Here is a 54,392-nt window from a genome sequence, read left to right on the forward strand (position 1 = left end):
CGGCCGCCGCCATCGCCTCCCTGGCCATGGTCACCCTCGCCCGCTTCGCGATCGACCGCGCCGGCCTGTGGCCGGTCGGGGCTGCCGCAGCCGCCCTTGCCTCCCTGGCCTGCCTGGCTCTGGCAGCCGCCGACACCTACACCGTCTTCCTGGTCCTGGTGGCGCTGCTGATGGCCGGCGAAGCGGGCATGACCGTGGTGCTGCGCACCCTGCGCGCCCACCTCGTCCCGGCCGAGGTGTTCGGCAGCACCCTCTCCCTGATCATCCTGCTGCTCCTCGCCCCGTTTCCCCTCGCCGGAGCCCTGGTCGCGCTCACCCCGCCCGACCTGCTCGGCCACGCCATCACCGCCTGCGCCGTCCTACAGGCCGCCGGCCTGGCCGTGGCCTTCGCGAAACTCCGCACCCATCCGGCCACCCGCCGCCCGGCCTCCGCCTGACCTCCCCTGCCCTGCCCGCCATTCCGAACAGGATCACCATGCCCGAGCCCACCGACTCTCCCCAGCCGCAGCACCTTCGCCTCCGCCTGCGCGAAGTGGCCGCTCTCGACGACGAGGCGTTCGCCCACTACCTGCAGGAGCGCTTCGAGCACCTGGTGACGGCAGCAATAGCCGACGCCGGCGGCCACCTCCGCCCCGCCCAGCACGACCTCCTCCACGCTCCCGCCCGCCTGCACGAACTGCGCGACGCCCTCACCTTCGCCGAGGGCGACCTCCAGGTCGCCGTCGAGCGGATGACCTACCGCCGAGACCCCCGCACCTCCCGCACCGCCCGCCAGCTGAGGCAGGTCCGTACCGCCCGCCACCAAGTCCACCGGGAAGGCGCCGCGCTGCGCCGGTCCGAAGACCGCACGCGCGAATCCGAGGAGACTCCTTCGACGGACACGGTCACCACGACCCGGGGCTGGCTCTCGCAGGCGTATCCCGTCCTCTTCGCCCAGCTCCTCGCCCAGGCTCACGCCGCCGCAGGGCTGCCCGCGCGCCCGCTGGCCAAGGACATCTTCGACACCGTCGAGGAAGGCTGGGCCGATGGCTACCTCCCCGCGCCCCGCACAGCGGAGGTCGACCGCCTGCTGTCCATGGGAGCCGTGGCCTTCCGCAGCGCTGTCGCCGATGACGCCCGCAATCAGAACGACCGCGATCCGGCGCTGCGCCACCCGCTGCTGCAGCGTCGCTGGAACACGGCACTGGAGGAACTGACCAGCCTGACCGTGCCGGTGGCCCGCGCCTCCAGCTCCTCGGCCCTGGGCTCCCTGCCCAACGGGTTCGCCGACATCCCCGAACCCGCCGCCTTCAAGGTCCTCAACGCGCGCCGGTTCCTGGTCGCGGCCTGGCAGCGCCGAGCCGAACACAACCGCCTGTTCCACCAGTACGCGATCACGGTGACCGACCGGCGCCGCGCCGCCCCCGACCACGATCTACGGCGCCAGGCCATCGACGCGGCCCTCGACCGCCTCGTCGCCGCGCAGTCTGCCGCCGCCGCCCGCATCCTGGCCCGGCTTCGCCCGTACGCCACCGCGGACGGCACGCTCGAGCCGGACACCTTCACCCCGGTCCTGCGCGCCCGTGCCAAGCGCGAGGTCCTCGCCGACCTCGCCGCCATCCGGAGGCTGGACACCGTGTTGCCCTCCGCGCTCCCTCCCCGGCCGGCCCTCGCCGCCCCGGCTGCCCTGAGCACCACGCTCTGACCGCACCCCCTTCGTTCGTGGAGACGCCCTTGCCTTCATCCGCCCCCCAGTCCGCCACCACCGTGGACGGCGACGTCTACGTCACCCCCCGCTACCTCGCCGGATCGCCCGGCCACGGCGATGCCGGATTCGCCCGTCAAGCATTGGCCCCACCATCACCTCGACGAGGGCCCCCACCAGCTCGTCGTAACCAGCCCGGACCACCGCATCCGGATCGGCTGGGCCGGAGACGACTACGACCTGTGGACGATCAGCGCCGCGCCCGACGCGGTCTCCGGACCGCAATGGACCGCGATCGTCAACCAGAACACCCCGCCCGAGCTCGTCGCCGCCCTCACCACCGCCCTCGCCCGGGACTGGGCCGACGGCCACGACCGCTTCCTCGCGGCCCCGTCGGCGTACTGGGCCGACAGCCTGGCACCGCTGGTCGCCGCCGGCTGGCAGCGCACGGGCGCCGAGGTCGGCACCGTGGAGCTGACCGCCCCCGACAGCAACGCGGGTGTCTACATCAACCGCTCCCGCCGCGACCTGCCGGACGGGACGGAACTGTGGGCCGGCCCTCCCGGCTGGGGCACCCGCGCGGAGATCACGTTCAGCCCCCGTACGCCCTCCCCCCTCATCGCGGCCACTGCGGAGGCGTTCACCGACACAACTCCCGTGGCCCGCTGGCAACAGGGCCTCGACCGTCAGCTCGCCGCCCTCGCGCAGCTCACGCCCGTCGTACCGCCTCGTCCTCCGGTGCCGACTCCCCGCGATCTCCGCCCCCGCATCGGGGTCCACCCGCCCGCCGCGGTCGGCAGCGTGCCGCGCTGGAGCACCGCCACCACCCCCTCCGCTGCCCTTCCCGCCCGCGGCGCTGTACGTCGCTGACCGACAACGAGGAACCCCTTTGGCCCTGTTCACCGAACAGTTCTTCGCCGACCACCTCACGCTGCCCTACCCCGAGGCCGCCGTCGTCGGCGATGCCTACTACGCCGCCCCCGCCCCAGCCCTCCCGCTGCGGCTCCGCATCGACTTCGCCCCCACGATCTACGCTGACCGCTACGACGGGCTGCGACTGCAGATCGTGCACTTCGACAAAGGACCGATCGACACCGCCGTGCTGCGCTTCGCCGACCACGGCGCTTTCGACACCCGAGACCGGCGCCTCGGACACAAGCCCGGCCAGGGTGAGTACGGCACCTTCAACGACTGGAACCACAGCGAGCACCCCCCGTGGGTCGGCATCGGCGTTACCCGGCTGCGGGCCGCGATCGACCAGTACGTACGCCTGTGGATCCCCGGCGCTCCACCGGTACGGACCGGCCAGCCCCCCGCCGCCGCGGCCCCGCAAGTTTGGACCTCCGCTGCCCGGGCGCGGTGACCACCCTCCTGCCGTAAAGCCCCGTCCCTCGGCCGTCATTGGCCCATCGCGCCTACTGACTCGCCGCCGCCCGCACCCGCCTTCCCCTCTCCACCGACAGGACCCTCTCCTCCTTATGCGCCTTCGTCCCGCCCACCCCGCCCACCTGGCCGTCGCTGTCGCCGCCCTCGCGGCAGGCACCCTGCTGCCTGCGACGGCCATGGCCGCCCCGGAAGCCTCCGTGGTGCTGGGCCCCGGCTACACCATCCCGGACTCCGAGGGACACGCCGCCTCCAGCCACATCGGTGCCTACGGCCCGCCCGGACCGGCCGTCCACGGCGACACCGAGACCTACTGTGCCGACCCTGAACGCAAGGGCCCGGCCGACGCCGGAGGTTACGGCGAGCCGCAGCCGGTCCCGTCCTGGACGTCGTCGGTGACCGGGAAGCCCGTCACCAAGGAGAACCTGGCACAGGCCGCCTATGTGATCGGCAAGTACGGGCAGACCCGCGACAACGCACAGGCCGCCGCGGTCGACGCCGTGGTGTACGAGTACCTGGCCAGCGGCACCTACGCCCTCGACGGCGACCGCGGCAAGCAGCGCCTGGCGTACCCGGCCGTCTCCCCGACCGCACGCACCCTCGCCCAGGGCTACGTCGCTGAGGCCAAGAAGCTCGAGGGCCCCTACACCCTCCAGATCACGCCGTTGGTGAGGACCACCACCGCCGGGACGAAGGTCACCGTCGCGGTGAAGGTCACCACCACCGCCGGAACGCCGGTACCGAAGGTCGCCGTCACGCTCGCCGAGTCGGGCTCCGGCACCGCCTCCGGCAAGGTCACGGTCACCACCGACGACAACGGCACGGGCGCCTGGGAGTTCACCGCCGAGAAGCCCGGGACGGCCAGCGTCACCGCGACGGCCGAGGGGCTGCCCGCCACGGGGCTGCAGGTCCTCACGCCCAAGAACCCGGCTGCCCAGCGGATGCTGCTCGCCGGGGGCACCACCAGCGTCAAGGACTCCGCCGCCATCACCGTCGGCGAGGCCACCGGCGGCGTGACGATCCGCAAGAAGGACCCCGAAGGCACCCGCCTGGTCGGCGCAGCGTTCCAGCTCCTCGACTCCGACGGCAAGCAGATCGCCGCAGGCAAGACGAACGAACAGGGCAACCTCGTCTTCGACAAGCTCCCCGCCGGCACCTACCGGCTGCGCGAGACCTCCTCCGGCAGCCCCGTCCACGACCTGATCGCCGAGCAGACCATCACGATCACCGCCGGACGCACCGCCCAGGCCAACCCCCTCGACCTCGTCGACCCGTTCAAGAAGGCCCGCTTGTCGGTGAAGAAGACCGACAAGAACACAGGCAAGACCCTGCCGGGCGCGGTCATCGCCATCCGCGCCGACGAGACGGACAAGACCGGCAAGCACACCCCCGGCAGGGTGATCACCAGCCTCACCACCGGGACCGACGGCACAGCGTCCGTCCCTCTCGACGTCACGCTCAAGGCGGGCACCCGCTACTGGGCCAGCGAGACCAAGGCCCCCGAGGGCTACCAACTCGACGCCTCACCGGTCGCGTTCACCGCCCGACCCGGAGCCGACGTCACCGTCACCCTCGCCGACAAGCCCACCGCGACCACGCCGCCGAGCCCGAGCACCCCGCCCGCGACACCCCCGGCCACCACCCCGCCGACGCCACCGCCCGGATCCCTCGCTCACACCGGCGCCGACGCCACCACCTGGCTGGCCGTCGGAGCCACCGCCCTGCTCGCCGCAGGCGGCGGCCTCTACCTGATCAACCGCCGCCGCCGTACGGGCGACGCCCCCAGCTGACCCCTCGCGCTGCCGGGCCCCGATTTCGGAGCCCGCGCCACACCGTCCCGCACCGCACGATCCCGCCCGGAGCACCCCTGATGAAGCACCGCCCCCTCCTCTTCACCGCGCTCGCCCTGACTGCCGTCGCCGTCCTGACCAACCCGGCCACCATCGCCACCGCAGCCCCCTCCCCGTCCGCCGAAGCCCCCAAGGATCAAGGCGGCCCCGCGCCGGCGGACAAGGCCGGCCTGCGCATCGTCAAGACGGACCCCGAAGGCCAGCCCGTCCCCGGAGCCGCCTTCCAGCTGCTCGACTCCGCGGGCAAGACGCTCGCCGAGGGCAAGACCGGAGCCGACGGCACCCTGACCTTCTCCGACCTCGCCCCCGGCGTCGTACGCCTCAAGGAGACCGCCTCCGGCAGCCCGCTGCTCGGCACCGTCCCCGACCAAGACGTCGTCGTCGCCCCCGGCGAGCCCAAGGCCCTGGCAATCACCGACCCGTACAAGTCCGCCGGCCTCACCCTCAAGGTCACCGACAAGGCCACCGGCAAGGGCCTGGCCGGAGCCATCGTCAACATCGCCCCGAAGGACGCCAAGGACGACAAGGGCACCTTCACCCTCACCACGGGCCCGGACGGCACCGCCAAGGCGCCCCTCCTCGTCGGTAAGAAGACTGGCAGCGCCTACACCGCTACCGAGACCAAGGTCCCGGACGGCTACCGGCTGGAGACCACCCCGGTAGAGATCACGGCCAAGCCCGGAGCCGAGACCACTGCGGCCTTCACGAACGCGGCCACCGCCAAGCCCACCGAGGAACCGACGGGGAAGCCGACGGCCAAGCCCACCGGCGACCCCACCTCCCAGCCGACGCCGACCGGCTCGTCCTCGACCGGCACAGGGGAGCCGACCGATGCGGCATCCCCCTCCAGCAGCCCGGAGATCGGCACCGCTCCCGCGACCCCCACCGCACCTGACACCAAGCCCGAAGGCTCCCTCGCCCACACCGGCGCTGACAGCACCAACGGGTGGCTCCTGGCAGCCGGCGGCCTTCTCCTCGCCGCTGGAGGCGGCGCCGTCTACGCCGCCCGCCGCCGCAAGAACGGCGAGAGCGACACCGGCACCGGCCAGCACCGGCGTACCGACGACAACTGACCTCACCACCACCGGCCCCGGGAACCAGACAGGTTCCCGGGGCCGACTGCGTTTCCCCCTGTGGCCGGTGTGGTGCTGCCAGCAACCTCGCCGCCAGTTGCGCATCGCCTATAGGGGCACGGCTGCTTGTGCTTCGGGAGTGTTCAGTCGTCTGCGGCCGGGGTTGCGGTCAGTGGCTGGTGAGTTCGCCGGTGAGTTTGCCGTGGAGGTCGGCGCTGGGGTCGTTCAGGCCGGTGATCTCGACCGTCTTGCCGCGTTGGGCGTACTTGGTCTCGATGGCGTCCAGGGCGGCGACGGAGGAGGCGTCCCAGATGTGGGCGGCGGAGAGGTCGATGACGATCCTGTCGGGGTCGGTGGCGTAGTTGAACTGGCCGACGAGGTCGTTGGAGGAGGCGAAGAACAGCTCCCCGGTCACCGAGTACACCACCGTACTGCCGTCGGGGTCGGTGACGGCAGTGACGTTGGCGAGGTGGGCGACGCGCTTGGCGAAGATGACCATCGCGGTGACGGAGCCGACGACGACGCCGATGGCGAGGTTGTCGGTGGCGACCACGCAGATCACGGTGATGACCGTGACCGCGATCTCACCGGCCGGCATCCGCTTCAACGTCTTGGGGGCGATGGAGTGCCAGTCGAACGTCGCGAAGGACACCATGACCATGACGGCGACCAGGGCGGCCATGGGGATGTCGGAGACGACCGGCCCGAACACGATGCACAGCACCATCAGGAACGCACCCGCGAGGAAGGTGGACAGGCGGGTGCGGGCTCCGGACACCTTCACGTTGATCATCGTCTGGCCGATCATGGCGCAGCCGCCCATGCCGCCGAAGAACCCGGTGACGATGTTGGCGATGCCCTGGCCGACCGATTCGCGGGTCTTGGAGGAGTGGGTGTCGGTGATCTCGTCGACGAGCTTGGCCGTCATCAGGGATTCCATCAGGCCGACCAGCGCCATCGCGAAGGCGTAGGGGGCGATGGTGGTCAGGGTGTCCATCGTGAACGGCACGTCGGGCAGGCCCGGGACGGGCAGCGAGGACGGCAGGGCGCCCTTGTCGCCGACGGTCGGCACGGCGATCGCGGCAGCGACGGTGATGACGGTCAGGACGACGATGGAGACCAGAGGCGCCGGGATCACGGTGGTGACCTTCGGGAAGAACACCATCAGCGCCAGCCCCGCCGCGATCAGCGGATAGACGGCCCAGGGGACGTCGTGCATTTCGGGGACCTGGGCCATGAAGATCAGGATGGCGAGGGCGTTGACGAAGCCGACCATCACCGAGCGCGGCACGAACCGCATCAGCTTGGCGACGCCGAGGGCGCCGAGCGCGACCTGGATGACACCGGCCAAAATGACGGCGGCGACCAGGTAGCCGAAGCCGTGCTCACGGTTGAGCGGCGCGATCACCAGCGCGACGGCACCGGTCGCCGCGGAGATCATCGCCCGGCGGCCGCCGACGATCGAGATGACCACGGCCATGGTGAACGAGGCGAACAGGCCGACCGCGGGGTCGACGCCGGCGATGATCGAGAACGAGATCGCCTCCGGGATCAACGCGAGCGCGACGACCAGGCCAGCCAGTACTTCGGTGCGCCAGACCTTCGGATTGTTCAGCCAGTCCGGGCGCAGGCCGCGCAGCCGCGCGGCGGGAGTCACAACGGAAGAAGACAAGAGAATGGGAACCTGTCGAGCTCGGGCACACTCCGCTGGCAGGCCAGAGGTGTGCGGGAGAACGCGGAGGAGCCGGGCCGGCACCCCGCGGACGACCCGAGCATCAGACGGGCCGGAAGATCGGAAAGGTGGATGCGGCGGGCCTGCGCAGTGCGCGGCCGAGCAGCTCGCATCCGAGGCAGAGCATCACGGCGGGCAGACGGCGGCGATCGGCGTCATGAGCTCGCGCACGCTTGTCTCCTGCAACAATCGGATCTTCGCCGGGGGCGCCATCGGCCCCGGAACGGCAGTCGCGGGGCAGACGGGCCGCCCTCGCCAATAGCGACTCTACCCTAACGTTAGAGTAGAGATCGGTGAGGTCGCACGGCACGCGGCCCGCTACAACGAGAAGGGCCGGGACCGCGGGCGTGGACGACAGGCACATGCAGATCGGCGAGGTCGCCGCGCGGACAGAGCTGTCCCTGCGCACCATCCGGCACTACGAGGAGACCGGTCTGGTCGTCCCTTCGGCCCGCTCGCAGGGCGGCTTTCGCCTCTACACCGAGACCGACGTCGCCCGGCTCATGGTCATCCGCCGCATGAAGCCGCTCGGCTTCACCCTCGATCAGATGCGCGACCTCCTGGATGCCACCGACCGCCTCGACAACGAGTCCGGCCTTGACACCGGGGAGCGCGAGATCCTGCTGGGGCGGGTGCGGGAGTTCGAGCAGGCCGCCGCCGAGCAGGTCGACAAGCTCCGCGTCCAGCTGGCCCGCGCCGAGGACTTCGCCGAAACGCTCCGTACGCGCCTGCACCAGGCCGCACCGGCCGGGTCCTGACCCGAGATGCCCCGCCGCCCCGGCCGCTGTCCGGCCTCGCCCCTGCTGGTGATGGGCGTAATCCTCACGATCGCGGGCGCCGCCCTCTACGCGATGCCTGCCGAACGGACTGGCCTGTACGCGGCCGCCGCACTGGCGCTCGGCGCCGTCGCTGCTTGGTGGTGCGCCTCCCGCCAGGGCTGATCACAACCTGACACCGATGTGATCATGCGGAAGCGCGCGGGGCAGGCAGCCTGGCCACCGGTGGATACGGTGTAAAGAACGCGTCAAGAGTGGCGCGCGGTGTGCCGGGAAGTCTGGTCGGCGTCCTGGGGGCAGGCTGCCCTCTCGTCGCTGAAACCCTCCGGAGGCTCACGGCCATGGCCGGCACCCGTTCCCCTTCCTCGGGCTGCTCCCTCTGCCCGAACGGCAGGCGATCACCCGCGCCCTGCGCACTGAGACCGTAGGCGGCCTGGTCCTCCTCGGCGCAGCCGTCCTCGCGCTGATCTGGGCCAACAGCCCGTGGAGCGCGGCCTCTGGGTGGCGGGCAAGGCTCTTGGGTAAAACCCGCGCAGCTCGCGCAATCCGCCGCATCAGCCGCCCTCCTGGTGGCGGTGGGTGAAGCCGGTGACTGGTTGCGGCGACGCTGGACCGCACGACGAACCGGCCGCGCGCCCTAACGTTCGCCCGCCGTCGTGCGGTGACTTCGTCTCACACGGCGGCTTTGCGTGAGTCGGTTGTTGAGAGCCCACAGCACTGCCCCAAGGTCGAGTTCGCCGGTGGCAGACAGGAAAGTCCCCGCAAGGACTGGTGCAGCGTTGGAGTGCATGTCAACCTAGACGACCTTCCCCCGACTCGGGGTTTTCCCAGGTCAGAGAGGTGATGCTTGTGGCCGTGGAGCTGTCGAACGCCGGATTTCGCACCACGATCGAGAGGTTGCGCTTGCATAGCTGGCTTTTGGGGCCCGGTCAGCCGACCGAGGTCATCGACTGCTTCCCCGAGGCGAACGGCGACTTCACCCTCATCGTCGACGACAGGGCCGACACCCATATCTCCTCGGCCGACGGCAGGCTCTATCTCGGGTGGTTTCCCGACGGCCGCCCCGGGGCCGAGGACGAGGGCTGGGTCCTGGCCGTCACCGGCACCGCGAAGGTTCCCGGCTACCGTGTCGTCTTCGACCCGCAAACCCCGGCACGGCTCGTGGTCGCTACCGTTTCCGAGGTGCTCGCCACCGCTCGACGGCAGTAGTGCCCACGCCGCCTGGAGGCCGGTGCGCTCGCCTCCCGTTCTCCATTGGCTCGCGCGTCCTTCCGTGGTCCGTTCCCGCAGGCCGCGCGGCGCACATTCGCACCCACCACAACGCTTTCCACCTGTGAGGAGAACCGTGGCCCCCCAGCCCGAGCCCGGCGCCGAGATGACCGTCGCCGACCTGATGGAACGACTGTCTGCGGCAGCCCCTGCCGCCCGCGTTCGGCTCGCGATCAATCCTTTCTTTCCCATGGCTCACAAGATGGGCACGGTGACAGTGGGCACGGAGCAGGACGGGAGCCCGATTGTCTATCTCGCCGAGGGCGCGGAGGCGGTGCAGTACGGGTACCTCCCCAGGCCAGTCGCCGAAGCCCTTACCTGGATGCCTCCGGTCGAGCCGCCTGTCCGTGGACGGCGGCTGCGCGCCGTCTCCGACGACGATACGAGCCGCGACACTCCCTGACGACAAGGAGCACTTCTGCCCCCGTCCCCTGATTTCCCTTCCCTTCCCGCGTACTGGGTCACCCCGCGCCATCTCGCTGGCGATGACGGCCTCCTTGCTGACCAGGTCGGCTCCCACCTCACCGCGGCGGGCTGGACCAGCCTCACCCTCGTCCGGGGCCGACGTGAGCCCGACGAATCGGACGACGCCCGGCAGGTTCTCCGCAGCACCGTCCTGTACATCGCTTCGGACACACTGAGCTGGGCGCAGTGGGTGCTGGCCGACGAGCCCATCCTCCTGGGCGATCAGCCGGTGGCATGGACGGTTTCTGCCCGCGCCACCCCCGACAGCCTTCCCCAGTGGAATGCGTACTTCTCCGTCGGCACCCCGTCCGAGGCTGTCACCGACTTCTTGCTCGCCCTGGAGGACCGCCCGGATCTCGCCCACGGCTACGCCGGACCGCAGGTGGTTCTCGACGCGCTGGTCGGCAGCGGCTGGATCGGTGACATCGATACCCCAACCGCCATGTCCGACCCGCGGCTGGCCGCCACCATGGCCTTGACCGCTTTGCCGGATGAGGGCATTCAGGACGGCGACCCGTTCGTCCTTGATCCTGAGGCGGAAGCGGCGGGATGGCAGGCATGGTGTGAACCACGGATGGGCGCTGGTCTCCTGTGGGCTGCCATGTTCTCCGCCAGTACGCCGCATGATCTCGTTGCGGCCTTCGCCGCCTCTCTGGCCTCACCCGCACCGGTGCTGCGCCACTCCTTGCCGGAGAGCAGCGAGGGCCAGCTCACTGTGCAGCCGACTGTCTGATACGCCGACGGCCGGACCCCCATGGGTCCGGCCGTCGGCCTTTCCCTAGCAGTACGCTCATCGATCGATTTGCCGCTCTAGGAGACGGTCGCGATGCTGCCGACGACCGATGACCGACGACCCGCCCGGCCTCAGCGCTTGTGTGCGAGTCCGGCGGGGCGCCAGGCTCAGGCGGTCGCCTCTGGCCACCGGTCAGCGGCCGTGACCCGTGGTACCTCCGGGCGGTTGGTCGCCGGGCTGGTGCCAGTGCGCAGCTGGAAGACTCCCGTCTGCGGCCAGGTCTTCCGTGAGATGGGTAGCAGGCTCAGCGGGCCGATGCCTTGGCCAGGGCGGTCTGCCCGTGGACCGCGACTTCCGCCGGGCTGCCGGAGACGACCAGCAGCACGGCCCGTCGCGAATCACGTTCTGCTGGACGACGGTGCGCCGCCCGTCGGCGGTGACGGTGAGGGCCGGTCCCCACTGCTTGTCACCGAGACGGGGCACCGGCACCGTCTGGGTGCGGACCTCTGCCACGGTGGTGGCGGTGACCAGCTGGTACGAAGGGCAGGCGCCCATCGCGGTCATGATCCGTCCGACTCCCACAGCAAGGTCCTTGGGCGGCGCGGAGTACAGCTCCTCGGCCAGCTGGGTGCCGCCGGGGCCGGAGAAGACCCGCTTCCCCTGGTTCGGGAACACCGCGTACGGGTTGCCCGCGGCGCTGCCCAGCTGCTCCAGCTGCGGGCAGCCCACGACGGACGCCTCGGGCGAAGCCGCGGATGCAGCGGGGCGGGCAGCGATGCCGGGGCCGAGATCGTCGGCGGTGAGCAGCCGGTCCGCCAGCCGCTCCGACGGCAGCACTTCGTGGTCGCTGGCGGTGGGTATGGAGGCTTCCGCCCGAGGTGCTGCAGACGCCGTGGCGGAGGGCGGGGCGGACCAACTGGTCAGCGCCCAGAGGGCGAGGCAGGTGCTGGTGAGGACGGTGGAATGGCGCAGGCGCATTCGGGTTCTCTGGGTCGGATGCGGGTGTGCTGACCGTGGCCGACTCCTCAGAGCGGCAGGGAAGGAACACAAGAGTCCAGGGGCGCGGTACCCGCTCAGTGGCCGATGGAGCGCAGGCCCTCCTCGAGCGTGCCGAACTTGCCATTGCTCGGGCCGCTGTTGCGGTTGTACCAGGCCACGTCCAGCCGCGGCTCCAAGGTCTCGTGGCCGGCGCGGCAGCGCAGCCAGATCCGCCCCTCAGTGCACAGGACGACCCAGTCCCGGTACGCCGCGCACTGCGGGCAGGCACGGACATCGCCTTCGACGACCAGGAGGCGCGGCCACGGCATGAGCCGGCCCGCCAGGTCGTCATCGGTGTCCATGCGGAACTCCGGCGGCAGGAAGTCGTCCACCACCGGGGCGGCCGGAGCGGGGGCGGGCGTCTGCTGCATCGGGTCGGGCCACTGCGGTTCCGGGTGCGCCAGCAACGGGACACCCGTCGGCCCCAGCTCCGAACGCTCCTGCTTGGCCTTCCTGCGACCGAACACTTGGGCTCCCCTCCCAGTCGGCTCCCCGCACACGGCGGTGGGTCAAGAAGCGTGCCCCATAGGCCCCACCAGCGGCAACTCGCGAACTCCTGAAAGCCAGGTCACCTCCGGCGGCGCTGCGTGCCCTTCGCTGCCGGGCTCTCGGCCTTCGGTCCGGCGCCGCCCGACGAGGCGGTGGCGCCTTCGGGCAAGGGCATCGTCTGGGCGTCGGCCGGCAGGTCCGCAGCGCGGCGCAGCCGCCACACCAGCACGTCGGACACCGACTCGGCGCTCCCCAGCTCCCGTCGGGTGGCGGCGTCGGCCAGCAGGGCGGTGGCGTCGTATCCGGCTGCCTCGGCATCGGCCAGGGTCGCCGCCAGCGCCGACCATCCGGCTTCGGCCAGGACCTGCTCCGCCAGCTCAGCCGGCAGCGCTTCCCGGACTCGGAGGACCTGGCGGCGCAGCACTGGAAGGGCCAGCGACCGGCCCCGTACGGCGAGCACGCCCATCGGCTGCGCGGAGGCGGCCCGGTAGGCCGTGCGCAGGTGATGGGCAGCCTGCTGGGCGGCAGAGGCCTGCTGGGCGTGTGCCTTCTTCCCGTGCCAGTGCGCGGCTACGGTCACCAGGAAGAACACGGCGTCGATCACCATTGCGGTCGTCGCCCCGTCCTCGCCCCGCCCGAGTGCAGGACCGCTGTAGACGAGGTCGCGGGCAGCCTGGCGAAGGGCCCGGTCGTGACCGCGTTCGGCCCGCACGTGGGAGCGGGAGGCTCGTTCGAACAGGAATGCGGCGTCTCGTAGTTCGCGCCGGGTGTGGGCGGCGGACGTCTTCGAGAGCGCGTCCAGGACCTCACCGGCAGCGGCGATGTATGCCGCGGCCACCCCGTCGTCCGCCCCGTCCATGACCAGCACCGCCTGCCACAGCGCCGTGCTTGCCCGGCGCCGCGCCGATGCGGGCCCCGACGGCACCGACTGCTCAGCGCCCTGACTGGTCCGGCGGCCGGACCAGCGCTCCCGGATCCGCGGCAGGGATAGGTCCGGGCCCAACTTCGAGCCCGGGTAGAAGACCGGTTCCCCTTGGGCGTTGACGTCTCCGGGCAGCGCGACCGTGTACCCGAGGAGGTCACCGGACGGTGCGACGCGCGTGCGCACCAGAACGCCGGCGTCGCCCAGGCGGTCGAAGAACTCCTTCTCGTTCTCGGCGCCGGCCACGGCACGCCGGACGGTCTCGCGGAGTTCCTCGCGGGGGGTGCGCTCGCGGCCCTGGCGGGCGGCCTTGTGGCGTTCGGCGCTGGTGGGCCGCTTGGCGGCGGTGCCGTCACCGGGGTTGAGGCGGCGCAGCCCCAGTTCCTCTTCCAGGCGGCGGGCCTCGGCCTGGACGCGGACGGCGTCGAAGTCGAGTTCCGGACGGTTGCCGTCCTCGCGTACCAGGGTGGCGAGGATGTGGATGTGGTCGTCCGCGTGCCGTACGGCGACCCAGCGGCAGCCGGAGCCTTGGTCGGGGTCGTCGATGCCGGCGGCGGCGACCATGCGGCGGGCGACGTCGCCCCATTCCTCGTCGGACAGGGTCCGGTCGGTGGGGCCGTTGCGAACCGACAGGTGCCACACGTGCTTCGCCGGCCGCTCGTCTTCGGCGAGCAGCGCCAGGGGCTGGTCGAGGAGTTGCTGGAGCTGCTTGTACGTGACCTCGGGATCGCGGCCGGGGTCGGGGGCGCCATGGTCCCAGGAGGCCACCAGGTGCGGGTCGACGTGCTCCTCGGCCTTGCCGGGCCCGTACAGGTAGCACAGGAGGCCGATGGTGCGCTGCCCGCGCTTGTGGATTTTGGGGACCATGGTGGTGTGGAGTCCTAGTTGTGTTCGAGGAGCTGGGCGGTGGCGCCCTGGACGCGGGCGGAGGCGCGGTGGACCGCGTCGAGCACGGCGTCGAGCTGGGCGTCGGGCGGCTGGGCACCGGAGTTGATCGCGCGGACCAGCTGGTTCAGGTTGTTGCCGATCTGTCCGAGGTGGCGACGGGCGGCGAACAGCTCGGCGACCATCTCGCGGCGCCCTGCGATGGCCGCAGCGCTGGTCTGCGTATCGCGGGAGGCGCTGAGGGCGGCGCGGGCGAAGAAGCCGGCGAGGGTGACGCCGGCTGTCTTGGCGGCGGTCGCGACGAGCGCGAGCTCGTCGTCGCTCATACGGACGCTGCACACGTTTGGGCGCTGACGGCGCTTGTACGTACGGCGTCGCGTACGGGCGGCTGAGGCTGACGCGGCTTCGTGCGTGGGTTGTTGGTCCCCTCCTGGCTGCGATCCGCCCTCGGTCGCAGCCTCCTCGTCGGGCGTCCCCCGGCGCCGGACGAGGCCCTGCCCACCAGGGGCAGGGAACCCTTTGGACACTCCGCCGATGGTGGAGTGCCCAAAGGGATAACTTGCTCCTCCTGGGAGTGAGTTGACGTCGGGAGAACGGTCCTCGCGGGCGCAGGATTCGGCCGACCTGACGGTCCTGTTCAGCTCCGGTTCGCGCTGGTGTTCAGCAGACTGCATGGGCGCTTTGGCTCCTTCCGGGAGGCCAGGTGGTGGGGGAACGGGACGGCGGCCCTGGTACTGGTCCAGGCCGCCGTCGGGACAGGGTTTGGTCACTGGCACAGGGCGCAGCGCTCGAAGTGCCTGGCCAGGGCCCTGGCCATGTTCTGCTTCATGCCCCAGGCGTGCCGGGTGCTCGCCTTCGCCGCGCTGCTGCCCTCGTGCCGGGCGGCATGGCCGCGCAGGAAGGCGATGTCGCGCTCGTATCCGGCCTTCATGTCGGCGAATCGGGTGCAGGTCTTCATCGGTGGGTGGCTCCTTCGTGGGACTTGGGGGAGGCGGTCGCAGAGCGAAGCGCGGTCAGGACGGGGCCAATGTGCTCGTTGCCGAGGGGGATGCCGCGGGCGCGCATGATGCTCCGCAGCTGGGTTCGGGTGATCTGCTCGTTCCCATCCGCAGCCAGGGCTGCGGGGACGTCCGGGAGGACCAGCTCGACAACCTCTTCCCCGGACAGGCGGCGCGGTCCGGTCCGGCGCTCGGACCGTCCGGCGTGGACCTTCGCCCGGACGGTCCGGGGACGTACCGGTCCGGTCCGAGTCCGCCGCGGTCCGGGTTTCGGGCTGGGGCGGTCCGGTCCGGCGGGGGTGTCGGTCCGGGTTTCGTCGTGGTCCGGGTTCGGTCCGGTCCGGGTCTCTGCCGGGTCTGGTGGTGCGGTGGTCCGGCTTGGGTCCGGGGCCGGTCCGGGTTTCGGGCTGGGGCAGTCCGGTCCGGCGGGGGTGTCGGTCCGGGTTTCGTCGTGGTCCGGGTTCGGTCCGGTCCGGGTCTCTGCCGGGTCCGGTGGTGCGGTGGTCCGGCGCGGTCCGGGGCCGGTCCAGGTTTCGGTTGGGCCGTTCCGCAGGGACCGGGCGATGCGCTGGTGGATCTGCCGCATCAGGACTCCGAAGGCCAGCATCGCGCCCGTCGGAGGGACGGCTGCGACCACGTAGTCCAGGAGCGGGACCGGACTGCCGGTGGTGCCGCTGACGCCGGCGACGTTCAGCGCGATCGATCCGGCCGACCCTGCGGCCGTCAGCCCGATTGCCCACCAGTCCGTCACCCGGCGCAGACCCGCTCGCAGCATCAGCAGCTCGCCGGCCACGATGAACATGTCCAGCGTGGCAGGCCAGGCCCACTGCCGGATGGGCGAGCGGTCCAGGCCGTGCCTCCCAGCGACTTCGGCGAGGTGGGCGTAGGAGAGCCAGAATCCGGCGCCGGTCAAGACGATGATCACCGTCCCGGCAGCGATCAGGGCGTATCGGTCGGCGGTCTCCTCGGTCAAGGGCTCCCTTTCTCCGGGCTTGCTGTGGGGCGTGGTGTGTGGCCGTCGGCGGCGCGCATGGCCGACCGGGCGGGAGGTGGCGCCGGGCAGGTCATGCCGCCTTCCGCAGAGCGTCGTTGAGCTCGCGCGTCTGGGCCTGGCGCGGCACCTGGCAGAACGTTTCCTCGGGTGCGCTTCCGTTGTCGTCCTCGTCGTTGCTGCCGGCGGGGCTGGCCTGGCTGTCCGCGGCGGGGACCTTCCAGTACCGGTCGCGGTCTGCCACTGCGTGCGCCGCCCGGCGCAGGAGGTCGCGGGCGTGGTCGAAATCGACCCCGAGGACGTAGGCCAGCCGTGAGGTGCTCCAGCCGCGTACGTGGGCGGCGCGGGTGACGGCGTCGCGCTCGGCGGCAGAAAGGTGGACGTCCCGGCCCATGAGGGCGGCGCGGACCCGCTGGTAGTCGAGTCGCTTGGCGACCTTGGCCCGCCAGGGCTTGCGTTCCGCCTCGGTCAGCCCGCCCCACAGGCCCCAGCGGATGTCGTTGTCCATGGCATGGGTGAAGCATTCCTGCCGCACGGGGCAGGCGCCGCACAAGGTCTTGGCCTCGGCGATGTCGGCGTGGGCCCGCGGCGCGGGGAAGAACATCCGGTCCGCTTCGGCAGTGTCCAGGTCGTGGCAGTTCCCTCGGTCGTGCCACGAGATGTCGGCGATGCCACGCAGGTCGGGCACGGGCTGGGTGTTGGTGGTGATTTGGCGCATGGGATGGGTCTCCAGGGCATGCCGGATAGCGGCGCGCGGGTGCGGCACGCAGCGGTGGGTGCCAGCTGACCGGCTCGCTGGCCGGGCGGTGGAAGGTGGTGGGCGCAGGTGGTCAGGCGGCGCGGAAGCGGCGGTCAGGGCCGTCGAGGTGGACCGGGGTACACATGCCGGATAGGCGGGAGATCACTCGGTCGCCGACCTTGTCCCGCAGCACCGGCTGCCCGGTCGCCATCCCAGGGGTACGCACCGGCGGCAGGTTGGAGGTGACGATCGTCGGCATCTGGTTCTGCGCCCGCCAGTTCAGCAGGCGGAAGGTGATCTCCTCGTTCCACTCGGAGGCCTTCGCGGCGCCGAGGTCGTCCAGGAGCAGCAGCGGGATCCGTACGATCCGGCGCAGCAGGTACTCGGGATCGCCACCGCCCCGGGCCCGCATCTCGCCGTACAGGTCGGCGGCGGTCGTGGCGTGCCAGCGCACCCCGCACCCGGAGGCGGTCAAGGCGCGGATCGCGGCGTACGCCTGGTGTGTCTTGCCGGCGCCGGTGGAGCCCCACAGCAGCAGGCTGCGGCCGTGGGTGATCTCCCGCTGCCCGGCAGCCCCGAAGTGCGGGTTCAGCGGGTTCGCCGCGTGGCCGACGGCGCTGCCGGCGATGGTGCGGACCCAATCGGCTACGGCTGGGTGCTCGACGCGAGCCTCGCGGTAATCGCGCGGGATTCGCAGCTGAGCGGCCTCAAGCGCGGGGATCGCTTCCGGGGTGTCCGCGATTGGGGCGGTGGGGTCGATGCCGCGCTCGGCGAGCTTGCGCCGCATCCAGGCCATCGCAGCGTTGTCCGCAGTGGTCTGGGGGTCGGCGAGCCTGGTGCGGTTCACAGGGCGACTCCGAAGATTCCGGCGGGCTCGGTGGGGTTGCGGTACGGCGTGTAGGCGGGGGAGGCGCTGGTCCAGGGCCCCGCGCCGGAGGCGGAGGACGGGTTCGAGCTCGACGACGGTGCTGGCCCGGAGTTGAGGAACTCGTTGACCAGGCTCGGCAGGACGCTGGGGTTCAGCCCCTTGGCTCGCAGCCGTTCCAGTGCCGGCCTCAGGACGTCGGGGCCGTAGCCCTCGTCCAGCAGCGTGCGGATCTCTTTGCCCAGGTGCCCGAGGACCTTCTTCGGCGGACGCCCTCCGGGGCAGTCACGCAGGTACTCGGCCATCAGGACCTTCGCCGACCACTCGCTTGCGTCGGCTGCTTCGAGCACCGTTTCCGGGGAGGAGCTGAGTGCGGGCGCCTCGCGCTCCCTACGGGAAGATCCAGGATCCAAGATCCTAGATCCAGACCGTGACTCCTCAGTGAATGTGGCGCCCATCACGTCATCTGCTCGGCCTGTACCGCCCTGACCTGCAGATTCCTTCGCGGGTGTTACGGGGGGCGGGCAGGGGGGCGATGTGGCCTCGGTCTCACGCTCCTGGGTGGGAGTGGCGTGCATCACGGTGGGGGTGGAAGCGGGTGAATCGGACGGAACGGTTCGCGTGAGTGCTCCGTGAGCATTCGCGGAATCGCCTCCGCCGACGATGCCGGCGGGCGCCCCGTGGACTTCGGAGGGCGCCTGTCGTGGGCTGGCCGCCGCAGGGATCTGGGTGTGGCACTGGGGACGGTCGCACTCGCCGCACGCCTTCGCCGCCTCGTGGGTCGGGCAGCGGGGCAGTCGCGAGTCTGAAGCACGGTTGATCTTCTGATGCCGGTCCCAAGTCACGATGTGCAGCCAGGACTTGCCGTCGCAGCCGGTGTACCGGCACACCAGGCCGGCCCCGGCCAGCTGCTCCAAGTCACGGGCGACGTGCGCGGGGGTGTGCTCCGGGCGCAGCGCCCACAGCCGCCCCGCGATCACGGCCGGATGGTCGCGGAACCGGCCGGAGTCGTCCGCCTGGGTCAGCAGCCCGAAGAACGTGAGCGCCGCGGTGACATCGACGGCGGCAAGGTCCTCGGACTCGAAAGCCTCGGGCTTGATGGTGCGAATGCGTGCCATCAGCTTTCACCCCCGCACCGGAGGCCCGAAATGGGCGGGTGAGCGGTATCCGCTCCACAGTCCGCAGCGGCGGCCCGAGGATCCGGCCTTTCGCGCAGGGGCGTGCCCATGCAAAACTCTCCCTGAGTGATGCCGCAGCCGGTGTGCCCCGTTGGAAGGGCCGGCGCGGTGATGACGGGTCTCTCCGGCCTTTGCCTCGGCTGGAGATAAGACTCTTCGCGTCCGGCGCCCGGGAGTTGCCTCTCCCGGGCGCCGATTGCTTTTACGGACTAGCCGCTCGGTGCGTCCTGCATGCGTTCCAATCGCCGGTCACCGGGTTGCCTCCCGGTGGGGGACGACGAACATACGCAGACGCCCGCACAAGATCCAGACCTGGCTCTACGGACCGTGAAAAGATGTACACGCCAAGCATTTTGCTGCCGTGTTAGCGCGTGTGGATGTGAGCCGCTGTTCGGTGGCGCCGCCCATGCGCACTCCGGGCGCCGCAATAAAGATCTTCAAAAGAGCCCCCACGTTCATGAACCGGCAGGCTGTCGCTCTGTACCGGCTGGTCAGGTTTGGATTTAAGCCCGCAGGCAAAGGCTTCGTCAACGGCATCTCAAGAGTGAATCCACGCGCGTAGATGGATGTGTGGGATGTGTGGAGGTCACATGGGGAGTCCTGGTAACGCCCCTTACTCTCAAGGGGGTTGGATAGCGCCATCTAGCTTGCTTCGGTGATCGTCTGTGGCGTGAATGATCATTCACCACCTTGCAAGAAAAACCGGCAAGGATTTGCCGCTTTCTCGATCATGGAAAACCGCAGGTGAGGGAATGTCCGGATTCGTCGTGGAGGGCCGCCGGGTGTCGGCGGACATGGTTGCACGTTTAACCAACGGCCCTGTGGTCGAGGCCACAAATTACTGATCGGTACTACTTGGGCGTATCGTCTTTGTGGGAGACACCAGGCCGGGGGGCCAGCATTCACGCTGCCCCCCGTTTTTCATGCCCTCAGGCAGGTGCCTCCCGTGTAAAACACGGAGACAAGGAAGAGCCTCATGGTTGCTCAGGGGATAGTCCCCTTCGGCGATGACCGCGCCGAGAACAAGGGCGCACGCGGCGGAGAAATCGCCGGTCAGTTCATGGGGTTCGGTGGCTGGCTCAAGCGATGGCGCCAAGCGGCGGGGATCACCCAGGCCCCGGTGGCCAAGGCCCTCGGTATGGGGGTGCGGACCTACCGCAACGTGGAGAAGGGGGCCGTTCCGCCCCGGTTCACCAAGCCCCAGTGCGAAGCGCTCGCGGATCTGCTCGGGCTCGACAAGAGCGAGCGCCACGCCCTGCTGCTCTACAACATCGGCACCACGCTCGACGGTGACCCGCAGATCGACGCCAGTCCGGAGCTGCGCCGGGCACTTCGCCTTCTGATCGACAGGCAGATGCCCTCGCCTACGTACCTGACCGACCGCAATTGGAACATCCTCGCGTACAACGCGGCGATGGCCGAGTGGTGGCCCTGGGTCATGGAGCCGCGCGCCAACCTCATGCGCTGGGCCCTGACGAACCCCGAGGCCCGCACCCAATACCACGACTGGGAAATGCACGCCGCGGCCTACATCCGTTTGCTGAAGTTCGCCCAGGCCACCCACAAGGACAACGTCGAGCTCATCGACCTGATCGCCGAGGTTCGCCAGAACCCGGACGTCGAGCGGATATGGCGCACCGAGGCCGACCTGGAGGCCGACAGGGACGGCCACGTCTTCCGGATGATCATCCCTGCCCTGGGCTGGGAAACCGTCGAAGTCGTCTCCCACGTCCTGTACCCGGCGTCGATGCCGCACTGCCGGTTCGTGGTGATCACCTGGGTCGAGGCCGAGTCCTCCGATGACGAGACCGACGCCCTGGGTGGCAAGCGGAACGCCTGGGCCCATGCCGATCCCAGCACGTCCACTCCGCAGCCCTCTGCCCAGGCCGAAGCCGATGCCGCCCGCCGCCGCGCGGCCCGCGCGCTCACCGCCCGCCTCGTCGTCGACAGCGCAGACGAAGCCGCAGCGCTCGCCGGCCCCGACGGCGTCCCGCTCCCAGCACTCAGCGTGCTGGCCGGGCCGGAGTGCCGACTCACCCTGTCGCCCGAGAATCACTCCGTGGTGTGGGCGATCCAGGAAGTCCCTGGGGAGTGGGGCATCACGCAGCTGGGTGCCGGAGCCGTCGTCGACCGCATCCACCGGCCGATCGTGGACCCCCAGGCCAGAGCGGAGCTGAAGCTACTTCTGCGCGCCTCGCTACCGGACTCCGACCAGGCGGCCATCAGCCGGCTCCACGGGCAACTGCCCCAGGTTGACCTCCGGGCCGCCCTCCTTCGCGAGATCTTCAACGACCTCCAAGAGGGCGAGGGCCCGCCCCGCTAGCCGGTGTGGATAGCCCGCCGACCAAGGAAAGTCACTTACTGTCACGCCTGATGCTGTCTCCGTTTGGGGGCCTGGGGGTCGGGGCGCGGTCGTCCGGACGACAGAGAACGTCCGGACGGCTGATCCCCGCAGCTCCTGGGCCGTAGGCGCCGGAGGGTGCGCCAGCCCGTCCTCGGATCGGCCGAGCGCCTCGAAGAGACGGCAGATCCCACGAATCTCAGGAGTCACTGTGTCCCGACACATCTACGACTGCCCCGTTCGCTGGTCGGACCTCGACGCGAACGGACACCTCAACAGCTCCCGTTACGGCGTCCTTCTGGAAGAGACCCGCATGCGCATGTTCAGCATGCTGGTCCCCAAGGACCCCGCCGAGCGCCTGGCCCGCAACTTCCTGCTGCGCGAGCAGACCATCCGCTACCAGCACCCGCTTGAGACCTGGGAGACTCCGGTCCGCATCGAAGCCTGGGTGGCTGACGTCAAGCGCGTCTCCCTCACCTTCCACTTCGAGGTCAAGGGCGACGAGCATGTCTACGCCACCGCGACCTCCGTCGTGGCCGGTTACGACTCCATCCGGGGCGGTATCCGCCGCTTCGAGCAGGATGAACTCGACGTGTTCAACAACTACGCCGACGCCACCCAGGCCGCCAACAGCTGAACCGTCGACGAGACAACGGGCGGTCCTCTTTGTGGTCTGCTCGAGGTACGCGGACGAGGGCGAGCCAGCGGCCTTTGGCCGGGGCGGCGATGCCCGAGGCGTAGATGACCATGGTTGCGGAGGCCCGGACCAGGTTCAGCAACATGGTGGCGCCCCGGAGTGGACGGGGTGGCGAGTGCTTCGATGTCGCTAGCAGCGTGTCGTAGGGCGGGGCCTGCCAGAACCGCCGGGTGTACCAGTCCTGGCAATAGCCGTAGCAGTCGCCCCACCACGGATCATGTCGGCCTGACGAGAAGTGGTGGGTGTGCCCGTCGGAGATCGAAAGGGGCCTCGCCGACGGGGGTTGCGGCGAGGTCCCGACCGAACCGTACTCCTGAGGGCGGGGGCGGGTCGCAGTATCTGTGAATTGCAGAAGTCTGCAATTTAATAGATGCTGTGATTGCTGTGTCCATAGGTAGCTGCGGCACAGCACCAGGCATTTGCCCCGCTCGGGGTGGTGAGAAGGGTGCGCGGCCATGACGGTTCCGCTGTATCAGGCCAAGGCCGAGTTCTTCCGGATGCTCGGGCACCCAGTGCGGATAAGGGTTCTGGAGCTGTTGCAGGACGGGCCGATGCCGGTGCGCGACCTGCTGGCCGCGATCGAGGTCGAGCCCTCCGCCCTGTCCCAGCAGCTCGCGGTCCTTCGGCGCTCGGGGATCGTCACCTCGACCCGCGACGGATCGACCGTGGTCTACGCACTGGCGGGCGGGGACGTTGCGCAGCTGATGCTGGCGGCGCGGCGGATCCTGACCGAGGTGCTGACCGGGCAGAGCGAGCTGCTGGAGGAACTGCGCGAGTCCGAGGTCCCGGCCTCGTGAGCGTGAATACTGCGGTGACGGCCGTGCTCGGCAGGGCCCGCTCCGTCCTGCCCGCCCGGGCCGACTACGTGGTCATGGCCCGTAGCCCCCGCCGGGATCTCCTGGCCGGGCTCACCGTGGCGATCGTCGCCCTTCCCCTCGCCCTCGGATTCGGTGTCTCCTCCGGCCTGGGCGCCGAGGCGGGGCTGGCCACCGCCGTCGTCGCGGGCGCGCTCGCCGCGCTGTTCGGCGGATCGAACCTCCAGGTTTCCGGCCCGACCGGTGCGATGACCGTGGTCCTGGTGCCGATCGTTGCCCAGTACGGGCCCGGCGGCGTCCTCACCGTCGGCCTGATGGCCGGGGTGCTGCTGGTCGGTCTCGCCCTTCTGCGGGCCGGTCAGTACATGCGGTACGTGCCGGCGCCGGTGGTGGAGGGCTTCACCCTGGGGATCGCGTGCGTGATCGGCCTCCAGCAGATACCCAACGCACTCGGGGTCGACAAGCCCGAGGGCGAGAAGGTCCTGCTCGTGGCCTGGCGGGCACTCGTGGAGTTCGTGGCCTTCCCGAACTGGACGGCGATCGGCCTCTCCGTGGGGGTCGCGGTGGTCATGCTGGCCGGAGCGCGGTGGAAGCCGACGATCCCGTTCTCCATCGTCGCGGTGATCGCCGCGACCGTGATCGTGCAGGTCTTCCGCCTTGACGAGGCGGCGCCGATCGGGGACCTGCCCTCCGGGCTCCCCGCCCCGTCCCTGGCCTTCCTCGACGCTTCCGCCTTCGGCTCGCTGCTGGCTCCGGCGGTCGCGGTCGCGGCGCTCGCCGCGCTGGAGTCCCTGCTGTCGGCGACCGTGGCGGACGGGATGACGGTGGGCCAGCAGCACGATCCGGACAAGGAACTGTTCGGGCAGGGCATCGCCAACCTCGCGGCCCCGCTGTTCGGCGGAGTTCCCGCCACCGCCGCCATCGCCCGTACCGCGGTCAACGTCCGTACCGGTGCCTCCTCCCGGCTGGCCGCGCTCACCCACGCCGCGGTGCTCGCGGTGATCGTGTTCGCCGCAGCACCCCTCGTCTCTAAAATCCCCCTCGCCGCCCTGGCCGGCGTGCTGCTGGCCACGGCGATCCGCATGGTGGAGGTCGGCTCGCTGCGCGCGATGGCGAAGGCAACCCGCTCGGATGCCGTCGTCCTCGTCCTGACCGCCGCCGCCACCCTGATCCTCGACCTCGTATACGCGGTGATCATCGGCCTCGTCGTCGCCGGAGCCCTCGCCCTGAAGGCGGTGGCGAGCCAGGCCCGGATGGAGCAGGTCGACTTCCGCCCGGACCTGCCCGGCGAGCACAGCGACGAGGAACACGCCCTGCTCGCGGAGCACATCGTCGCCTACCGCATCGACGGACCCCTCTTCTTCGCCGGCGCCCACCGCTTCCTCCTCGAACTCTCCGAAGTCGCCGACGTGAAGGTCGTCATCCTGCGCATGGCGAGGGTGACCACCCTGGACGCCACCGGCGCCCTCGTCCTCAAGGACGCCGTGGAGAAGCTGAACCGGCGCGGCATCGCCGTGATGACCTCCGGCATCCGGCCCGGCCAGCGCCAAGCCCTGGACGCCGTAGGCGCCCTGGAGCTGCTGCGCCTCAAGGGCCGCGAGTACGCCACCACCCCGGAGGCGATCGCCGGAGCCCACAAGCACCTGGAGCAGGCGGGCCTGCTGCCCCGTACGCACCACCTACCGCACCGCACCCGGAAGGCCGCTCGATGACCGTCCCCGCCGACCGCCGCATGATCGAGGTCTCCGGCACCGAAGCTCTGTGGCTCCTCGAAGGCTCCGCCCAAGGCCGCCTCGTCTACGTCCAGCGCGAGCTGGCCGTCGTCCGCCCCGCCGCACACGTGATGGAGTACGGACGGCTCGTCGTCCGCGCCCCCGTTCAAGCTGCCACGATTCCCGGACGCGCGTTGCTGACCTACCAGGTCGATGAGATCCGAACACCGGCCGGCACCGGCTGGACGGTCAGCGCGCACGGCCCGGCGGATGTCATCGCCGACCCGGATGAGGCCGCCCACTACCGGCGTACCCTGCCTGGCTGGGCGCACGGCCCCCACGACACCCTGCTGCGCCTGCACCCGCAGTCCGTTTCCGGATTCCGCCTGGCCCGCACCGCGACGGAGGCGGGCCGGTGATCGTCCAGGTCGAGACGATGCCCTACCGGCACGTGCTGGACGTGCCCGCCATGGGCTCGGCCGTCCGCATCGCCCGCGAGACCACCGAACTGGTCCTCGTGGAATGCGGGGTGGGCCTTCGCCATCCGAGCGTCGGGCCGGCGCTGCTGATCGTGGCCGAGCTGGTCACCAACGCGGTCCGCCACGCCGCCGTGTCCTCCCCGATGATCACCGTGACCTACGCGCACGGGCCGGGGGCGTTCGCGTTCGCCGTCCACGACCGCCACCCCTACCAGCCCGCCCTGTTCGGGGCGCTCGGCACCGCCCCGGGCAGCGGCCTGGCCATGGTGGTCGAGATGACCATGGAGCTCGGCGGCACCGCTGTCGTACGGGCGGATGCGGACGGTCGCGGCAAGGCCATCTGGATCACCCTTCCCCTGTGAAGCCGAGGAGCTGACGATGACGATCGAATGGCGCTACACGACCAGTCAGGACCTGGGGGTCCTGTCCCTGGCCGGGTATCTCGGCGCGGACGCCACCGACCGGTTCACCGGCGCCATCGGCTGGGCGCTCGCCCGGGGTACCGGCCCGGTCATCCTCGACCTGACCGGTCTGCTGGGCTGGTCGGCCGGCGGGCAGATCGCGGTCGCGCAGGCCGCCCGCCGCCTCGGCGAGAGCGGGCGCCGACTCGAGCTCGCCGCGATACCCGCGGACGGATCTCTCGTCCCGGACGCCACCTGCCCGCCCGTCACCGTCCACTGCGACCTCGCCGCCGCCCTGTCCGCCCACGGCGCCCACGGCACGGTCAAGCAGTGGACCACCGATGACTGGCCCACCTCCCCCGAGGAACCCGCCCTCACCTGAGACCAGCACGACCATTCACGAGAACGACGAAGGACACCTGCACCATGAGCGACATCATCTTCAAGGACTCCAACGGCACCGTCCTGGAGGACGGGGACTCGGTCACCCTGACCAAGGACCTGAAGGTCAAGGGCACCTCCGAGACCCTCAAGCGCGGCACCCTGGTCAAGAACATCCGCCTCACCTCCCGCCCCGGCGAGGTCGAGTGCAACACCAAGAAGGTCAAGGGCCTGGTCTTGAAGACCGAGTTCCTCAAGAAGGCCTGACCGGCGAAGGACCCGCCCTGGGGGTCCGAACGTCACGAAGGTGCCCCGCCCGGGTCCCGTGAGTTGCAGGGATCTGCAATTGTGGAGGTCACAAGGTGTGAAGAGGGGCGAACGGATGCCCCTGCGAAGGAACGGTTCCGGGTGGATGAGATGGGCAGTCAGGACAGAGGTACGAAGGTGAGCACACCGCTGTACCAGCTGAAGGCGGAGTTCTTCAAAACGCTGGGTCACCCGGTCCGCATCCGAGTCCTGGAACTCCTCTCCGTACGCGAGCACGCGGTCGCCGAGATGCTGCCCGAGGTAGGGGTGGAGGCCGCGAGCCTCTCCCAGCAGCTGGCCGTCCTGCGCAAGGCCAACCTGGTGGTCACCCGCCGGGAGGGCTCGAACGTGTACTACACGCTCACCCACCCCCAGATCGCCGAACTCCTGCGGGTCGCCCGCGGCATCCTCTCCGGCGTCCTGGAGGGCCAGGCCGAACTTCTGGCCGACCTCAAGGCCAGCCGCCACGCTTGAGCGGTGCCCCACGGTGCCGGCCCTGCGGGGCCCGCACCCCACATACTGCGGCCGTCTTCCGTTAGTGCGGGTTCAACGCGCTTCTGACACCGGAAGACGGCCGCTCCCTCTTGTGTTCTGCACCGACGGCTCGGCCACGGATACCGCTGGCCCCGAGGGTGGCCCGCATTCAGCTGTGCGGGCTCGACGGACGAACCGAGACGGAACCTTCAACCGCCCTGCCGTCCGTGGATCCCGCCGGGCGCCGCTTCAGCCCTGGTCTCATTTCTGGGCGTGTTGGCCCAGGTAGAACAGCAGCCAGATGAACCCGGCGAACACGTGCGTGCCGAAGATGTAGAAGAAGGCGCGCAGGGCGACGCCCTTCTCTTTCCATTTCTCCTGGTCCGCCGCCGTGTTCTTCTCGGGCGGGTTATCCGTCATGATGCGTCTTCCTTCCCAGTGTCCGGCTCCTGGAGCAGGTCGGTGCACGGGCGGACGAGAACCTGCATGCCGTGCTCGCCGGCGTACTTGATGACGGCCGCGACTTCCCCGGCCTCGACTGTGCGGACGTCCTGCTTGGGGCCGGTGCTGAGGTAGGTGATCTCGTACATCGGGACGGCCCGTTGGGTGATGTTGGTCAAGGTGTGCCTTCCGGCAGGATGAAGCGGACGACGATCGTCTTGCCGCGCCCTCCGGAGGAGGGCTCGATGCGGACGTCGCCGCCGAACGCACGCGCAAGGTCAGCCACCGCGCGTAGCCCCTGCCCGGAGGTCCGGCTGGCATCGGCCAGCGTTGACGGGCGCGAGTCCAGGTCCCCGACGGATACCACGAGCAAGTGCTCGGTCATGTGGAGGGTGACCTCCGCATCCGGGGAGTGCTGGGCGTGCCGGATGGCGTTGGTCACCAGCTCGCTGACCACCAGGAGCACGGCCCCGAAGAGCGTGGAGGAGCTATCCAGGCCAAAGAGGACCAGGGCGCGTTCGCTGCGCTCGCGCACGGCTCGTACGGAACCCGGCGCCAGCGGCACCGTCCACACGTGCTTGCGCCCCTCGACGGCCTGCTGCCCGCCGGGGTGCCGGCCCGTCACCGACGCCTCAGACCGGCCGGTGACACTGTCCGGTTCACCGGCTGTCCCCAGCGTCGGTGGCGACGCCGTGATCGTGGGCCACGCGCAATGCGTCCTCCAGCTCCTCCGCGGCCTGCGCCTCCTCGAAGGCGTCGTCAGCCTCCTGTGCAGCCTGCAGACGAGCCCGCGCCACACGGACCCGTTCCAGCGCCGCTTCCTTGAACCCGGCCACACCGCGACCCCCGTCCATCGTATCGAGAATTCGTAAATTGCATAACTCTGCAAGTCTACCGGGTGTGGGTCCGTCAGGAGGTTCATGGTGAGTGGTGAGGCCGGCTACCCGATCTCACCTGCCCCGGCTGGTCAGGGAACCTTACGTACCCGCTGGCTGGTCAGCTCGTAGCGGGCGCCGGCCACGGCCAGGCGGCCGTCCGCGACTCGGGCGGCGAGGTCCGGCTCGTCGGCAAGGTGTGCCCGGACCCGGCGCACGTTCTCGGTGACCGCCGCGTCGATCCGGGCCTTGCCTTGAAGCCGGTGGTCGATCGCCGGTCGGATCCGGTCCGCCAGATAGCGGATGTGTGCCGGGAGCTCGCCACCGGCCTCGGCGTGCACGGCCGAGGCGACCGCCCCGCAGCCCTGATGGCCCAGGACGACGATCAGCGGGACGCCGAGCTCCAGCACGCCGTAGGCGATGCTGCCCAGGACCGCTTCGTCCAGGACTTCGCCCGCCGATCGCACGGTGAGCAGATCACCTAGCCCCTGGTCGAAGACCAGTTCCGGCGGCACACGCGAGTCCACGCACCCCAGGACCACCGCGAATGGGTGCTGCCCGTCCACCAGCGCCCGGCGCACATCCCCGGCGCGGTCCGGATGGCTCTCGTGGAACGTTCGCCACCGGCGGTTCCCCGCCTCCAGCTCACTCCACGCACGCCCCGGCCCCAAGGGTCGCGGCCTGCCGCCGGCTGCCGCCTGGGTCCGCGGGCCTGAGGCGGCTGACGACCCGCACACCAGGCCAGCCGCTAGCGCCGCCGCCCCGCTCAACCTCACACGCACCAGTCGGCGACGTGCGACGACCACCTCGGACCCGCAGTCACGATCGACACTCATTTCCGGACAAACTAGACCCCGCTCGCGCCTGGACGCCCGGCTCCAGCCCGGCCTTGAGCAAGATTTGGTCCGCTCCGCTGCAGGGTCTCGGACGGCGATCTCCCCTTGACCTTGTTACGCCCGAGGGGCGAGCCGGTACGTCGGTGCCTGGTCAGGCGAGGGACCGTGCCGGGGTCTTGATGAGCTGGAAGGCAATGAATCCGCGCTGTCGGCTCAGTTTCTCGTACGGGACCGGGTGCTGGTGGGGCGTTGAGGCGGCGGATTAGTGTTCGACGAGGCGGTCATAGCGAGGCCGGCTGCGGAGAACTCGGTCACCCACGCTTTGAGGGGCTGGCGGCAGTAGCGGTGCTCAGATCACTGCCCGACGCCCGCAGATTGGCAGCAGCCCGGCAGGTGAGAAGGAGCACCGCAATCGGCGCAGGTGCTGCCGGTCACCTGCCCTCGATGGCAGGCCGACCGGATCTGGCGTGCGGGAACCCGTCCTGTCACGGCTCCTGGTCGGCGGAAGCCGCGTTCATGATGACGGCTCGGGTGGCGTGGGCGAGGGTGGCCTGTGCGCGTGCGGTGAGCCCGTGACGGTTCCAGTGGAAGATCACGTGGTGGGCGAGGATGTCGCGGGGGCCGCGTTGCAGGATGCCGCTCTGGGCAGCGTTGCTGATGGCCTGCCCGGCAGTCGTGAACGCGGCGAGCCACGGGGCGGCGGCTTCCATCGTGCCGCCGGGGCCGGTCAGGGTGCGGGTGTCGAGGGACAGCAGCCTCCGCAGTCCGCCGCCCATGCCGCTCAGGTGGTCGGGGGTGATGTCCTCGGGCAGGGGCCTCACCCGGGCCACCCGGTCCCACACGTCGCCCTGTTCGTACCAGTCCAGCCCGGCAGATCGGAACAGGGCGGTGCACAGCAGCATCGACATCTCGCGCCGTCCCAACCCCTGGGGCTGGTGGGTGCGGGCGAGGAAGTAGCGGCTGTCGGCGTGGAGGAGGCCGTGGGCGGTGGCGATGCCGTCCGGGCCGCCGAAGGCGAGGACTTCCGGCTCGTAGACGGTCGGCCACCAGCGGATGATCTCTGCGGACTGGACGAGCGCCCCGAGCAGTTGGGAGGTGGCGAGGTGGAGTTGGGCGGGGTCGGCGCCCCGTGTGGGCAACAGCCGAAGCCGCCAGCATGGCGCCTTGCGGATGTACCACCACGCGGCCAGGAGTCCGCTGTCCTCCAGCGTTCGCAGGAGGGGGGCGAGGTGGGTTGCGGCGGCGTCTTCGGCGCGGTCGAAGTCGGCGAACTCGATGCGGACCTGGTGCCAGTCGCGGCGGGCGGCCTGCTCGGCGAGGACGGCTTGCCCGGCTGCCCGGTAGAGGGTGACGGCGTCGCCGAGTTCTTCGGCGTCGATGCCCGCACGGGCGGCGGTGGCGGCGAGGGACTGCCCGGACAGGACGGCGAGGACGGCGTGTTCAGTGCTCTGGGGGGCGTGCGGGGCGTTCATCAGGGGTGGTTCCTCTCCGCGGAAGGTGACGGGAAGCACGCGGCCGGCGCGTGTGCTCTGGAGCAGCTGGGCCGGTGCGGGGGTCAGGTGATGAGGAGGCAGGCGTCCCAGCCGGAGGCGGGCGGCCGGTCGTAGAGGGCGGTGGCCTGGGCGAGGGCCTGTCCGGCGGCGCCTTCGAGGAACCCGGTGTCCTCGGGCGCGTGCTGGCCGGTGAACGTGTCCGCCAGGCGGCGCACGGCGACGGCAAGGCCCGGGGTGCGGGCGTCGCGGGCTGCCCGCCACACGGTCTGGAACAGTCCCGCCGCGCCGTGGCACACGCCAGCGTCGGTGACCTTGGCGAGCTGGCGGGGGTCGGCGAGGCAGGCGAGCAGCGCGTGCTCGGCGGCCTCCTGGCGGCGGGTGTCGGCGGTGGCGATGGCGGCGAGCTGGAGGGCGCGGGCGATGCCGGGGGTGCCGTAGCACCACGACGGCCGCCACGGCCCGGTCGCGTTCGGGCGTCCCGCCGCCGCCTCTTTGCGGGTGATCGTCTCCGGCCACCAGGGGCCGCTCGCACCGTCCTGGCGCCACTGGTCGAACCAGGCGGTGATGGTGGCGATGGCCTCGCGCTGCCCGTCCACGGCGACGCCCCGGCGTTGGGCCTGGGCGAGGAGGGCAAGGGGGCCGGTGATGCCGTGGGCCATGCCGAAGTTGCCGTGTCCGCCCGGGGTGTAGAAGCGGTGCGGGTCGTGGGCGCACCACCAGCCCGGCAACGTCTCCTCGTGCACGGTCAGTGGCCGGGTGAGGGCGACGAGGTAGGTGAGGACTGCGGCGAGGGCGTCGCTGCCGGGGGTGTGGTGCAGCAGGTGCACGCCGATGCCGGTCAGGCCGTGCAGCAGGTCGTACTCGGCGAACGCGGGCAGCTCGCCGCGCCGGATGCGGGCGTGGGCGGCTTCGGTACGACGGTGCGCGAGGGCGGCGGTGGCCGCATCGAGCCGGTCCCGGGCGGTGCGGTAGCGGTCGTGGCCGTCGGCTGCGGCCGTGTGCAGGACGAACGCCAGGCCGGGGGCGCCGTAGCTGAGGCAGGCGGTGTCGGCTGCGGTCACCTCCGCGCGGGTCGCCTCCGTCAGCCATGCTCCGACCTGCTCCCACGTACCGGCCCCGGTCAGGGCGCGTTCGATGTGCCACAGGGCGACCCCGGCCGCACCAGCCACGAGGGACTGCCCGAGCGCGGTGTCCCCGGCCGGGTCGGGGGCGGCCAGACGCGGGCCGAAGCGAGTCTCGAGGACGGTGGCGGCGTTCACCGGAGGGCCTTGCGCAGGTGGGTGTGCGGGAGGGCGGCGGTGCGGGCGAGGCGATGGGTGACCCGCTCGGCGTCCGGGCCGCCTCCCAGGGCGCGAACGTGGTGGAGGTGGAGGAGGGAGCGGAGCACGGTCATCGGTTCCCGCTGCTCGGCGAGGGTGTTCCGGTAGGCGGCGAGTGCGTCGGCGCGGGCCGCCCACGCCCCGGCCACGGCAGCGGCGTCCGGGTCGTCGCGCCAGGCGGCGCCAGGGGCGGTGAGGGCACGCACGTGCCGGATGAGGGCGGCATCGACGGGTCCGCTCTCGCGCGGCAGGGCTGCGACGAGCCACGCCCAGCCGTCGGCCGGGCAGGGCGCGAACGCGGTGGCGAGGTCGGCGAGCGAAGCGGCGGTAACCGCTTGGGCCGGAAGGCCGGTACGGGCCGCGTACGCGATCTGGGCGAGCGTGGCCCCGCTGTCGGCGGCGAACACCCGCTCGGCGGCCTCGCGGGCCGCCCCGTGCCCGTAACGGCCGTCCTGCGGCCGGTAGGCAACCAGGTCCAGGCGGGAGGCGAGACGGAGGCCTCGCAGCTCGTCGGCCCAGGTACCGAGCCGTTCGGCGGCCTGAGCCCAAGCGGCGGCGCCGTCCAGGTGGAGGTTGAGTACCAGGGGGCGGTCGCGGTAGGGGTGGGAGGCGTCGTGGTGGCGGGTGAACCACCAGCCCGGCGCCGGGCTCCATCCGTCGAGCAGACGGGGCAGGTGCTCGGTCAGGATCTCGTCCTGCCGGGCGGGGTGCCCGTGCAGGTGCGCGCACACCATGCGGGACACCCCAGGCATCTGCGGTACGGCCGCCGGGACGGCGGGCCCGGCGGGGGCGGGGGTGGGGGCGGTGGCGTGCAGGACGGTCAGGAACTCGTGGGCGCGGCCCGTGAACCCGCCCGCGGAAGGTGAGGTGGAGCCTGGGGCCGGCGAAGGTGCTTCACGCACTTCCACCTCCCCGGCCCGATCCAGGCGGGCCCGGAGGAGTTCGCGGTGGAGTGGCAGGTCCAGATCGAGGGGCAGCCGCAACTCGGTCTCGGCCAGGACCACGTGCGCCGGTACGCGCTGCCGGTCCCGCCACGAGGCGAATGCCTCCTCCCACGCAGTGCGGGCGGCGGCCGGGCCGGGTAAGGCGCTTGCGGCCAGTAGCCAGCGTGCCGGGGCCAGGACGGTCCGGCCGTGCCGGAGCCGGGGCAGGAACGGGAGGCGGGAGGCGGCGCCCCAGTCGGGCAGCCGCCAGACGGTACGGCGGGCGCCTGCGACTTCGGCGAGGAACCGGGCCAGCGGCGACGTCTGCACGTGCGGCTCCAGGGCGTGCAGCACGCGGGGCTCAATGACTTGTCCGGTGGAGGAGCGGATCAGGTACAGGTGGCGGGCGTCGCAGGTGACGGCGAGATCATCGAGCGGGATGCTGCCGGGCCCGGGTTCGGGCCAGCCGAGGGAGATCGTGTACTCCAGCAGGCGCGGGGTCCGGATGACGTTGGAGCTCCGCCGTCTGCGGGCCGGGAAGACGAGCTGGGCAGGCAGCGGCCCGGCCGGGCCCGCCAGGGCGGCGGCCAGCGCGGCGGCATCCTGCTCGGGCAGGAGGTCGGCGAACCGTCCGGCCATGGACGATGAGGGCCGGGCCGCTGAGGTCAGCCACAGCTCGAACCGGCCCCGCCGTACGGCGTCCGCATCGTCGGCGTAGAGCTGGAAGGCAAGCTCCGCCGAGGGCGGCGGCACCAGCTCGTCGGCGTCGACCACGGCCAGCGAGGCGAGGAGGGGTTCGGTGAGGGCCACCTCGCGGGCCCCGTCGAGGGCGGCCTGCTGGGCGAGCGCGAGGAACGCTTCGTCACGGGCGGACAGCATCCGGGCCGGGGCCGGGCGGTCAGACCCCAGGAACCCGGGCGGGAATCCGAGTCCCCCGTCACCAACCAACTCCACGACGGGCACGGCAGAACCGGCCCCGTACGTCTGACGGAATCGCTGGTGGAAGTCACGCCAGGCCGGATTCCCGAACGGGTACGGCGAGAGCCGGGCCAGCACCGACGCCGCCGACTCGGCCTCGGACAGCACGCCGGCGGGAATGGTGACCTGGGCGTCGAGGACCGTGTCCGGCCAGGCCGGCGAGGTGCTGCCGGTCACCTCCGCGGCGGGGGACAGGAGCGGACCGGGCGTGACGGTGGGGTCGGTGAGGGTACGGAGCTGGGCGAGCGGGTCGGTCGCCGTGGCCGTGGCATCCAGGACGGACAGCAGCACGCCATGCTCCAAGAGCTGGACGAGGAGGCCGTGGATGCTCTCGTTGTCGGCGTGCGGGTAGTCGGCGGCGACGGCCCGGGCGACGTCTGGGAACGAGGCAGGGGCGGTGGCGGCGGCCAGGGCGGTACGGACGGGCCCGGTGGCCGCCACGGACACCTCCAACGGGGCGAGGCCGTCGGCGGGCGTACGGCCGGGCCCCACGATCCGGCCTCCCCGGGCACACGCGGCCGGGTTCGCCACGATGAGCAGGCGTTCGCGGATGCCAGCGTGTGCGGAGAGCTGGTCGGTCACGGCGCCCAGCCAGGCGGCGTCCGGCCGCAGGACGGCCCGGTGCCCGCTACCCCACAGGGCCTGCGGGGTGGGCCCGGTGCGTGCGGGCGCGACTCCGGCGAAGTGCCCGAACGGGGTGGCCCGTCCCTGCCAGCGCAGCAGGTAGGCGGCGGTGGAATGCACCAGCCGCCGGACCTCCTTCCCGGACGGCACGGGAGCGGTGAGCACGGCCGTGGTCTGCGCGGCCAGGACGGGGCTTGCGGCCTCCAGCGCGTGCCGGGCCTGGGGATGCTCCCTGACGGCCGCCAGCCAGGCCCGGCCGCGTTCGGGCCCGCCGGGCCCGGACAGGTCCACGTCGGACGCGGGAACCCCTGTGCCGGGGTGCGTGGTGGCCCGCACCATCAGGGCCTGCGTGTGCCGGTACAGCCGTGCTCCGCGCCCCATAACTCTTCGCCCCCTGGCAGCTGTCGTGGTGTGGTCGTGGTGCCGCCGGGCACACACGTGTGCCCGGCGGCGGGGATGGTGCAGGTGACGGGGAGCACGGCGGCCGGCCACCCTGCTCCGCCTCACCTTCGCGGCGGTCCGGTCAGGAGGGGTCGTTGACGGACGACGCGCACGCGGTGGAGCCGTTGGAGCAGGTCGAGCCGCAGCCGTCGTCGGTACTGCGCAGGAGGCTCGCGACGGGCGCCCCGGCCTCGACCACGCGCACGTCCAGGTTGAATTCGCCGCTCAGGCCGGTCGTTGCCGTGGCGATCTGCTTGGTCATGATCACTTCTCCTTGTTCGCGGTGGTGCTCTGGTTGGCCTGGTCCTCGCGGGGCCAGGAGATGACGATGCGGCGGTGCCGCTTGGTGATGACCCGTCCGGCGGGCAGCTCGGCCTCGGGGGTCGTGGCGGGGTAGGCGTAGATCACCGGCTCGCTGCGGCGGTGGTCGCGGTCCCAGAGGCGGATCTCCTCCACCAGGGCCTGGGCCACGGCCTTGGCGTCGGGGCCGTAGCCGTGCGCCCCGAACTCGGCCCGGTCGCCGTTGCGTCGGATGGTCATGTAGGCGAGGGAAGCCCCGTCGAGGAGGGACAGGCAGGCCGACTTGTTCTGCGGGGCGACGAGACCGGTGTCCAGGTCCCCGTCCACGGACATGAGGCAGAAGCCGTCCAGGGCGGTCGCCAGCCACATCTGCAGGCCGGTGAACGGCTCGCTCGTGGCCACGGTGACCCCGGACCAGATTTCGGCCCGCTCGGTGTCGAACACACCGTTCAGGGCCTCCGGGTCCTCGGGCCAGCCCTCGTCGAAGCGCAGGGCGATCTCCCTGCCCCGCAGCAGGAGCAGGCGTTCCTGGTGTTCTCCGGCGCCCTGCATCGTGACGAAGCCGCACATCTGGGCGGACCGGGAGACGAGCCGGTCGCCGTCGAGGTCGAAAGCAACCGACCGGCTCAGGCCCCGCATCCGCAGCGGGACGACGAGGCGCCCGCCGTCGCTCAGCTGGTCGGTCCAGGCGGGCGGGATGTCCCAGGCCCCGGCGGTGACGATCAGCCGGTCGAGGGCTCCGGTGTTCGGGATACCGCCCTCAGCATCGACGGTGTGGACCTTGACCCGGGCGTAGCCGTTCTCGTCCAGGAGCTTGCGGGCCCGCGCGGTGACGTCGGCGTCGATGTCGACGGTGGTGACCACCCCGTCGTCGCCGACGAGTTCGGCCATGAGCGAGGCGTTGCAGCCGCCCGATCCGACTTCGGCCACGTCCTGACCGGGCTTCAGCTCGGCCTGCTCCAGCATCATGGCTTGAATGCGCGGCGCCGATACCGAGCTGACGGTGATGCCGTGCTGGTCCTTCTTGGTGGGGACCGCCGACTCCACCTCGTACGCGTTCTCGGGCGTAGCTTCGGGCGCGAACCGGTGACGGGCGACGGTCAGGAACGCAGCCTCGACCCGCTCGCTCGTGATCATTCCGGCCTTGACCATGTTGCTGGTCATCGCCTGACGCAGCGCGGTCGCGTTGTCATCCGTCGTCGTGTCGGTCAACGTCTCTTCCTTCTTGTCGGTCTGCGTGGCGGGTCACGCCACGGCCGCCCCGGGAGCCCGTGGCGGGGGTTCAGCTCACACCACCGTCCTTACCGGGGTGTGGTGTTGGTGGGGACGCGCCCGGCGGAGGTAAGCGGGAGCGTGTGCCGGCGAGGCGCTGTGGAGCACCTGCCGCGGGTTCAGGTGGTGGCGAGTTCGGCGAGGAATTCGGCGTTCGCCTTGACGTCGTGGCCGAGGACCACGTTGTGGCGGGGCAGGTCGGCGAGGCGGGTGGCCATGAGTTCGCGGGCGACCCGGCTGGCCTCGCAGGTGGGGGCGAGGCCGAAGACGTCGGGGTAGCGGTCCTCGGTGGCCCCCGTGAAGAAGTCGCCCTCGCCCAAGGCCCGGCCCCCGCCGAGGACGGCCGGGGCGGCGTCGGGGTCGATACGCGGGAAGACGATCTTGGCGGCGGTGCCCTCCGTGGCCAGGGTCAGCCCGAGCCAGGTCACCAGTTGGTCCGGGAAGAACTGCGGCTTGAGCTCCTTGCCGGAAGAGGAGCGAATGGGCAGGCGACGGCCGTCCAGAAGGGCGCGGGTGACGGACTCGTGCTGGGTGGGGTGGAGCTGTTCCCCGGACAGGACGCGGGCGCGTACGTCGTCGTAGAGACCGATGGCGTCGAGGAAGCCGAGACCGATCGCGGCGGCCGACGGCCACGGCAGCACGGCGACCCCGCCGTCTTCGTTGGGGCGGACGAACACGCGGTCGTTGGCCAGCAACTGCCATCCGGCGCGGGCCAGGAGGAACCCGACGGTGGACTTCCCCGCGCCCTTCTCGCCGAGGGCCAGCACGGTACGCCCGTCGCGGACGGCGGCGGAGGCGTGCAGGATGCGCCAGCCGTCCGCGAGGAGCCTGGAGCGCACGACCTCGCGGGCAAGGCGGGCGGCGGCGAGCGCGACGGGCACCTCGTCGCAGCCGACGATCCGCAGCAGGCCGGGCTCGTACCGGTAGGCCAGGCGCTCGCCCGGCTGGACGGCGGCCACGACTCCGCCCTTGCCCCGGGCGTAGAGCATGGGCTCGTTGGCGTACAGGCACTCCTGGTGCGGGCCCTCGCCGATCTGCTGGGCGAGGGCGGCGACCTTGACGGCCTCGACGTCGGCGGCCACGACCGGACCGGCGTGCGGGGCGACGGCGTCCACGGCGTTCCACCACGGGCCGAAGTAGCGCATGGACCAGTCGGTGATCACCGCCGTACTGCTGGTCACCGTGACGTGGGCTTGGGCGGCGCTGATGCGGGTCGCGAGGGTCATCGGGCTCCTTCGAGGTGGTGGGAGATCGTCTTGCACGCGAGGTGGATCTTGTGGTCGGCGGCGCCGAGGAGACGCCGTTCGGCCGGGTCCAGGCGGGGCAGGCGGACGGCCGGGCGTCCGGCGGTGAAGTGGACGGGCAGCCCGAGCTGGGCGCCCTGGTGGTCGACGGACAGCTCGACCGGCCCGTCCTTAAGGCCCAGGGCATGGGTGAGGGCGTGGAGCACAGCGCCGGCCGGACCGCAGCGGCCCCGGCCGATCCCGGCGTTGATGCGGCGCGGGCGGGCGCCAAGCTCGGCCCGTACGGCCCGGACAGGGACACGAACGTGGTGGCCGTCGACGCGGGTGGTGGAGGTGCACAGAACGGCGGCGTCGCCGTGCTCACCGATCACATGCCCGCTCACGCTCTCGACGGGGACGGCAAGTTCGGCGGCCAGCGCGAGGCGGTAGCGGGCGGTGTCGGTGGCTGAGCCGACCCCGTACACCCGGGCCGCGCCGGAGGCTCGGGCGAACAGCCACGTCAAAGGGTCGACGGGGTTGGTGACGACCACGGCCGTCCCCTCGTACCCGGTCAGGGAGCGGGCCAGGGCGGCGATCAGCGGCGCGTTGGCCTCCAGACCGGCCATCCGGACGTCGGCGGTCGCGGTGTTGGTGAACTTCGCCCGGGGGGCGACGACCACGGCCGCGCAGTCGCGCATGTCGGCGGGTTGGGCAGTCTGGGCCCGGACGGGCGAGCCGACGATCTGGGCCATGTCCTGGAGGTCGGTGACCAGAGCGGCGGCCGAGCGGTCGCTGCCGGAGGCGATCAGGATTTCCTCGCACCATCCGGCGGCCACGAGGAGGGCTGAGACGGTCTGGCCGACAGCTCCGGCTCCGATGACCCCGACGGGGCCGGTGCGCGGGCTCATCGTCCGGCCGCCGTTGCCGCGTGATCCAGGGCCAGGCGCCACACGGTGCGGCCGTCCATCGACACGGCCGCAAGGAGAGCGGAGACCCGGTCGAGGAGCGTGCACACGACGGGGGCCTGGGCGATCAGCGTGCGGGCCGACTCCGGCAGGGGCAGGCCGGTGGGAGCTGTCAGGTAGGTGGTGAAGATGTTGACGGTGTCCATCAGCCACAGGACGACCAACTGCCTCAGCCACGCCGCCCGCTCCGCAGGGGTCAGCCGGTAGGTGGCCAGGTCGGTGAACTGGCCGATGCCCTGGAGGACTGCGGTGGCGCCGGGCCCGGCTGGGGGCTGGACGATGAGCCCGAGGACCATGCGGGAGACGAGCTTGGCGACGTCGGACGCCGGGTGGCCCAAGGCCAGGCCCGGGTCGATGAACGTCGGCCGCCTCTCCGGCCCGTCCGGGAAGACGACGTGCTCCGGCTTCAAGTCGCCGTAGACGATCCCGATGCCGTAGGTGCCGGACAGCCGCATCTTCCGCAGCCGTGCCACGACGGCCCCCAGTACCAGCGCAGACGGCCCGGTCAGGGACACGTACGTGTCCCCGGAGATCCCGTTGAACTTGCGGGCGAACGTGCCGTGGACGGACCGCTCACGGATCGCAGCGCCCCCCACCAGCGCGGCCACCGCAGGCTTCTGGAGCGCGCCCAGCTCCTCCGCCACACCCGCCAAAACGTCGAACGTGCGGTGCGGGTCCTTCGCCAGGATCTCGCCGAGCGTCACACCGTCCACGGGTTCGGTGAACAGGACCCCGCCGGCCAGTCCGGCCACCGTCGCCGTCCCGAGTCCGGCTCCGGCCAGTGCCCCGTACTGGGCGGCCTCCCGCTCCAGCAGCGCGCCGGGCGACGATAAGTACGCGGCCTGTTTGGCCCTCACCTCCGCCCAGTCCCCGTGCGTGCCGCGCAGCACCGACGCCAGCGACACCCCCAGCAGGGACACCTTCGCGAACAGCGGCCGTCCGGCGGCCTCGACCCGGCGGACATACCCGGTCACCGACGGGATGTGCGGGCCGACCACCACCGGGCCGTCCGGCCACAGGGCGGCGGCGGCCTGGGCGATCCGCTCGTCCGCGTAGGCGAAGACGTTGTCCGGGCTGACGGTGGTGTTCACGGTGGGCTCCTCGATGACGGTCGAAGGTGGTGTGGAGCAGGTGCGCCGGCGAAGGTGCTGTGGAGCACCTGCCGCGGGTGGAGGGCCCCGGCCATGGCCGCCAAGGCCAGGCCACGGCCGGGGCCGGTCAGGCGGCCCGCCGTCTGGCGGGCGAGTGGTTGTCGGCCGCGTACCGGGCCAGGTGCTGGGCGAGCTTGGCCAGCAGCCTCAGCGAGGCGACCGGGTCCCCGCCCCGCGTGGCGGCCATGTTGCGGGCGTGGTGGACCGTGGCGAGAGCTATGTCGCGGCCCCGGCCGTCCGGCATCCAGTCGGCGAACTCCTGCGCGGGCCCGGCCAGGTTGGTGATGTGCTGCCGCAGCCGCTCCCGGATCTGCGCGGCGGCCGTGCCGTGGGGGGCGTGGTCGGCGAGCGCGAGCGCGGTGTCGATGTCGCAGGCGACGTCCACGGAAGAGGTGACCGGCGGTACCTGGGCCGGCGGTGCGATGCCGGCCCTGGGCCGGGCGGGGAGGATCGGTGCGCTCGTGCGGGACATCTCCAAAGCTCCTGTTCACGGCTGATCCGGATGAGAGCAGCACCGAGAAGGCCGCCGGGCGGCCGGTTCCTCGGGCATGACGACTATTCAACTCACGGTGATCGGGCAGGGGTACCGTGTCGGCGAGGGCAAGCGGTATATCGGGTATACGGGCAGGTGCTTCATGGCCACACGCACACCGAACGACCGTCTCCGCGATCTGATCGCGGAGTCCGGCTTAACGTACGAGGCCGTCGCGAAGGCGGTCCGGTCCGTCGCGGCCGAGTGCGGGATGGCTCTGCGGACGAACAAGTCGGCCGTGGACCACTGGGCGCAGGGCGCCCGACCACAGCCCGACACGGCCCGCTATCTGGCCGTCGCGCTCTCCCGCCGCCTGGGCCGGCTCCTGACCCCCGTGGAGTTGGGCCTCGCCGACGCCGACCCGGACGGCGGCCATGACAGCATCGGTCTTACGCTGGGGGGCGATCCGATCGACTCCCTGATCCCGATGTGGAGGGCCGAGTTGGACCGCAGACGCTTCCTGTCGGCCTCCGCCTACTCGGTGGCCGCCGCAGCCCTGCCCCTGGCGTACGTACGCGACATCGCGGAGAGGACCGCAGCCGCCCGCACCGGTCAGGTCATCGGGATGGCCGAGGTCAACGCCGTGCGCGACATGATCGGCATGTTCTCCGAAATGGACGAACGCCATGGCGGCCAGCACGGCCGCTCCGCCCTGGTGACCTACCTCCGCGACGACGTCGCGCCGCTGTGCCGGGGCCGGTTCCGCACGGACGAGATCCGCGCCCAGATGCTGTCCGCCGCGAGCCGGGGCGTCCATTTGCTGGGCTGGAAGTCCTACGACGCCGGACAGCAGGGCCTTGCCCAGCGCTACTACCTCCAGTCCTACGGGCTCGCCGTAGAGTCCGGACTGCCCGGCCACGACGGGTTCGTGATGCGGACCATGGCCATGCAGGGGCTCAAGCTGCACCGTCCCGAGCACTGCCAGGGCCTCGCCGAGACCGGCCTCACCCGGGCCAAGGGCCGCGTGGGCTCCCAGACCGAAGCCCTCTTCCGCGTCGTCCACGCCCACACCCTGGCCAAGACCGGGCTGTCGGCCGCCGCTCTCGCCGAAGTCGGCCGAGCCCGCGCCCTGCTGGAACAGGGCAGCCAGCGGGGCGACGAGGTGCCGTTCTGGGGCCTGGCGTGGGGGCCTGTGGCGCCGTCGGTGTTCTCCCGGACGGCGAAGGTCTTCGAAACCCTCGGGGACCACCGGGCCGCCGCCGCCGAGTACCTGCACGCCGCCGCCACAAGGCCCGCCGGAACCTACGCCCGGATCGTGGCCCTGGACCTGGTCGCGGGGGCGGAGCTCCACCTCAAGCGCGGCCGGATCGAGCAGGCGTGCGCCACGTTCGGGCAGGCCATGGACCACATGGAAGGCGTTCGCTCCGTGCGGACCCGCAAGGCCGTCAAGACCATGCGGGCCGACCTCGCACCCTTCCGGGCACGGGGGCTTCGCTGCGCGGCCGAGCTGGACGAGCGGGCCGTGTCGTTCCTCGCCACCGCGTAGGAGGTGACCGGGAGCACGCGGGCCGGCGGAGGTGACGCCGGTCCTGGGGTGGAGCGGTGCTGTCGTACGAGACATCTCCCTGGCTCCTGTTCGCGGTGGTCCGTGCAGGGCGAAGCGCCGGCGTGGGACCGGGATTCCGGACAGGTTCCGGGCCGATCGCGTTGGGCGTTACGGCTATTGAACTCACGGTGATCGGGTGGGGGTACCGTGGGCGGCGGGGCACCTTGTTCAATCTGTTCAAGATCGCTGCCGGGAGTGCGAGTTGGCGGAGAGCCGTAGTCCGAACACCGCGCTGGCAGACGTCATCGCCGAGGCCGGATGTACCTACGAGGTCCTGGCCAGGGACGTCCGTGCGGTGGCCGCCGAGTCCGGGGTGACGCTGCATACCTCCCGCTCGGCCGTTCACTCCTGGGTCATGGGCGGTACACCAAGCGGTGAGACCCGCTCGTACATCGCCGAAGCCCTCACCAGAAGGATGAAGCGGAAGGTCACGCCCACAGAGATCGGTCTAGGCTGCGCAGGCACCGGCGAGGCCCTGGGGGCCGATCCACTGGCCAACGCCACCGACCTCGGGAGATTCGTGATGCTCCGACGCAGGAACTTCCTCAACGCCGCGTTCGCGACGGCCGCCGTCGCCCTGCCTCTCGGCTACGACCACCAGGCCGTCGCCGCGACCCTCCGGGCAGCCGAACGCGGCGGCGCCGTCGGCACCGAGGAAGTCGCCACCGTACGGGAGCTCACCGAGACGTTCCGGAGCATGGACGAACGCCTGGGTGGCGGCCACGGCCTGACGATGGTGACCGCCTACCTCACCGACACCGTGGTCCCCATGCTGGAGGGCCGCTTCCCCTCGGAGCCGGTACGGCGCAGCGCGTTCGGGGCGGCGACTTTGGCGTGCCTGGTGGGCTGGAAGCACCACGACTTGGGCCGCGAGGGCGCCGCCCAGCGCTACTACCTCCTCGGCTTCCAGTTGGCCTGCGAGTCAGACCCGTACGGGCATGCCGCGTGGATGATGCGGGCTCTGACCCACCAGGCCCTCGACCTCGGTCACCCGCAGGCGTGCATCGGCCTGGCGGAGGAGGCGCTGCGGCGTGCGACGGGCAAGGTCGACCGGCAGACTGAGGCCCTACTGCTGGTCACCTGCGCCAGGGCGTACGGGGCTGATGGGCAGAGCGGGAAGGCGGCGGCGGCCCTGCTGTCGGCCGAGGACGCGATGCTCACCGCAGGTGACCCGGTGCCTGTCTACGCCGCCGCGTCGGGTCCGGTCGCGGCCACCGTTGCTTCGCACACCGGCAAGACCCTGACCGAGATGCGCGAACACCGGGCTGCCGAGAAGCACTACCGGGCGGCGCTCAAGGGACGGACGCCGGGGACCTATCAGCGGGTTCACGGCCTGACCATGGTCAACATCGGGCGGTCGGTCGCTGCGCAGCAGCGGCACGAGGAGGCCGTGGCCGTGTGGGGTCGGTCGCTGGACTTCATGGATGGCCTGGTCTCGGACCGGACCGTGAAGGAGATCAGGGCGATCCAGTCCACGGCTGCCAGCTACCGCAAGCGCCAAATCCCCGGAGCCGGGGCCTTGCACGAACGCGCCGTCGACCTGCTGCGAGCCCAGGCATGAACCGCGCCCGGACCGGTTCGCCGACGGTCGGCGTCGTGATCATCACCATGGGAGACCGGGAGGCTGAACTCCGTGCTCTCCTTGAGTCGGTGGCAGCTCAGGAAGGCGAGCCCGCCACGGTCGTCGTGCTCGGGCAGGGAGCGAAGCTCCCTGCTCTGCCGGACCCGGTGGCGGCCGTCGAACTGCCGGAGAACCTGGGAATCCCCGGCGGCCGGAACGCCGGGGTGCGGTGGCTGCGCGAACACGGCGGCGCCGACATCGTCCTCGTCCTCGACGACGACGGCCTCCTCCCTCGAACCGACACCCTCCACCTGGTCCGGGAGGCGTTCACGGCGAATCCGAAGCTGGGGATCGTGGGCTTCCGCATCGCCGACGAGAACGGCGTCTCCCAGCGCAGGCACGTCCCCCGCCTCGGGGGCGCCGACCCGCTCATCTCTGGGCCGGTCACAACGTTCCTGGGCGGCGCCCACACCATCCGCATGGGCGTCATCGACCAGGTCGGTGACTTCCCTGACAAGTTCTTCTACGCACATGAGGAGACCGACTTCGCCTGGCGGGCCCTGGATGCCGGGTGGGAGATCGACTACCGGGCCGACCTGGTCCTGACCCACCCCCGGACCCCGGCTTCCCGGCATGCGGTCTACTACCGCAACACCGGCCGCAACCGGGTCTGGCTCGCGAAGCGGCACCTGCCTGCCATCCTCGTCCCGGTCTACCTCGCCACCTGGGCGGCGTACACGCTTGCCCAACGGCCCCCACTGTCCGGACTGAGGTCGTGGTGGGCCGGGTTCTTCGAGGGGGTGCGGGTGCCGTGCCCGCCACGGCGTCCGATGCGGTGGCGGACCGTGTGGCGCATGACCCGACTCGGCCGACCACCGGTGATCTGACCTTCCCCGGTTTCTGATCTGTGAGGTGACGGGGAGCATGGCGCTGGCCGCGTGCACCCCGTCATCTCACCGCGAAGGTCAGCTGTCGCCAGGGGCTTCGGTGTCGTTGGGGCGGCCCGCGTCGTGTTCGCCCTCGCCCGTGTCAAGCAGGAACTTCGCGAATCCCTCGACGCCTACGGCCTCACGGCGGCGGTCGGGGTGAACCGGATTTACCCGACCCAGCCGACAGCGATCGCTGCTTTCCACGCCTGGCAACGGGCCGGCAACCATGATCCCGGCCCATGACGAGAGAACGGAGCCATGGCTTCTTCACGCGAGAGCTTGGCTGCGGCGCCTGTGCGCGGGTGAAGCCAGGACGATGTCCGGCGGCCCCGGATCTGGGGACCAGATCTGGGGACCAGTGCCGAGTACACGCATCTGGGCAATGGAGTAAGGAGGTCCGAACGCCATGGCGGACGGCTGGTCAGCCGGTATGCCACGCGGCCGCTGGGCTGCCTACTGGCTGCGCATCGGCTTCCAACGCGACGTTCCGGCCACCCTCTGTGCGTCGATGGGCAGGGTGCGCTGGACCGGCCCGATAGGGACGCTCAGGCCGGACAACTCGATCTCGCAGGTCGGATGGTCCTGCTGGAGTCGGTCGGGTGCTTGGCCGCGAGCAACTTGCGGACGCAGTCGGTGTCATCAGGGGCATTCATCCAGCGTCCGGCAGCGCGTGTCACTGCTCGGCCCTAAGCTCGCAAGGCAGGAGAAGGGGGAGTTCGTGCGCGATCGCATGCTCACAGCCGACGTACCACTCGGACCGTTCGAAGGCGCCAAGATCACTGTGCACTCGGCGAAGGGCAAGAACGCCAGACTGCATACGCGCAGAGAGTGTGGTCAGCTCCGGACGCCCCATGTGGCCACGATCGAGGTCCCGTTGAACGGGAACGTGGTGGACAGGTTCTGTTCGGGCTGTGCGGACTGGGGTCCGACGTCGCGGCCGACATCGGGGCTGGGCATCTTCATGAGGGCGCTCGGCGGATCGGGACTGCTCCATCAGCTGCAGGCCTATGCGGAGCCGGATGAGGACATGCACTGGACCCAGGGCGAGGTGCAGGCTGCGGCCGAGCTTGCGGTGGCCGCCTTCCGCCGCGGCGCTGGCACTGCTCAGGGCCGGGTAGGCGCTCGACCCGGGGCCGACTCGTCCGTGCGCCGGCCGCGGGCGGAGTGTTCGAGTTCGACAGTGGTCTCCGGCGGCTGCCGGAGCGTGTTGTGGACGGTGCAGTGCGAGGCGACAGCGAGGAGGCCGGCGCGCCGCTCCTCGGGCAGCTCCGGAGGCGGGGTGACCACGACGCGCACCGCGCCCACGCGGGCGGGCGGGCCGGCGGCCATCGCGAACTCCGCCCGTACGCCCAGGCCCGCCCGAGGCAGGCCATGGCGCAGCAGGTAGCGCCCCGCGTAGAAGGCGACGCACGTGGCCAGGGAGGCGGCGAACAGTTCAGTCGGCGTGGGTGCGGTGTCCGTCCCGCCCGCTCCCAGGGGCTGGTCCACGCGAAGCCGGTGTCCGCGCACGTCGACCGCGTACACGTCACCCTCGACATGGGTGACGTCGAGCCGTTGCAGGTCCTCCGACGGCCGTGCCGCTGTGGTGTCCGTCATGGCGGGGCCTCCGTTTCGGGTGGGCTACTGCCACTCTGATCGGCCGGCGGTCCTCGGGCATGGGCCTTTCGGGCCCTTCCGGGGACCTCTCGGCCTCTGAGGGCCGACTCGGCGAGTTCGGAGCACTCCGGGTCAGCCTCGCAGGCGCCGGATGCGAGATCGGCCGGATCGACTCGTCGGCGTCCGGCGGCCCGCTGTGGGGCTGCCAGACGCCACGCCTCATCACGAAAGGTGATCAGGCGCCGGCGACCCGAGTCAGGCTGAGCCAGCCGCCCGGCACACCGGCGTCGTCGACGTCATGGAGGCCCTGCGCGCGTTCGTCGAGCGGACCCGCACACCGACGAAAGGGCCCGCGCCTCCGGGACACGTGCGTGAGCAACCGAGAAGAAGCATGCAGCGAAGACGCGCGTCACCGGCTCTTCCGGAACCTCCCGTTCCCAGTCTTTCGGTCGCTCACGAAGGCCGGGTCGGCGAGAGTCCGGCCCCGCTGCTCCGGATCGATGCGGTGCGCGGCACAAGAGGCGGGCGATGGCAGCCATGACGACTGACACTGCAGAAGTGGTACTCGTTGCCTGACCGCGGTCATCCGGTGGTTTCCAGGGTGCTGAGGGCGGCGTCGAGACGGCGGGTGGCCTCCTCGGCGACGGGCTGGAGGGCGGGCAGGCCGGTGAGAGTGACCATGACGCCGGGGTCCAGGGCCTGGACGGCGGTGCGTTCGCCGTCGGTGCGAACCACGACGTTGCAGGGCAGGAGGAGGCCGATGGTGCGGTCGGCATCCAGGGCCTGGCGGGCGAGCGGCGGGTTGCAGGCACCGAGGATCAGGTAGTCCTCCATGTCGTGCCCGAGCTTGGCCTTCAGGGTGGCGGTGACGTCGATCTCAGTAAGGATGCCGAAGCCCTGCACGGCAAGGGCCTCGCGGACTGCGGAAACGGTCGTGGTGAAGTCGGCATCGAGGTGGACGGTCCGGTCGTAGCGCATGGCGTCATCCCTGTCCGGGGTGTGTGGCGGGCGGCGGGTAGCCGTCCGGTGCGAGCGGGTTCCCTAGGCCGCCAAAAATACCCCCAGGGGTACCCGTGCTAGGCTCGAAATATACCCCCGGGGGTAAATGCCAGCCGAAAGGAGCAACCACGTGTTCTTCATCGACACCATCGAGACCGAGGGCCTGGGAAACCGCAGCTACCTGGCGGGCGGCGCGGACACCGCAGTGGTGGTGGACCCTCCCCGCGACATCGACCGTGTCCTGGCGGCGGCTGCCGCGCGGGGCGTGCGCATCTCGCACGTGGTGGAGACCCATGTCCACAACGACTACGTCACCGGCGGCCTGGACCTGGCCCGCATCACCGGCGCCGCCTACCTCGTGCCCGCTGCCGCCCGCGTCTCCTTCGCCCGCACACCGGTCGCCGACGGCAACACGGTGAGTGTGGACGAGGGCATCACCCTGCGGGCGATGGCCACACCCGGACACACCCCGCACCACACCTCCTACGTCCTGGACGAACGGGGGACGGCGGCCGCGGTGTTCACCGGCGGGTCGCTGCTGATCGGCTCGGTCGGTCGCCCTGACCTGGTCGAGCCGAGGCTGACCGAACAGCTGGCCCGCGCCCAGCACGCATCCGCGCACCGGCTGGCCGCCGAGCTCCCCGACGAGACGCCGGTGCTGCCCACCCACGGGTTCGGCAGCTTCTGCTCCTCCTCCCAGTCCGAGGGCGACGCCACCACGATCGGCAAGGAGAAGGAGGGCAACGACGCCCTGGTCAAGGACGTCGACTCCTTCGTCGCCGCCCTGCTGGCAGGCCTGGAGGACGTGCCCGCCTACTACGCCCACATGGGCCCGGCCAACTCCGAAGGCCCCACCCCGGTGGACCTGACCGCACCCCCGCTGGCCGACGCCGCCGACATCGCCGAGCGCCTGGCCGCCGGGGAGTGGGTGGTGGACCTGCGCAACCGGATCGCTTTCGCCGAAGGCCACATCGCCGGCTCGTTCAACTTCGAGGCGGAAGGCAAGATCGCCACCTACCTGGCCTGGATGATCCCCTGGGGCAAGCCCGTCACCCTCCTCGCGGAGTCACCCGCCCAGCTCGCCGCCGCCCGGCGCGAACTGGTCCGCGTCGGCATCGACCGCCCGGCCGCGGCCGCCACCGGCACCGTCCGCGACTGGGTACCCGACGGCCACGCCCTGCGCTCCTTTCCCCGAGCCACCTTCGCCGACCTCGCCGCCCAGGACCCCCGCCCGGATGTGGTCCTCGATGTGCGGCGGGACTCCGAACGCGCCACGGGCTGGATCGAAGGCTCCGTACACATCCCGATCCACCACCTCCACCGCCGCCTGGCCGACGTACCGGCCGGGACGGTGTGGGTGCACTGCGCGGGCGGAATGCGCGCGGGCATCGCCGCCTCCCTGCTGGATGCCGCAGGCCGCGACGTCGTCGCCGTCGACGACTCCTTCGACGCCACAACCGACGCCGGGCTGCCCCTCACCACCGGCACCGGCAGCTGAACCGCTGCCCCCGCCACCCGAGACTCGGAAGGAAACCAGATGCCTCTCCTCCGCCGCGGCACCGCCCGCGTCACCCCCGACCAGGCCCACCAGCGCACCACCGACGGTGACGCCGTCCTCCTCGACGTGCGCGAGCAGGCCGAGTGGAATGCCGGCCACGCCCCCGGCGCCGTGCATGTGCCGCTCTCCCGGCTGGTCACCGGCACCGGCCTGCCCGCCACGGCCCAGGGCCGGCCGCTGTTGGTGATCTGCCGCTCCGGGCACCGCTCCCAGCAGGCCGCCAGACTCTTGGCCGGGCGCGGAGCCGAGGCCGTCGACGTCAAGGGCGGTATGCAGGCCTGGGCATCAGCCGGGCTACCGGTCGTCGACGCAGAAGGAAGCAGCGGCCGGATAGCGTGAGCGCCCTCATCCTCGCCCTCATCGCTGGGGCCGTCATCGGCCTGGCCCTCGGGGCGCTCGGGGGCGGCGGCAGTGTCCTGGCCGTCCCCGCCCTGATTTACCTCCTCGGCTTCACCCCGGCCGCCGCCACCACCGCCTCGCTGATCATCGTCACCGCCACCTCCGCGACCGCCCTCTACACCCACGCCACCTCGGGCAACGTCCGCTGGAAGACCGGCGCGCTGTTCGCGGCCGCCGGAATCGTGCCCGCGATCGCTGCGGGCACCCTGGCCGCACGCCTGCCCGAGGAGGTGCTGACCGCCGCGTTCGCCGCGATCGCGGCCCTCGCAGCCCTCAGGATGTTCAAGCTCGCCGACCCCCACCAGCAGGCCAGGCCCGTCAGGCCCACCCGGGCCGCCGGTGCGGGTGCCGGACTCGGCGCGGTCACCGGCCTCCTCGGGGTCGGCGGAGGCTTCCTCGCCGTCCCCGCCCTCGTCTCCGTCCTCGGACTGCACATGCGCGCCGCGGTCGGCACCAGCCTGCTGGTCATCACCGTCAACTCCCTCGCCGCGCTCGCCGCCCGCGCCGGCACCAACACGCCCCTGCACTGGGCGGTCATCGCTCCCTTCGCCGGAGCCGCGATCCTCGGAGCGTGGGACGGCAAACGCCTCGCCTCCAAAATCTCCGGTCCCACCCTTCAGCGGATCTTCGCGCTCGTGCTCCTGGCCGTCGCTGCCCTCATGCTCATCGACGCCCTCCGCTGACCTTCCCGCCCGCGACCCGCAACGGCGCCCCATCGCCAGTCGATAACGAGGTGTCCGTAACCGGGCACCAGACAAAAAGGATGGAACACCGCTCATGACCACCCCCCACGCCCTCGACACCGACCAGGCCCGCACCCGCCTGCACGAACTGATCGTCCTGGACGTCCGCACCCCCGGCGAATACGCCACCGGCCACCTTCCCGGCGCCCTCAACATCCCCCTCGACCACCTCGACCATGCCCTCCCCGACATCCGCCACGCAGCCCAGCGCGGCGACCTCCTCGTCGTCTGCGCCTCCGGCGCACGCTCCGAGAACGCTTGCCACACCCTCGCCGCCCACGGCATCACCACCGCCACCCTCACCGGCGGCACAACAGCTTGGGCAGCGGACGGCCACACCCTCCACCACCCCGACAGCGCCCGACGCACCGCCTGGAACATGGAACGCCAAGTCCGACTCACCGCCGGCGCCGTCGTCCTGACCGGCCTCGCGCTGGGCCGCCTGCACCCCGCCTTCCGCCTCGCTTCCGCGGGCGTCGCCGGCGGCCTGGTCTACTCCGCCCTCACCAACACCTGCGGCATGGCCTCCCTCCTCGCCAAACTCCCCCACAACCGTCCTCATCAGGGCGACCTCGACGCAACCCTCGCCGCCCTCCGGGCCGGCTGACCACCCCCGCCCGATACCCCCTGGGGTACCATGGTGTGAGAGCGCACAAAGCCAGGAGGCAACCGGTGAAAGTCGACGACGACGCAGTCAACTCAGTCCTCAACCGCCTGCGCCGCGCCCAAGGACAGCTCGCTGGCGTCATCGCCATGATCGAAGCCGGCCGCGACTGCAAGGACGTTGTCACGCAGCTTGCCGCAGTCTCCAAGGCCCTGGACCGCGCCGGCTTCAAAATCGTCGCCAGCGGCATGCGCCAGTGCATGACCGAAGCCGACCAGGGTCAGGCCCCCATGACCGAGGCAGAACTCGAAAAGCTCTTCCTCGCACTCGCCTGACGCCCACGCAGAACGGCCCGGCCCCCATCAGGAGCCGGGCCGTCCGCATACCCGCACCGGCCGGCGCCATGAGCCCCCGCGGTGAGACGCCCACGCCAGACTCGGTACTGTGCGCACGGTGACCAGAAAGACGAAGACGCAGGCCGAAGACAGTGATGACCGCGGATTGTCGGTGCGGGCGTTCACCGCGCTCATGCTGGGCGCCCTTGCCGTCGTAGGGGCGCTCGCCCTGCTGGGTGGCTGGGCCGGACTGATCGGCATCGTGGTCACCGCCGTCGTCCTCATCGGCTTCGCGGCCTCCCGCATGTAGAGCGCACAAATGCCCGCTGGAAGCGAGGGCGCGAGGTGATCCCAGTACCGGTTCGGCGGCTCGGCCGACCGACTGCGGCCGGGCGCCGACTGTTGCTGTAGCCGTCGCCCGGCGAGGACGAGAGCGAGTTGTAGGGGCGCCAGTCAGGTGACGGTAGGGATGTGGCGCTCCGCGAGGACGACGTCCCGCCACTGGCCCTGGTGGCAACCGATGCTCTCTCGAGTGCCGACGATCCGGAAGCCGGCCCGGGCGTGGAGGGCGTGGCTGGCGGTGTTCTCGGGGAAGATGACGGACTGGACGGTCCAGATCATGGTGATCGTGGCGGCCAGGTGCCTCAGGTCGTGAACCGTCACCCGCGGTACACCGGCAGCACGAGCTGGCGTCCAGGGCTGCCGGACGGGCTACGAGTTCCTTGGCGCGGTTGAGGACACTGGCTCAAAGGTCCGCATTGTGCGTGGTGACCTGGTGCTCTCGCCGTTCATCTACGCCGACGGCAGACCTATGGCCCCTGCGGAGGCCGGCCCAGTTTCGAAGGCGTGGAAGGTGGACAGGGGGAGGCCGTGCGTGGCCAAGGCCGACGGAACCCTGGTCAAGCTGCCCGTCGCCCTCCGGGCTGATCTTTGGCCCACCACAGGAATGCGGCGGCGTGCTGTCGGTTGGCGAAGCCTTCGCCGGCGAGGTCGAGAAGGAGGTCGTTGCTCCACAGGATGAGCCGGCCGCGGGTCCAGTTCACCGACTCGGGGGACGGCAGCTCCAGGCCGTAGACCATCCGCGCGATCTCGCGTTTGCCGCCGGCCTCGGTGGTGTATTTCAGGATTGTCAGGAAGCGGTCGGGGTGCGTCACGCAGAGGACCCTCGTGAGGAGGGCTTCCTTGAAGCCGGTCATGGCGAACGGCTTGGTGCCGGACAGCAAGTGCTCGAGCCGGTCTTCGAGCGGCAGGTCGGAAGGTCCGTGCAGGAGGTACTCGATCGTCTGGCGGGTCGCCTCCCCAGCCGCGGTGTCGCCCATGTCGTTCCACGCGGAGTTGAAGGTGGCCTGATTGCCGGGGCGGGCTCCGACCTCGGAGTTGGCGAAGTCCTTGAGGGTTCTGGGGTCGCAGGTCCACAGCCCGTCGGGGGAGAAGATCTGCTGGTACTTCGACCAGTAGGCCGCCACGTCGGGGTCGAGGGCCGGTTTGACAGCGAGGTACTGCTCCTTCAGCCGGGTCACGCGCTCCAACTGCTCACGATCGACATCCTCGGCGTTCGGGAAACGGGTCTTGAGGTCTTGGAAGGAGCGGAGCGGGTCCCTATGCGGGACGGTGGGCTCCCTGTGCTCCCATTCGTAACCGCACCGGTGCTTCACGAGCCGACGTCCGCCGTCGAACGTGCGGACCACCGCGATGTCCTCATCGTCGCTGCACAGTGGACACATGGCCAACGCCATGGCGACCCCCGCTTTGTCGGTGCTTGTGCCCCACTTTGAGCCAATGCACTCTCCGGCCAAGAGCCGCATTCTCGCATTCAGGCAGGGCAGGCGGGGTGCGGTCTCCGGCACGCCGGCGGATCTCGACTTCACTGGCCTGGACGGCAACTTCGCGCCGCAACGCCTGGTGTCCGGTTCGTGCAACGAGGTGGCAGCGTATGGCGCGTGGGCTTCGGAGGACACCTTGGTGGTGAAGCCGAAACCGACGCAGTACCTGGCACCGATCAGTCGGTCAGCCGGCACACCCGGTCGTCGTCCGTCACCTCGTAGACGTCGATGTGCAGGAGTTGTCGGGTGTGGGCCGGGACGCGTGCGGCGGCCTTGAGGGAGGAGGACGGCACGACGAGGGCGTAGCGCGTGTGCGGGTCCTGGTTCGTCATGCGGCGCAGCAGTTGGCCATAGGCGATGTCGGCCTCGATGCCTTTCTCACTGGTGCGGCCCTTGGCCTCGCAGATCAGCCGTTCCGAGCCGCGTACGGCTTCGAGGTCGGTCCACCGGTCCGTGGGATCGATGGGTGTCCAGCCTTCGGCCAGTAGCCAGGTGCGGAAGGTGTCGGTGACCCGGTCCTCGTCGCTGGAGCGGGCCAGGATCTTCTTCAGTGCCGCCAGGTCGGCCGCTTCGTTGCGGCGCAGTCGTCCGCGGCCGTCCGCATTCAGGTCGGCGGGGCGGATGAGGACCAGGCGCAGCCCGTGCGCGGGGATCTGCTCATCGCGCCGGGCGTCGTACAGGGCGCGCTGCTCGCCGCGGTGGACACCGCTGACGGTGAGGCGGTTCGGCTTGTCAAAGTGGGGCATCGGCTGGTCGTGCTGCAGTTCGCGGTACTCGACCACCAGCTGATGGCCCGGCCAGTAGGCGTCGACCGGCAGTTGGACTCGTCGGCCGCCTGATCCGGGATCTCCGAGCAGCCACTCGAACCTGTGCTGCGTCAGGGCGCTCTCCCCGAGGATCCGCTCGCACAACCCAACGACGTACGCCTCATCGCTGCCATCTCTCGTTGCCATGACCGAGCATCCTGCCACCCCCCCCATGGACCAGCAGTGCCGGGCTGGCGAACCCAGAGCCTCGCCGCGCAGAAGACCTGCAACGACAAACAGGCCGTCGGCTTGGCGGTCGACGCCCTGGAGGGCGTGGTGAAGATTGCGTCCGAGCCGCTTTCCCCTGGTGCCGTCTGCGACGGCGGGCGGGCCCGAGGGCCAGGTGGCGCCCCTTGGGGACCAGTTGGGGACCAGCGCCCACGTCGATGGGCGCACAGCATGTACGGATGTGCACGCCGTGCGCCCTCAAATTATGCAGTATGTCGTAATTTTTCCTCCGACCCATCGATCTGGGGGTCAAGGGGTCGCAGGTTCAAATCCTGTCGTCCCGACTTTTCGAAGTCGGAGGTCGAGGGGCCGTTTCAGAGGAATCTGAAACGGCCCCTCGATCGTTTTCGGGGACGGTCGGGGACCGGCTCGCCTTGACCGCGTCAGCGGGCGACCACGAGCGGGCTCGGCAGGGACCGGGGCGCGCGCAGCACGCTGAGGTGTGCCGAGAGAGCGGCGCCGGCGGCGGTGATCTTGTGTACGTCGGGGTGCAGGTACCGCTGGGTGCTGGTCAGTGGGCCAAGGCCGGCGATCTTGCGGAGGACGTGCACCTGGACCCCGGCGTCGGCGAACCAGTGAGTCCGGTGCGGCAGCCGGAGACCTCGCCGGTACGCGCGGCCGTACACGCGGCGAAGAGGACGACCTCGCCCCGGTCCCGGTACTCGCCGTGGGAGGCGGCCACGAGCGCGTCGGCCGGCTCGGCGAGCGCTCCCCGGTCGGGCAGGGCCGGTGCTCGCGGGTCGAGGAGCTCGTCCTCGGCCTGCTCGTAAAGCTTCTGCCGGCCCGTCACGCGGGCTGGGTTGACCTTTCGATTCGCAAGAACCTTCTCGGCATTCCGCGTCGGACGGGTTGGTGCATCGAGAGGCCGACGGACGAGTCGCTCTTCGAGCTCTGCGGGGCCCCGTCCTCCGCCTCCTGAAACTCAGTCGCATACGCGACGACATCAGCTGTTCGCTACGTATGTCTCCTTGGATGCACGAGCGCGTGACCTGTGGCGTTCACGAGACCGTCGAGGCTTTGCACCAAGGATCGAGACAGGTTGCTGCAGCGCATGACACCTCGCCAAGACACCGTGGTAGGACTGTACGGCTGACTGATCATCGTATGGGGGATTCTCGATCATGGCTGTCACGGTGCCGGACTGGGCTGACACGCTGTTGGATCTGGTGGGGGTGAACTGGCCCAACGTCGATGAGGACGCCTACCGGGAGATGGC

The 54,392-nt window shown here is 71.0% G+C and carries 59 protein-coding genes and 3 pseudogenes (1 of these 62 only partly in view); 31 read left to right on the forward strand and 31 right to left on the reverse strand.

Annotated elements, in window-relative coordinates:
• From ACGFZF_RS12965 to ACGFZF_RS12990, 6 genes are all read left to right on the forward strand, one after another.
• Positions 1-437: the 3' portion of an MFS transporter gene (locus ACGFZF_RS12965; RefSeq protein WP_371593879.1), read on the forward strand. 829 nt of this gene lie to the left of the window's left edge; 437 of the gene's 1,266 nt are visible here — the last part of the coding sequence; its start codon lies beyond the left edge, outside the window; it ends in the stop codon at positions 435-437.
• A gap of 38 nt (positions 438-475) precedes the next feature.
• A complete protein-coding gene (locus ACGFZF_RS12970) occupies positions 476-1,684 on the forward strand; it encodes a hypothetical protein (RefSeq protein WP_371593880.1) in 1,209 nt (402 codons plus the stop codon).
• A 120-nt stretch (positions 1,685-1,804) separates the two neighbouring features.
• Positions 1,805-2,554 (forward strand): DUF317 domain-containing protein, encoded by a 750-nt coding sequence (locus tag ACGFZF_RS12975; RefSeq protein WP_393553683.1) that lies wholly within the window; start codon positions 1,805-1,807, stop codon positions 2,552-2,554.
• A gap of 19 nt (positions 2,555-2,573) precedes the next feature.
• Positions 2,574-3,047: a hypothetical protein gene (locus ACGFZF_RS12980; RefSeq protein ID WP_371593882.1), complete on the forward strand. Its 474-nt coding sequence runs from the start codon at positions 2,574-2,576 to the stop codon at positions 3,045-3,047.
• Positions 3,048-3,162: 115 nt separating this feature from the next.
• The gene (locus ACGFZF_RS12985; protein ID WP_393553685.1) at positions 3,163-4,857 is read left to right on the forward strand and encodes a SpaA isopeptide-forming pilin-related protein; all 1,695 of its coding nucleotides are present in this window, start codon (positions 3,163-3,165) and stop codon (positions 4,855-4,857) included.
• Between the two features lie 80 nt (positions 4,858-4,937).
• Positions 4,938-5,990 (forward strand): collagen binding domain-containing protein, encoded by a 1,053-nt coding sequence (locus ACGFZF_RS12990; protein ID WP_266444619.1) that lies wholly within the window; start codon positions 4,938-4,940, stop codon positions 5,988-5,990.
• Between the two features lie 169 nt (positions 5,991-6,159).
• Here ACGFZF_RS12990 and ACGFZF_RS12995 read toward each other — a convergent pair whose 3' ends face one another.
• Positions 6,160-7,662, reverse strand: a complete 1,503-nt coding sequence (locus tag ACGFZF_RS12995; RefSeq protein WP_266444621.1) for a SulP family inorganic anion transporter — start codon at positions 7,660-7,662, stop codon at positions 6,160-6,162.
• A 407-nt stretch (positions 7,663-8,069) separates the two neighbouring features.
• On the opposite strand from ACGFZF_RS12995, the gene ACGFZF_RS13000 reads away from it, so the two are divergent.
• The 6 genes and pseudogenes from ACGFZF_RS13000 (at position 8,070) to ACGFZF_RS13025 (ending at position 10,965) form a co-directional block, all read left to right on the forward strand.
• Complete coding sequence (locus ACGFZF_RS13000; RefSeq protein WP_208869365.1) at positions 8,070-8,480, forward strand: MerR family transcriptional regulator; 411 nt, start codon at positions 8,070-8,072, stop codon at positions 8,478-8,480.
• Between the two features lie 51 nt (positions 8,481-8,531).
• Positions 8,532-8,663 (forward strand): hypothetical protein, encoded by a 132-nt coding sequence (locus tag ACGFZF_RS13005; protein WP_266354032.1) that lies wholly within the window; start codon positions 8,532-8,534, stop codon positions 8,661-8,663.
• A 205-nt stretch (positions 8,664-8,868) separates the two neighbouring features.
• A pseudogene (locus ACGFZF_RS13010) lies at positions 8,869-8,988 on the forward strand (Na+/H+ antiporter NhaA); the annotation flags it as partial.
• A gap of 353 nt (positions 8,989-9,341) precedes the next feature.
• Entirely contained in the window at positions 9,342-9,707 is a 366-nt protein-coding gene (locus ACGFZF_RS13015) for a DUF317 domain-containing protein (protein WP_266444623.1), read from the forward strand.
• A 136-nt stretch (positions 9,708-9,843) separates the two neighbouring features.
• Positions 9,844-10,170: a hypothetical protein gene (locus ACGFZF_RS13020; protein WP_244290828.1), complete on the forward strand. Its 327-nt coding sequence runs from the start codon at positions 9,844-9,846 to the stop codon at positions 10,168-10,170.
• Between the two features lie 234 nt (positions 10,171-10,404).
• Complete coding sequence (locus tag ACGFZF_RS13025) at positions 10,405-10,965, forward strand: DUF317 domain-containing protein (protein WP_266445581.1); 561 nt, start codon at positions 10,405-10,407, stop codon at positions 10,963-10,965.
• Positions 10,966-11,157: 192 nt separating this feature from the next.
• Here the strand turns inward: ACGFZF_RS13025 and ACGFZF_RS13030 are convergent, their stop codons facing one another.
• The 9 genes and pseudogenes from ACGFZF_RS13030 to ACGFZF_RS13070 all read right to left on the reverse strand — a co-directional run bounded on the left by ACGFZF_RS13030 (position 11,158) and on the right by ACGFZF_RS13070 (position 19,010).
• The gene (locus ACGFZF_RS13030; protein WP_158711864.1) at positions 11,158-11,943 is read right to left on the reverse strand and encodes a hypothetical protein; all 786 of its coding nucleotides are present in this window, start codon (positions 11,941-11,943) and stop codon (positions 11,158-11,160) included.
• A 95-nt stretch (positions 11,944-12,038) separates the two neighbouring features.
• Entirely contained in the window at positions 12,039-12,470 is a 432-nt protein-coding gene (locus tag ACGFZF_RS13035) for a hypothetical protein (protein ID WP_266444627.1), read from the reverse strand.
• Between the two features lie 101 nt (positions 12,471-12,571).
• Complete coding sequence (locus ACGFZF_RS13040; RefSeq protein WP_266444630.1) at positions 12,572-14,281, reverse strand: mobilization protein; 1,710 nt, start codon at positions 14,279-14,281, stop codon at positions 12,572-12,574.
• Between the two features lie 14 nt (positions 14,282-14,295).
• Complete coding sequence (locus ACGFZF_RS13045; protein ID WP_371593885.1) at positions 14,296-14,973, reverse strand: plasmid mobilization protein; 678 nt, start codon at positions 14,971-14,973, stop codon at positions 14,296-14,298.
• Between the two features lie 92 nt (positions 14,974-15,065).
• A complete protein-coding gene (locus tag ACGFZF_RS13050; protein WP_033221517.1) occupies positions 15,066-15,257 on the reverse strand; it encodes a hypothetical protein in 192 nt (63 codons plus the stop codon).
• Between the two features lie 604 nt (positions 15,258-15,861).
• Positions 15,862-16,270: pseudogene (locus tag ACGFZF_RS13055) on the reverse strand (DUF2637 domain-containing protein); the annotation flags it as partial.
• A gap of 91 nt (positions 16,271-16,361) precedes the next feature.
• Entirely contained in the window at positions 16,362-17,006 is a 645-nt protein-coding gene (locus ACGFZF_RS13060; RefSeq protein WP_033221513.1) for a WhiB family transcriptional regulator, read from the reverse strand.
• A 112-nt stretch (positions 17,007-17,118) separates the two neighbouring features.
• On the reverse strand, positions 17,119-17,823 hold the full coding sequence (locus ACGFZF_RS13065; RefSeq protein ID WP_051763388.1) for an ATP-binding protein: 705 nt from the start codon (positions 17,821-17,823) through the stop codon (positions 17,119-17,121).
• A 47-nt stretch (positions 17,824-17,870) separates the two neighbouring features.
• Positions 17,871-19,010, reverse strand: a complete 1,140-nt coding sequence (locus ACGFZF_RS13070) for a hypothetical protein (protein ID WP_033221509.1) — start codon at positions 19,008-19,010, stop codon at positions 17,871-17,873.
• A gap of 734 nt (positions 19,011-19,744) precedes the next feature.
• Here ACGFZF_RS13070 and ACGFZF_RS13075 point away from each other — a divergent pair.
• The 10 genes from ACGFZF_RS13075 to ACGFZF_RS13120 all read left to right on the forward strand — a co-directional run bounded on the left by ACGFZF_RS13075 (position 19,745) and on the right by ACGFZF_RS13120 (position 26,676).
• The gene (locus ACGFZF_RS13075; RefSeq protein ID WP_371593888.1) at positions 19,745-19,915 is read left to right on the forward strand and encodes a hypothetical protein; all 171 of its coding nucleotides are present in this window, start codon (positions 19,745-19,747) and stop codon (positions 19,913-19,915) included.
• A gap of 131 nt (positions 19,916-20,046) precedes the next feature.
• Entirely contained in the window at positions 20,047-21,393 is a 1,347-nt protein-coding gene (locus ACGFZF_RS13080; RefSeq protein ID WP_266444636.1) for a helix-turn-helix transcriptional regulator, read from the forward strand.
• 229 nt (positions 21,394-21,622) lie between these two features.
• The gene (locus ACGFZF_RS13085; protein ID WP_266444638.1) at positions 21,623-22,048 is read left to right on the forward strand and encodes a thioesterase family protein; all 426 of its coding nucleotides are present in this window, start codon (positions 21,623-21,625) and stop codon (positions 22,046-22,048) included.
• Between the two features lie 515 nt (positions 22,049-22,563).
• Entirely contained in the window at positions 22,564-22,905 is a 342-nt protein-coding gene (locus ACGFZF_RS13090) for a metalloregulator ArsR/SmtB family transcription factor (protein WP_033221504.1), read from the forward strand.
• A 74-nt stretch (positions 22,906-22,979) separates the two neighbouring features.
• Entirely contained in the window at positions 22,980-24,635 is a 1,656-nt protein-coding gene (locus tag ACGFZF_RS13095; protein WP_266445582.1) for a SulP family inorganic anion transporter, read from the forward strand.
• Entirely contained in the window at positions 24,632-25,054 is a 423-nt protein-coding gene (locus tag ACGFZF_RS13100; RefSeq protein WP_033221501.1) for a pyridoxamine 5'-phosphate oxidase family protein, read from the forward strand. Before ACGFZF_RS13095 ends, ACGFZF_RS13100 begins: the two co-directional genes overlap by 4 nt.
• Before the next feature lie 17 nt (positions 25,055-25,071).
• A complete protein-coding gene (locus ACGFZF_RS13105) occupies positions 25,072-25,476 on the forward strand; it encodes an ATP-binding protein (protein WP_033221651.1) in 405 nt (134 codons plus the stop codon).
• 16 nt (positions 25,477-25,492) lie between these two features.
• Positions 25,493-25,897, forward strand: coding sequence for an STAS domain-containing protein (locus ACGFZF_RS13110; RefSeq protein ID WP_266444641.1), 405 nt, complete (start codon positions 25,493-25,495; stop codon positions 25,895-25,897).
• Between the two features lie 44 nt (positions 25,898-25,941).
• A complete protein-coding gene (locus ACGFZF_RS13115; RefSeq protein ID WP_030648694.1) occupies positions 25,942-26,163 on the forward strand; it encodes an alkylphosphonate utilization protein in 222 nt (73 codons plus the stop codon).
• A 177-nt stretch (positions 26,164-26,340) separates the two neighbouring features.
• Positions 26,341-26,676, forward strand: coding sequence for a helix-turn-helix transcriptional regulator (locus ACGFZF_RS13120; RefSeq protein ID WP_266444646.1), 336 nt, complete (start codon positions 26,341-26,343; stop codon positions 26,674-26,676).
• A 261-nt stretch (positions 26,677-26,937) separates the two neighbouring features.
• Here the strand turns inward: ACGFZF_RS13120 and ACGFZF_RS13125 are convergent, their stop codons facing one another.
• The 14 genes from ACGFZF_RS13125 to ACGFZF_RS13190 form a co-directional block, all read right to left on the reverse strand.
• Positions 26,938-27,096 carry a DUF6126 family protein gene (locus ACGFZF_RS13125; protein ID WP_167745551.1) on the reverse strand — a complete coding sequence of 53 codons (159 nt, stop codon included), beginning with the start codon at positions 27,094-27,096 and terminating at the stop codon, positions 26,938-26,940.
• Positions 27,093-27,296, reverse strand: coding sequence for a hypothetical protein (locus ACGFZF_RS13130; RefSeq protein WP_033221495.1), 204 nt, complete (start codon positions 27,294-27,296; stop codon positions 27,093-27,095). Before ACGFZF_RS13130 ends, ACGFZF_RS13125 begins: the two co-directional genes overlap by 4 nt.
• Positions 27,293-27,742, reverse strand: a complete 450-nt coding sequence (locus tag ACGFZF_RS13135; protein WP_371593889.1) for an ATP-binding protein — start codon at positions 27,740-27,742, stop codon at positions 27,293-27,295. Before ACGFZF_RS13135 ends, ACGFZF_RS13130 begins: the two co-directional genes overlap by 4 nt.
• Positions 27,743-27,776: 34 nt before the next feature.
• Positions 27,777-27,971, reverse strand: coding sequence for a hypothetical protein (locus tag ACGFZF_RS13140; RefSeq protein WP_033221493.1), 195 nt, complete (start codon positions 27,969-27,971; stop codon positions 27,777-27,779).
• Between the two features lie 113 nt (positions 27,972-28,084).
• Positions 28,085-28,828 (reverse strand): carbonic anhydrase, encoded by a 744-nt coding sequence (locus ACGFZF_RS13145; protein ID WP_371593890.1) that lies wholly within the window; start codon positions 28,826-28,828, stop codon positions 28,085-28,087.
• Between the two features lie 485 nt (positions 28,829-29,313).
• Positions 29,314-30,300, reverse strand: a complete 987-nt coding sequence (locus tag ACGFZF_RS13150) for a thiopeptide-type bacteriocin biosynthesis protein (protein WP_266444655.1) — start codon at positions 30,298-30,300, stop codon at positions 29,314-29,316.
• An 83-nt stretch (positions 30,301-30,383) separates the two neighbouring features.
• Positions 30,384-31,580: a lanthionine synthetase C family protein gene (locus tag ACGFZF_RS13155; protein WP_371593891.1), complete on the reverse strand. Its 1,197-nt coding sequence runs from the start codon at positions 31,578-31,580 to the stop codon at positions 30,384-30,386.
• On the reverse strand, positions 31,577-34,546 hold the full coding sequence (locus ACGFZF_RS13160) for a lantibiotic dehydratase (protein WP_371593892.1): 2,970 nt from the start codon (positions 34,544-34,546) through the stop codon (positions 31,577-31,579). Before ACGFZF_RS13160 ends, ACGFZF_RS13155 begins: the two co-directional genes overlap by 4 nt.
• Before the next feature lie 142 nt (positions 34,547-34,688).
• Entirely contained in the window at positions 34,689-34,868 is a 180-nt protein-coding gene (locus ACGFZF_RS13165; protein WP_252310324.1) for an FxLD family lanthipeptide, read from the reverse strand.
• Positions 34,869-34,870: 2 nt separating this feature from the next.
• Positions 34,871-36,118, reverse strand: coding sequence for a methyltransferase, FxLD system (gene fxlM, locus ACGFZF_RS13170; protein ID WP_266354040.1), 1,248 nt, complete (start codon positions 36,116-36,118; stop codon positions 34,871-34,873).
• Between the two features lie 179 nt (positions 36,119-36,297).
• The gene (locus ACGFZF_RS13175) at positions 36,298-37,404 is read right to left on the reverse strand and encodes a hypothetical protein (protein WP_266354041.1); all 1,107 of its coding nucleotides are present in this window, start codon (positions 37,402-37,404) and stop codon (positions 36,298-36,300) included.
• A complete protein-coding gene (locus ACGFZF_RS13180; protein ID WP_266354042.1) occupies positions 37,401-38,309 on the reverse strand; it encodes an NAD(P)-binding domain-containing protein in 909 nt (302 codons plus the stop codon). The genes ACGFZF_RS13175 and ACGFZF_RS13180 overlap by 4 nt, the downstream gene beginning before the upstream one ends.
• Positions 38,306-39,457: a hypothetical protein gene (locus ACGFZF_RS13185; RefSeq protein ID WP_371593893.1), complete on the reverse strand. Its 1,152-nt coding sequence runs from the start codon at positions 39,455-39,457 to the stop codon at positions 38,306-38,308. Before ACGFZF_RS13185 ends, ACGFZF_RS13180 begins: the two co-directional genes overlap by 4 nt.
• 127 nt (positions 39,458-39,584) lie before the next feature.
• On the reverse strand, positions 39,585-39,989 hold the full coding sequence (locus ACGFZF_RS13190; RefSeq protein WP_033221483.1) for a hypothetical protein: 405 nt from the start codon (positions 39,987-39,989) through the stop codon (positions 39,585-39,587).
• Positions 39,990-40,152: 163 nt separating this feature from the next.
• Between ACGFZF_RS13190 and ACGFZF_RS13195 the strand changes: the two genes are divergently transcribed.
• From ACGFZF_RS13195 to ACGFZF_RS13205, 3 genes are all read left to right on the forward strand, one after another.
• Positions 40,153-41,535: a hypothetical protein gene (locus ACGFZF_RS13195; protein WP_371593894.1), complete on the forward strand. Its 1,383-nt coding sequence runs from the start codon at positions 40,153-40,155 to the stop codon at positions 41,533-41,535.
• 262 nt (positions 41,536-41,797) lie between these two features.
• Positions 41,798-43,156 carry a tetratricopeptide repeat protein gene (locus tag ACGFZF_RS13200; RefSeq protein WP_393553699.1) on the forward strand — a complete coding sequence of 453 codons (1,359 nt, stop codon included), beginning with the start codon at positions 41,798-41,800 and terminating at the stop codon, positions 43,154-43,156.
• Positions 43,153-44,043, forward strand: a complete 891-nt coding sequence (locus ACGFZF_RS13205; protein ID WP_371593896.1) for a glycosyltransferase family 2 protein — start codon at positions 43,153-43,155, stop codon at positions 44,041-44,043. Before ACGFZF_RS13200 ends, ACGFZF_RS13205 begins: the two co-directional genes overlap by 4 nt.
• Before the next feature lie 876 nt (positions 44,044-44,919).
• Here ACGFZF_RS13205 and ACGFZF_RS13210 read toward each other — a convergent pair.
• The 3 genes from ACGFZF_RS13210 to ACGFZF_RS13220 form a co-directional block, all read right to left on the reverse strand.
• Positions 44,920-45,042 (reverse strand): hypothetical protein, encoded by a 123-nt coding sequence (locus ACGFZF_RS13210; RefSeq protein ID WP_327265466.1) that lies wholly within the window; start codon positions 45,040-45,042, stop codon positions 44,920-44,922.
• Positions 45,043-45,189: 147 nt separating this feature from the next.
• Positions 45,190-45,681: an OsmC family protein gene (locus ACGFZF_RS13215; protein ID WP_266444682.1), complete on the reverse strand. Its 492-nt coding sequence runs from the start codon at positions 45,679-45,681 to the stop codon at positions 45,190-45,192.
• A 582-nt stretch (positions 45,682-46,263) separates the two neighbouring features.
• Entirely contained in the window at positions 46,264-46,659 is a 396-nt protein-coding gene (locus tag ACGFZF_RS13220; protein ID WP_266444684.1) for a DUF302 domain-containing protein, read from the reverse strand.
• 151 nt (positions 46,660-46,810) lie between these two features.
• Here ACGFZF_RS13220 and ACGFZF_RS13225 point away from each other — a divergent pair, with 151 nt between their 5' ends.
• The 6 genes from ACGFZF_RS13225 (at position 46,811) to ACGFZF_RS13250 (ending at position 50,629) form a co-directional block, all read left to right on the forward strand.
• Positions 46,811-48,178, forward strand: coding sequence for a rhodanese-like domain-containing protein (locus tag ACGFZF_RS13225; RefSeq protein ID WP_266444687.1), 1,368 nt, complete (start codon positions 46,811-46,813; stop codon positions 48,176-48,178).
• Positions 48,179-48,217: 39 nt separating this feature from the next.
• Entirely contained in the window at positions 48,218-48,577 is a 360-nt protein-coding gene (locus ACGFZF_RS13230; RefSeq protein ID WP_266444689.1) for a rhodanese-like domain-containing protein, read from the forward strand.
• On the forward strand, positions 48,574-49,320 hold the full coding sequence (locus ACGFZF_RS13235; RefSeq protein ID WP_266444692.1) for a sulfite exporter TauE/SafE family protein: 747 nt from the start codon (positions 48,574-48,576) through the stop codon (positions 49,318-49,320). The genes ACGFZF_RS13230 and ACGFZF_RS13235 overlap by 4 nt, the downstream gene beginning before the upstream one ends.
• A 94-nt stretch (positions 49,321-49,414) precedes the next feature.
• Positions 49,415-49,987: a rhodanese-like domain-containing protein gene (locus ACGFZF_RS13240; protein WP_266444695.1), complete on the forward strand. Its 573-nt coding sequence runs from the start codon at positions 49,415-49,417 to the stop codon at positions 49,985-49,987.
• Positions 49,988-50,052: 65 nt separating this feature from the next.
• Positions 50,053-50,319, forward strand: a complete 267-nt coding sequence (locus ACGFZF_RS13245; RefSeq protein WP_266606729.1) for a metal-sensitive transcriptional regulator — start codon at positions 50,053-50,055, stop codon at positions 50,317-50,319.
• A gap of 118 nt (positions 50,320-50,437) precedes the next feature.
• Positions 50,438-50,629 carry a hypothetical protein gene (locus tag ACGFZF_RS13250; RefSeq protein ID WP_266606730.1) on the forward strand — a complete coding sequence of 64 codons (192 nt, stop codon included), beginning with the start codon at positions 50,438-50,440 and terminating at the stop codon, positions 50,627-50,629.
• A gap of 143 nt (positions 50,630-50,772) precedes the next feature.
• Here ACGFZF_RS13250 and ACGFZF_RS13255 read toward each other — a convergent pair.
• The 4 genes and pseudogenes from ACGFZF_RS13255 to ACGFZF_RS13270 form a co-directional block, all read right to left on the reverse strand.
• Positions 50,773-50,937 (reverse strand): annotated as a pseudogene (locus ACGFZF_RS13255) (GNAT family N-acetyltransferase); the annotation flags it as partial.
• A 281-nt stretch (positions 50,938-51,218) separates the two neighbouring features.
• Positions 51,219-51,848: a hypothetical protein gene (locus tag ACGFZF_RS13260; RefSeq protein ID WP_393553705.1), complete on the reverse strand. Its 630-nt coding sequence runs from the start codon at positions 51,846-51,848 to the stop codon at positions 51,219-51,221.
• Positions 51,849-52,318: 470 nt separating this feature from the next.
• The gene (locus ACGFZF_RS13265; RefSeq protein ID WP_371593898.1) at positions 52,319-53,095 is read right to left on the reverse strand and encodes a hypothetical protein; all 777 of its coding nucleotides are present in this window, start codon (positions 53,093-53,095) and stop codon (positions 52,319-52,321) included.
• 592 nt (positions 53,096-53,687) lie between these two features.
• The gene (locus tag ACGFZF_RS13270; RefSeq protein WP_393553707.1) at positions 53,688-53,966 is read right to left on the reverse strand and encodes a hypothetical protein; all 279 of its coding nucleotides are present in this window, start codon (positions 53,964-53,966) and stop codon (positions 53,688-53,690) included.
• Positions 53,967-54,392: the final 426 nt, after the last annotated feature.

It is taken from the genome of Streptomyces sp. NPDC048338, assembly GCF_043201055.1.
Taxonomy (GTDB): Bacteria; Actinomycetota; Actinomycetes; order Streptomycetales; family Streptomycetaceae; genus Streptomyces.

What these genes read in the sequence shown, in the direction of transcription:
- ACGFZF_RS12970 (WP_371593880.1), top strand. Translation starts at nt 476, where the DNA reads ATGCCCGAGCCCACCGACTCTCCCCAGCCGCAGCACCTTCGCCTCCGC.
- ACGFZF_RS12975 (WP_393553683.1), top strand. Translation starts at nt 1,805, where the DNA reads ATGCCGGATTCGCCCGTCAAGCATTGGCCCCACCATCACCTCGACGAG.
- ACGFZF_RS12985 (WP_393553685.1), top strand. Translation starts at nt 3,163, where the DNA reads ATGCGCCTTCGTCCCGCCCACCCCGCCCACCTGGCCGTCGCTGTCGCC.
- ACGFZF_RS12990 (WP_266444619.1), top strand. Translation starts at nt 4,938, where the DNA reads ATGAAGCACCGCCCCCTCCTCTTCACCGCGCTCGCCCTGACTGCCGTC.
- ACGFZF_RS13005 (WP_266354032.1), top strand. Translation starts at nt 8,532, where the DNA reads ATGGGCGTAATCCTCACGATCGCGGGCGCCGCCCTCTACGCGATGCCT.
- ACGFZF_RS13015 (WP_266444623.1), top strand. Translation starts at nt 9,342, where the DNA reads ATGCTTGTGGCCGTGGAGCTGTCGAACGCCGGATTTCGCACCACGATC.
- ACGFZF_RS13030 (WP_158711864.1), bottom strand. Translation starts at nt 11,943, where the DNA reads ATGCGCCTGCGCCATTCCACCGTCCTCACCAGCACCTGCCTCGCCCTC.
- ACGFZF_RS13040 (WP_266444630.1), bottom strand. Translation starts at nt 14,281, where the DNA reads ATGGTCCCCAAAATCCACAAGCGCGGGCAGCGCACCATCGGCCTCCTG.
- ACGFZF_RS13045 (WP_371593885.1), bottom strand. Translation starts at nt 14,973, where the DNA reads ATGCAGTCTGCTGAACACCAGCGCGAACCGGAGCTGAACAGGACCGTC.
- ACGFZF_RS13050 (WP_033221517.1), bottom strand. Translation starts at nt 15,257, where the DNA reads ATGAAGACCTGCACCCGATTCGCCGACATGAAGGCCGGATACGAGCGC.
- ACGFZF_RS13060 (WP_033221513.1), bottom strand. Translation starts at nt 17,006, where the DNA reads ATGCGCCAAATCACCACCAACACCCAGCCCGTGCCCGACCTGCGTGGC.
- ACGFZF_RS13065 (WP_051763388.1), bottom strand. Translation starts at nt 17,823, where the DNA reads ATGGCCTGGATGCGGCGCAAGCTCGCCGAGCGCGGCATCGACCCCACC.
- ACGFZF_RS13070 (WP_033221509.1), bottom strand. Translation starts at nt 19,010, where the DNA reads ATGGCACGCATTCGCACCATCAAGCCCGAGGCTTTCGAGTCCGAGGAC.
- ACGFZF_RS13075 (WP_371593888.1), top strand. Translation starts at nt 19,745, where the DNA reads ATGATCATTCACCACCTTGCAAGAAAAACCGGCAAGGATTTGCCGCTT.
- ACGFZF_RS13080 (WP_266444636.1), top strand. Translation starts at nt 20,047, where the DNA reads ATGGTTGCTCAGGGGATAGTCCCCTTCGGCGATGACCGCGCCGAGAAC.
- ACGFZF_RS13090 (WP_033221504.1), top strand. Translation starts at nt 22,564, where the DNA reads ATGACGGTTCCGCTGTATCAGGCCAAGGCCGAGTTCTTCCGGATGCTC.
- ACGFZF_RS13095 (WP_266445582.1), top strand. Translation starts at nt 22,980, where the DNA reads ATGGCCCGTAGCCCCCGCCGGGATCTCCTGGCCGGGCTCACCGTGGCG.
- ACGFZF_RS13100 (WP_033221501.1), top strand. Translation starts at nt 24,632, where the DNA reads ATGACCGTCCCCGCCGACCGCCGCATGATCGAGGTCTCCGGCACCGAA.
- ACGFZF_RS13105 (WP_033221651.1), top strand. Translation starts at nt 25,072, where the DNA reads ATGCCCTACCGGCACGTGCTGGACGTGCCCGCCATGGGCTCGGCCGTC.
- ACGFZF_RS13110 (WP_266444641.1), top strand. Translation starts at nt 25,493, where the DNA reads ATGACGATCGAATGGCGCTACACGACCAGTCAGGACCTGGGGGTCCTG.
- ACGFZF_RS13115 (WP_030648694.1), top strand. Translation starts at nt 25,942, where the DNA reads ATGAGCGACATCATCTTCAAGGACTCCAACGGCACCGTCCTGGAGGAC.
- ACGFZF_RS13125 (WP_167745551.1), bottom strand. Translation starts at nt 27,096, where the DNA reads ATGACGGATAACCCGCCCGAGAAGAACACGGCGGCGGACCAGGAGAAA.
- ACGFZF_RS13140 (WP_033221493.1), bottom strand. Translation starts at nt 27,971, where the DNA reads ATGGACGGGGGTCGCGGTGTGGCCGGGTTCAAGGAAGCGGCGCTGGAA.
- ACGFZF_RS13145 (WP_371593890.1), bottom strand. Translation starts at nt 28,828, where the DNA reads ATGAGTGTCGATCGTGACTGCGGGTCCGAGGTGGTCGTCGCACGTCGC.
- ACGFZF_RS13150 (WP_266444655.1), bottom strand. Translation starts at nt 30,300, where the DNA reads ATGAACGCCCCGCACGCCCCCCAGAGCACTGAACACGCCGTCCTCGCC.
- ACGFZF_RS13160 (WP_371593892.1), bottom strand. Translation starts at nt 34,546, where the DNA reads ATGGGGCGCGGAGCACGGCTGTACCGGCACACGCAGGCCCTGATGGTG.
- ACGFZF_RS13165 (WP_252310324.1), bottom strand. Translation starts at nt 34,868, where the DNA reads ATGACCAAGCAGATCGCCACGGCAACGACCGGCCTGAGCGGCGAATTC.
- ACGFZF_RS13175 (WP_266354041.1), bottom strand. Translation starts at nt 37,404, where the DNA reads ATGACCCTCGCGACCCGCATCAGCGCCGCCCAAGCCCACGTCACGGTG.
- ACGFZF_RS13180 (WP_266354042.1), bottom strand. Translation starts at nt 38,309, where the DNA reads ATGAGCCCGCGCACCGGCCCCGTCGGGGTCATCGGAGCCGGAGCTGTC.
- ACGFZF_RS13190 (WP_033221483.1), bottom strand. Translation starts at nt 39,989, where the DNA reads ATGTCCCGCACGAGCGCACCGATCCTCCCCGCCCGGCCCAGGGCCGGC.
- ACGFZF_RS13195 (WP_371593894.1), top strand. Translation starts at nt 40,153, where the DNA reads ATGGCCACACGCACACCGAACGACCGTCTCCGCGATCTGATCGCGGAG.
- ACGFZF_RS13205 (WP_371593896.1), top strand. Translation starts at nt 43,153, where the DNA reads ATGAACCGCGCCCGGACCGGTTCGCCGACGGTCGGCGTCGTGATCATC.
- ACGFZF_RS13210 (WP_327265466.1), bottom strand. Translation starts at nt 45,042, where the DNA reads ATGCCCAGCCCCGATGTCGGCCGCGACGTCGGACCCCAGTCCGCACAG.
- ACGFZF_RS13215 (WP_266444682.1), bottom strand. Translation starts at nt 45,681, where the DNA reads ATGACGGACACCACAGCGGCACGGCCGTCGGAGGACCTGCAACGGCTC.
- ACGFZF_RS13220 (WP_266444684.1), bottom strand. Translation starts at nt 46,659, where the DNA reads ATGCGCTACGACCGGACCGTCCACCTCGATGCCGACTTCACCACGACC.
- ACGFZF_RS13230 (WP_266444689.1), top strand. Translation starts at nt 48,218, where the DNA reads ATGCCTCTCCTCCGCCGCGGCACCGCCCGCGTCACCCCCGACCAGGCC.
- ACGFZF_RS13240 (WP_266444695.1), top strand. Translation starts at nt 49,415, where the DNA reads ATGACCACCCCCCACGCCCTCGACACCGACCAGGCCCGCACCCGCCTG.
- ACGFZF_RS13265 (WP_371593898.1), bottom strand. Translation starts at nt 53,095, where the DNA reads ATGGCAACGAGAGATGGCAGCGATGAGGCGTACGTCGTTGGGTTGTGC.